Here is a 57,671-nt window from a genome sequence, read left to right as displayed (position 1 = left end):
ATTTTTGAAGCTTTAATTTTTGAGCGTTGACCACCAAATAGAATAGGGATTTTAATACCCAATTGATAGCCTTTAATATTATCATTTAGAGTACTGTTTGTACCTTGAAAGTATTCCGCATTTAAATCTGGAAGTAACTTTTGTTTTTCTAATTTAGTTTGTGCTTTTTGATGATTTATAGTGGCGTCAAAAATGGATAACCCTACATTTTGATTAGCAGATAATTGTTCTATTTGTAGCTTTTGAAGCAAACCGTCAACAGTAGTAATAGAATCTACTTGCACCATTTTTTTAAGCTGTTCGTTATATAAGGTCACCTCTTGAAGGGATTGTTTATATAGTGTTTCCAACTGTTTCTGTTTGGACTGTGCAGTGATCATTTCTAGATAATTAGTTTCACCTAACTCAAAACGACGCTTTGCTTTTTGTGCAAAATCTTTATACAAGCTGTCTAAATATTTGTAGTTTTTAGCTTTGTTTTTAGCATAACTTAACTGGTAATAATTGGCGTAAACTTGTTTTGTCAATTGCTGTAATTGTAAACTAAAATTAGCTTCTTGTAAACTTACTTTAGATTCGTTTACTTTCTTTTCAGCAAAATAAACCGTTGGAAATTTAAAGTCCTGTGAGATTCCAAAAACCTTAAGAGGTACATTGTTTATAGCTAAATTACTTTCGTCATAATTATAATAAACGCTCGTTTTATCAAACGTAAAAGCTGAGCCAACTAAAGCGTTGGATTGCTCAATTTTTAAGTTTTCACCTTTTAAATTCGCATTATTTTCAATTGCTAATGCGATTGTTTGTTCAATATTTAATGGTTTGTTTTGTGCTTGAATACTAATAGTTAATAGCAAGACAACCACAGAAATAATAGTTTTCTTATTCATTTTAAGTGCTTTTTTTTCTTCGTACCAAGCATATAAAACAGGTAATACCACTAAGGTTAATAAGGTTGCAGTTACTAAACCACCAATAACAACCGTTGCTAAAGGGCGTTGTACTTCTGCACCTGCATTTGTAGAAATAGCCATAGGTAAAAAACCTAAAGCTGCAGCTGCTGCAGTAAGTAAAACTGGTCGTAAACGCTCTGTGGTTCCTTTTTTTATACGTTGGTTTATGTTACTAAAACCTTCTGCTTTAAGCGCTTTAAAATGCTCGATTAATACAATTCCGTTTAGTACTGCAATTCCAAATAATGCAATAAAACCTACACCTGCAGATATGCTAAAAGGTAAATCTCTAGCCCATAATAATAGTATACCACCAACTGCGGATAACGGAATTGCAGAATAGACGATTAGTGCTTCTTTTACGGAGTTAAATGCAAAATAGAGTAGAATAAAAATTAAAACTAAAGCCAACGGAACGGCTAATAATAAACGGTCTTTTGCACTTTGAAGATTCTCAAATTGTCCGCCATAGGTAATACTGTAACCAACAGGTAACTTTAATTTACTGTCTATAATGTTTTGCACGTCATTTACTACAGATTGTAAATCTCTGTTTCTAACATTTATACCAACGACAATGCGACGTTTGGTGTCGTCTCGAGATATTTGAGCAGGACCAGTTGTATAGCTGATGTCTGCTAATTCGCTAAGCGGAATTTTGTTTCCGTTAGGTGTGTCGATGTAAAGGTTTTCAAGACTTCCTATATCTTTTCTGTTGTTTTCTTTTAAACGTAGGACTAAGTCGAAACGTTTTTCGCCTTCAAAAACACTTCCAGCTGTTTTTCCCGCAAATCCCATAGAGATAACATCATTTAAATCTGATATATTAAGTCCATATCGTGCAATTTTACTTCTGTTGAATTTTACACTCATTTGAGGTAAGCCTTCTACTTTTTCAACCGAAAGATCTACAGCGCCTTCAACGTTTTCAATAAGTTCTTTGATTTCATTTGCTTTGCTTGCTAATATCGATAGGTCATCACCAAAAATTTTAATGGCTACATCTGCTCGAACTCCAGTAACAAGCTCGTTAAATCGCATTTCTATAGGTTGTGTAAATTCCACTTCCATACCTGGAATTACGGTTAAAGCTTCTTTAAATTTATCTGCTAACGCGTCTTTGTTTTTAGCAGAAGTCCATTCGTTTTTAGGCTTAAGCTTTATAATTACGTCACTTTGCTCCATGGACATGGGGTCTGTTGGTACTTCTGCAGCTCCAATCCTACTGACTACTTGGTCTACTTCAGGAAAGTTGTCTAGTAGGATTTGTTCTATTCTAGTAGTGATTTCTATGGTTTTTCCTAGCGACGTTCCTGTTTTTAAAACCGGTTGAATAACAAAATCACCTTCATCTAAAGTGGGTATAAATTCGCCACCCATTCTACTAAAAACATAAATACTAGAGGTTAGTAATAATGCTGATAACACAACAACTATTCTTTTATTAGACAATGCCCAATTAATAATAGGTTGGTAGGCTTTATTTAAAAAGGTCATTAATCTAACCGACATGTTTTTTGCAGACTGTTTGCTAGGTTTCAAAAACAAAGATGAGACTACAGGAACATAGGTTAAGCATAAAATCATGGCGCCTATTAAAGCAAAGCTGAAAGTCATTGCCATAGGCTTAAACATTTTTCCTTCAATACCACTTAAAGACAGAATTGGAATAAACACGATTAAGATTATTAATTGCCCAAAAATCGCTGAATTCATCATTTTTGATGCGCTTTTTAGTGTTATTTGGTCAATTTCTGCTTGTTTTTCGGTTTTATTAATTTCAGAAAGATGCGATGCTTTGGACATGATTTGAAACGCAATAAATTCCACGATAATAACTGCGCCATCAATGATAATTCCAAAATCTATAGCGCCTAAACTCATTAAGTTAGCATCGACACCAAATTGACGCATCAATATAATGGCAAACATTAAGCTTAACGGGATAACAGAAGCTACGACTAAACCAGAGCGCCAATTACCAAGTAGTAAGACGACCACGAAAATAACGATTAGCGATCCTAGTATTAGGTTTTCGGCAACGGTGAATGTTGTTTTTGCAATCAGTTCGCTTCGTTCTAAAAAGCCATTAATATACACGCCTTCTGGTAATGTGTTTTGTATAGATGCGACACGTTTTTTAACCGTATCAATAACTTCTTTAGAGTTGCCATCTTTAAGCATCATGATTTGTCCTAATACTTTTTCGCCTTCACCATTTCCTGTAATGGCTCCAAAACGTGTGGCACTTCCAAAGCCGACAGTAGCCACGTCTTTTATGTATATTGGTGAGCCATCATTTTTAACAACACTATTTTCTATATCTTCTAAAGAGCCAACTAGACCTTCGCCACGAATAAAAAAAGCTTTGTCATTTTTTTCAATATAACCACCACCAGAAACACTGTTGTTTTTTTCTAAAGCCTCGTAAACTTCTGCAATAGAAATGTTCATGGCAGTAAGCTTGTTAGGATTTATAGCAACCTCATATTGCTTTAAAAATCCGCCCCAAGTATTCACTTCAACCACGCCAGGAATTCCGGACAATTGACGCTTTACAATCCAATCTTGGATGGTACGTAGATCCATTGTGCTGTATTGGTCTTTGTAGCCCGGTTTGACATCTAATATGTATTGGTAAATCTCGCCCAGCCCAGTGGTTATAGGCCCCATTTCGGGTGTGCCAAAACCTTCTGGGATTTGTTCGGAAGCCGATTTGATTTTTTCTGCAATAAGCTGTCTAGGTAAAAAGGTTCCCATGTCGTCATTAAAAACGATGGTTACTACGGATAATCCAAACTTTGAAACAGAACGAATCTCTTCTACTCCCGGTAAATTAGCCATTTCTAGCTCTACAGGATAGGTTATAAATTGCTCTACATCTTGCGTAGATAAGTTTTGCGATGTTGTAATAACCTGTACTTGATTATTGGTAATATCTGGCACTGCGCCAATTGGTATTTTAGTTAATGAAAAAATACCAAAGCCTATAATAAAGGCTGTAAATAGAAATATGATCAGCTTATTTTTTAAGCTGAATCTTATGATGTTTTCTAACATAATTCATAATATTTAAGAAATAATAAATGCCTGTTTGAAGCAAACAGGATTAAGATCTAAAATGAATTATGCGTGCTTGGGCGGCTGAAAAACAGAAGTTTTTTCAGAGTCTGTTACCGTTTCGTTGTAATGAAAATTAAAAGGGATTTCAATAAATTCGTACTGGTTAAAGTCAAAATTATTTGCAATATTTATAAAAGAGGTATTGATGTGTGTACACATGTGGTGATTATCCTTAAACGGAAGGTCTTTGTGTTCTTTATGATCATTATCATGCGTGTCTCTAGCGTCTCCATAATGTTCTGCTAAAAACTGAAAAAACGTGTCACCATACATCTCTTCATGGAACTCGGCATGTTCTAACAACACACTAAACTTAGAAATATCTTCCAAGTTTATGTTGAAACTCTGCACGAGAATCAAAAGTGAATAGGTGATTGCTAAAATTTTGCTCATAATTATATACAAATTTACACAATTAGAAATGTCAATAGGTAACAAAGGTTACAAATGTCTTAAAAATAAGCTTTTAGTTGCACGTTTCCGGTATGGATGGTCTTGCTAGTTTCAGTCTTACGTCCAAAATAAGTTAGGTTTAAATCTAAAAATTTGGTTAGTTTTTTTTGTGCTAGTAAGGTCCAAGTAAAGTTTTTTCCGGGTTGTAAACCTTCTAGCATTTGGAAAGCAACAGGACTGTTGGCATTACCTTCAAAATTGTTATTAAAGACATTAAATTCGCCAGAAATGGCACCGACTTGCGCGTTGCCTTTAGGAGAAAATGCAAAAGATAGACCATATTTTTGCTGTTTTAAGGACTCTAGATTATTGATGGTATTGTCTTTGTTTGTAATTTGATAAAAGACATCAAACTGCACATTGTCGTTTAGTAAATAGGATAATTTAGGATTGAATTTATTAGTGTCAATGTCAAAGTTTTTACTACTAAAATTTTCGCTATTACTAAACTGTTGCTCTAAAGCAGAGGTCAAAGTCACTAGCCAGCTATTTTTAATTTTATGGATAAAATTTAACTGATGACTTTTAAGATTGTTTTCAATAAATCCAAAGCTTAGTGTGTTTTCGCTACTATTCCATAAATAGGTATAAGACGTGGTGTAGCGTTGTTTTCCGCGATTAAAAAACAACACATTTCTAAAATTAAGCGTTAGTCCTAGTTGGTTGTCTTCGCCTTGCTTGAATGGATTTAAGTCGAAGTCATTATCGTTACGTATAATTTTTCGGTCTATTAGATAGCTACTTTGATTATAAAACTTAGAGAATATTTTTTTGGTTTTACTCTCAGCGTTTACCCAATCTATAGGATTTAGGGTAACGGTTTGACTTAATCTATTTTGATGTGTTTTAATAAAAACTTGATTAGGTAATAAGACTCTAATATATTCACCTTGATCTTGGAATTGTGCTATTTCAAACTCTTCTAATTCTTGGATGCCATTTTCGTTATAGTCAATCCATGTGTAGGCACCTTGACCAGGCTCAACTTGCACATAAGTAAAGTCTTGCTGTGGTAAGGTTCCGGAATTAGTTTCAAAAGCGGTGTTCCAAATAATACCATTTTTTAAAAAACGTTGATTAAATAATAGGCGAGAGTTTAATGAGTTTTCATTTGCTTGCTCTTGGTCTTCATTTTTTAATGTTCTGTAATTAACATATAAAGACAGATTAGTTTTTTCGTTTTTAAGTAATCTAGAATCCAAGTAATACGTGTTAGAGCTATTGACACGATCTAGTTTACCGTTACGCAAGCTGTCATTTACACGATATTTGTAACCAACTTCCGCATAAATATTAGTGCTGTCTCCAATACCAGTAAAAGCTTCGTAAGCAGTAAAACGTTGTGTTAAGTCTGTAAATTGCTGTGTTTGGTTAATACGCTCTTTATTTTCTTCAGCAGAAAAACCAGTTCCAATCCATTGTTTTTTTAGAGTGTAGATGGCTTTGTTATACGTTCTAAAAAATTTAGAGGAGTTATCGCTACCATCAGCCTTTAATATATTGGTGTTAGTTGATAATCGTAAATTACCAATATTAATATTTGCTAAAACATTGTGTTTGCTTCCCGAAAAATTTTCGGAATAATCTAAATGCTGAAAGCTATAATTAATATAGCCTTTTTTATGATGAAAACTTTGTAGGCCAACCGATACTAATGTTTGGTCACCAAAGTTTGTGGTTAAAAGGTTAGAATTAGTTTGGCTTAAATTCCAATCACGGTTAAACTCTGGCGCATATAAACGTTGTATGGTTTTAAAGTTTTGCTGAATATAATCTGCATCCAAAACCGCATTTAAATTCCAAAGACTATCGTTTTTTATAATGTTTTGTTCGACGTTTAATTTACCTGCAAACCCGGTGTTGTTAGTGTCATCTGCACTAGAGAATAAGTTAAGATCATTTTTACTGGCTGCCAGTTCAAAACCAACGTTAGTTTTTTTAGTGGGTTTGTAAGCACCGTTTAGTGTCGCTATTTGTAATAATGTAGGCGCTACCAATTGTACAATCGGAGCGTAGTTACCTTGTTTTATGCCTGCGATAGGCGCGGTAAATTGATAGATGTTATTTATGGCATTACTAGACGTTAGCGTGTAATCCCCTTGATTGTCTCCAACTAATGTAAAAGTGACACCAAATAGGGTGTCGTCTGGATTGTTAGAAAACACATAGATATCTTCCCCATTAAAAACCTCTTTTTTGTATAAGATCCGATTTTCATTAAAGGGTTCAGGCACCTCAGAAGATGTTACCATTTGTTGCGTGTCATCTCCTGCAGTACTTAAAATTAAGACTTGGTCTTCGGATAGATTTTGCTGTAATGGGTTGTTTTTAGAGTCGTTTTCAGAATAAACAGAGACGCCTAGTTTTAGTTTTTCGCTTTCATGATTCCCACCGCCATAGGCTACAATTCTAGAGTAGTTTCTTTCTGAGTACTGAAAATCTATACTGATTCTCATTTCTGAAGTAACAGGGTAGGTCGGGTTGAAGATAATTTCACCTGCATTATAATCAATGATATAGTCTTCGTTCTCGCCACGTTTTAGTGCAACACCATTAACAAAAACAGTTTCACTTCCGGACACAATTAATACAAATAATTCTCCGTTGGGGCCTTGTAATTTATAAGGACCTTGATTACCTTCTTGCGCAGTAAATTGGAAATTTGCAAATTGACCACGGACAATAGCACCTGATGCAAATACATTAGTTTGCTGATCGTCGTCTCCAAACTTGGCTTTTACTTGCAGACCTTGCACACGCTTTGTAAAGGATGCAAAATAGGATTGATTGTTTACCAAATCTATATCTCCTGCTCGGATGGCCCAATCGTCTGAAAATAGTTCTAAAAACACTTGGTCAAACTCATCTAAACGCTGAGAATAACCGGTTTCTTGTAACGGGATATTAGCATCTTGGATACTTGCTCTAAGTGATACTTTGTCGCTTAGTTTTCCGGTAATTTGTAAATCAAGCTCGCTGTTTAACACTGAGTTTTGATTGTTTCCAATGGTGACCCCACGACTAATACTTCCTGAAGTTGTTAATCCATCAAAAGGTGTGTATGTTTTATTGGTATTGGGTTGTGTAAGTTTAACTAGTTTGTTAATATTATCTGTATTTTCTACAATCACATTTTTATCAAATTGTGTGTAGGTTCTAGTTAAAAACTCAGGATAATTTTGATAGTTAATAATTATAGAATCGGTTGTTATCGGTTTTATTAAGGTAAGTATGGATTTACCAAAATCAACAGTGTAATAGCTAGAGTCTATCGTTGCACCGGTCGTAGTTTCAATTTTAAAACCATTAGTGTTAATACTGACGCTGTCAATTTGGATGGTTTTGCTGGTAGCAACAGTCTTTCGGTTTAACCCGTTAGTTTGTTCTTGCGCAAATGCAAAAATTCCGAAGAAAAACAAAAAACAGCTAATGGTAAGTTTCATCTCTATCTATAACACTAATATTACTATATTATTTTGTTAATATTTTTTCAGTAAAAGTGAAGTGATTTATCTTGTAAAAGTAAAGCATTATTTAATTTAGCCGAAACAAATGTTTTAAGCATTAAACAAGCTTGGTAAAAAGGTTGTTTTTTTAACTATAATCAATAGCAAACATTTTGTGAGCTATTAAAACAATTATTAAACACGCATGAAAATTATCTCATATAACGTCAACGGAATTAGGGCAGCAATCAATAAAGGGTTTATAGAATGGCTACAAAGCGCAGATCCGGATGTGATTTGTTTGCAAGAGATAAAAGCAATGGAGGAGCAGTTGGATTTAGAGCTGTTTAAAGAGGCAGGTTACCGTTATAATTACTGGTTTAGTGCTCAGAAAAAAGGCTATAGTGGTGTGGCTGTATTGTGTAAAACAGAACCTAATCATATAGAATATGGTACAGGAATAGAATCTATGGATTTTGAAGGTAGAAATATTCGTGTAGATTATGACACGGTGTCTGTTATGAGCATGTATTTACCGTCAGGGACAAACGCAGCACGATTAGAGCATAAGTTTGATTACATGGACTTAATCCAAAAATATTTAAATAAGTTAACGGATACGTTACCCAATTTAGTGGTTTGTGGAGACTATAATATATGCCACGAAGCTATTGATATCCATAACCCAAAAATGAAAGGTGTTTCTGGGTTTTTACCAGAAGAGCGTGAGTGGTTAGGTAATTTTATAGATTCTGGATTTATAGACTCGTTTAGATTTTTGCACCCGGAGCGTCAAGAATATTCTTGGTGGAGTTACCGTGCCAATTCTAGAGCTAATAATAAAGGATGGCGTTTAGATTATGCAATGGTTAGTCAGCCATTACAACAAAAAATAAAAAGAGCAGTTATACTACCTGAAGCTAAACATAGTGACCATTGTCCTATCTTAGTAGAAATTGAATCATAATCCCAAATAGTAATTAGTAAAATGAAAAACAGAATAACAGTTATCCTATTAGTACTTATAGCTACCAGTTGTGTGTCGCCAAAAGTGTATAAAGAGTTAGAAAGCAAATACGCGACTTTAAAAAAGGAAAATAGAAATTTAAAAGACGAAAACGGTGATTTGTTAAAAGCTAAAAATAAAGCAGCAAATGACTTAGCGGAATTACAAGCAAAGTATGATAGTGCGGTAAAACGACGTGATCAATTAAATACCGATTACACAATAGCTAAAAGTAAATATGACGCATTAAAAGCATCTTATGATGCATTGGATGCAAATAGTAGTTCTGCCATTGCAGCTAATACACAAAAAAACAGAGAGTTATTAGCACAGCTAGAAACTAAAGAGCAAGCTTTGGCTGCAGAAAACGCAAGGTTATCACAACTTAAAAAAGAATTAGAGTCACGCTCACAACGTGTTGCAGATTTAGAAAGCATTATTGCGTCTAAAGAAGCTGAGATGACAGCACTTAAAAATGCAATCTCAAGCGCATTAACAGACTTTGAAGGTAAAGGGTTAACTGTAGAGCAGCGCAACGGTAAAGTATACGTGTCTATGGAAAACAAATTATTGTTTGAGTCAGGTAGTTGGGCAGTAGGATCGCAAGGTCGTAAGGCGGTTAAACAATTAGGGACCGTATTGGGTGATAATCCAGATATCTCAGTTTTAATAGAAGGACATACGGATGATGCGCCATATTCGCCAAGAGGTAATATTAATAATAACTGGGATTTATCAACAAAACGTGCCACAGCAATTGTTTCTATTTTACAAGAAAACAATAATATAAAAGCAGATAATTTAACAGCTGCTGGTCGTGGCGAGTTTGCACCAATTGCACCAAATACAACACCAGAGGGTAAGGCTAAAAACCGTCGTATAGAGGTTATATTAACACCAAAATTAGACAAGATTACCACTCTTTTAAATAATTAATTAGGGCGTTACCGCAAGGGTCGGGCTATTCGTTATATCTTTTTTTGCCATATATGGCAGCAAAAAAAGGATGCCACTACTATCCCTAACGCAAACCTTAACAAATATTTGACCTTTAGTTACTAACAATAATTAAAGGTCTTTTTTATATTTGTTAGAAAGCTAAACCACATAAAAATGAAATATACTACACTACCAAATACAGATATTAAAGTCAGTAAAATTTGTTTAGGTACCATGACCTTTGGTAATCAAAATACAGAAGCAGAAGGACATGCCCAATTAAATTACGCGGTAGAGCATGGTGTTAATTTTATTGATACAGCAGAGTTGTATCCCGTGCCGGCAACAGCAGAGACATCTGGTAGGACTAGTGAGATTATTGGGACTTGGCTTAAACATCAAAAAAGGGAAGCGCTTGTTATTGCTTCTAAAATTGCTGGAACAGGAGATTATACAGCACATATACGCACAACAGGGTTTACAGCAGCGTCTATTAGGGAAGCTGTAGATTTAGAATTAAAAAGACTACAAACAGATTATATAGATTTATACCAATTACATTGGCCAGAGCGTGAAACCAATACATTTGGAGTTAGAGATTATAATCATAATCCAAACGATCCGTGGACAGATAACTTTAAAGAAGTACTTGAGGCTTTAGATCAAGTAAAAAAAGAAGGTAAAATTAGACAAGTTGGATTATCAAACGAAAAAGCATGGGGTACGATGCGTTATTTAGAAGAATCTAAAAACAACAACCTGCCAAGACCGGTAACCATTCAAAACGCATACTCGCTTTTAAACCGTGTTTTTGAAGGCGATATGGCGGAGGTGTCAATTAGAGAAAATATTGGACTGTTAGTCTATTCTCCTATGGCGTTTGGTGTGCTTTCTGGAAAATATATTAAAGGTATAGAGGGGCAAAATGCTCGTTTACATCTGTTTCCAAGATTTGCTAGATACAGTAGCGAACAGGCTACAGAGGCTACAAAACAGTATCTGCAATTAGCCGAAAACAATGGCTTAACACTGGCTCAAATGTCTCTTGCTTTTGTCAATCAACGACGATTTGTGACCAGTAATATTATTGGAGCAACTTCTGTAAATCAACTAAAAGAGAATATAGATTCTATAAATTTAACATTAAATGCAGAGTTAATGCAACAAATAGATGCGATTCATGCAAAAATACCAAACCCTGCGCCATAGGTAATGTAGGTTTTATCTTCTATTTTTGTGCTTTTTGTCGACGTTTTTTGCTTTTAGTCTATAATAGTATTTTTAACAGTTTTTCAAGACGTTTTTTTTTTAGTTTAGGTCTCTAATTAACTAACTACTTCTCAAAAAATGAAAAAAACTACGTTCATTTTAGCCTTGTTACTATTCTCTATTGGGTGGCAAGCTAATTCACAAATTACAACTTATCCTTACACGGAAGATTTTGAAGCTGGCGACGGAGGTTGGGTAGCAGACAATGGAACTGACGGTACTTGGGCACTTGGTTTGCCTGCATTTACAGTCATTAACAGTGCTGCATCCGGAGCAAACTCATGGGCAACAAATTTAACAGGAGATTATAACAGTTCAGATAATTCATCTGTAACTAGTCCTGTATTTGATTTATCAACATTAACAGCGCCGACAGTATCCTTTAATATTTGGTGGGAAGCGGAAAACAGTTTTGATGGTGCGGTTTTTCAAAGTTCTATCGATGGCGGTACAACTTGGGTAAATGTAGGAGCATTAGGAGATCCAAATAACTGGTATAATGATGACTCAATTAGTGGTAACCCAGGTGGTCAACAAGAAGGTTGGACAGGACGTAATGGAGGAGGCTCTAACGGTTGGGTCAATGCTAATCATGCTTTAATAGGTTTAGCAGGAGAAGCTAGTGTAATGTTTAGATTTGCATTTGGTTCTGATGGATCTATTGGAAGTGAAGGTTTTGCTTTTGACGATGTTTCAGTTTTTAATACAGATTGCCCTAGTCCTTCAGGATTAATGGCAAACGCAATAACGTCTGACTCTGTTGATTTGTCATGGACTTTAGGTGATGCAGAAGCGGCTTGGGAAGTCGTAGTGCAAACTGCGGGAACAGGATTGCCAACGTCAGGTACAGCTGTAACGACTAATACAGGATATACGGTAGGATCATTATCACCTGCAACAGATTATGAAGTATATGTTAGAGCAGATTGCGGTGGAGACTTCAGTGTTTGGGCTGGTCCAGTAACTTTTACTACAGCTTGTGCTGTTTTTACACCTGATTATTTACAAGATTTTACAGCGATTCCAGCAGTTTGTTGGGAGGTAGCAGATAGTGGTGATTCAACTACGGGACCTGGTGATATAGGGACTTCTTCATGGACACAAGATGGTTATTTAAACAATGGTACAACAGGAGCATATAAGATTAACTTATGGGTTGCTACTAAAAGTGACTGGTTGTTAAGTCCGCTTTTTGATTTAACAGGTGTTCCTTTTCAAGTAGAGTTTGATTTTGGTGTAATGCCATTTGGAGGTTCAACAGTAGCGGGGACTTTAGGATCTGATGATACAGTTGAGTTAATGATAACTACGGATAGTGGAACAACTTGGACAGTATTACAAACCTTTGATGCTTCATCAGTAATTCCTGACTCAGGATTACATGTTGTACAAGATTTATCAGCGTATTCTGGAGCTACTGCTCAATTTGGAATTAGAGCTTCAGAAGGAACAATTGATGATGCACCAGATAATGATGTATTTGTAGATAATTTTCAAGTAAGAGCAATACCTTCTTGTCCAGATCCATTGGCTATAGCAGCAGTGGTTACTGGAGATACAACTGCAGATATTACTTGGGATGCAGGAAGTACAGAAACAGAATGGCAAATATGGATTCAGGCAGCAGGAACAGGAGTACCAACAACGGATGGTGTTGTTACTAGTTTAAATACGCCATATCCAGCAACAGGATTAACACCTAGCACAGCTTACGAGGTATATGTTAGAGGAAATTGTGGAACAGAAGGGTTTAGTACTTGGATTGGACCAGTAAACTTTACAACATTTAATACTCCTCCGCCAGTACCGGTAGGCGTTACTTGTGCAACAGGAGATTCAACATTTATATTTACAGAAGATTTTGGTAATGATACTAATTATGTGCCATCAGGCTGGACAGGAACTACTTTTTCAGACCTTGATGGAAATTGGGATATTACAACCGCTAACGGAAATTCAGGCGGAACAGGTCCAAATATTACTTGGGACGGAAACGCAGGAACACACCTTGAATATGAAGGTTCAGGAAATACAACTAATGTAGCCTCAGCAATTACTCCAGCAATAGATTTATCTGCAGCAGTAGATGGCGCGGAATTATCATTTTGGATGCATGCTTTTGGAGACAATATGGGAACCTTAAATATTGGTGTTAGTACATCTGCAACAGGACCATTTACTTCAGAATACACTTGGATAGGTGACTATCAATCAACAGCAGATGAAGCTTGGGTACCTATTGGTGTTAATTTAGATGCCTACTTAGGACAGGTGATTTATATTGAAATTAGTTATGTAGGTACAGGAGAGACCTTTGAAAGTGATATGTCAATCGACCAAATACGTGTAGAAGCTTGTGGTACATTTTGTGTTGCGCCAAGTGGTCTTACAGCAACAAGTATTACAGAGAGTACAGCAGATATTTCTTGGACACCTAGTGGTACAGAAACTGAATGGAACTATGTGGTGCAATTAGCAGGAACAGGAGTACCAACTTCTGGAACTACAACTACTACAACAACAATATCTGAAACAGGATTAAACGCAGCTACAGATTACGAAGTATATGTACAAGCGGTTTGCGGTACAGACTCAAGTACTTGGGCAGGACCATTTAATTTTTCAACAGTTTTACAATTCGATTTTGTGCTTGATTGTGCAACAGACGGACCACAAACTATAAGTTACTGTTATGAAAATAGTGATACTAATATCTTTACATTTTCTTCAACAGACGGAACACCTTTAAATATTACATTTACAGCAGGTCAAGTAGAGAGTGGTTGGGATGAGTTAGTGGTATTTGATACGGACGGAGTAACGGATCTTAACACAGCAACACCTTACGGAAATGGTGGAGATGTGTCAGGAATAACTTATCAGTCGTCTGGAGATACTATTTCTTTTGGAGTACAATCAGATGGAGTTTTTGATTGTAGTTCTCAAGGTTATACATCACTTTCTGTAACAGTAACTTGTGCAACTTGTATTAATCCAGCAGCAACATTTGTCGTTGTTGACGATTGTGCAAACGGCGATCAATTTTTAGTCGATGTAGATGTAACGTCATTAGGAGATGCTACTTCTTTAGAAATAGAAGATAATCAAGGTGGCGCACCGGTAACGATAACTGCAGCAAGTGTTAGTCAATTTGGACCATATGCTTTTAATACAGATGTTGTTTTTACAGTGTCTAATGTAGACGATGCTAATTGTGTTATTACTAGTAGCGCAATATCTTTAGCAGCATGTCCACCAGCAAATGATAATCCATGTAATGCAACAGTAGCTTTAGTTAATAATGGTGAGTCTTGTATCGATGTTAATTCTGGAACTTTAGTAGAGGCAACAGATTCTGGAGTGCCAGCAGGTTCTTGTGCTACAGGTACAGACGATGACGTTTGGTATCAGTTTACAGCATTAGGAGAGCAACAAATAATTCAAATCTTAAATGTTGCTGGAGGATTTAACGTAGATCATGCACTTTATGAAGAAGGTGCTGATTGTAACGATTTAACGCAGTTATATTGTACTCCGGATGATTCAAGTATAACACCAACATTAACTGTAGGGAATGTATATTATATAAGAGTGTTCTCTGCAGGTACAACTGCAACAACTATAACTTTTGATTTATGTATCCAAACTTTAGGTGTGCCAACGTATTGTACAGAAGCATTACCAATTTGTGCAGATCCAACAATTTTTTACCCGAGTATAGTTGGTGATCAAGTAGCACCTTCTTATATCGATTACGATTGTTTAGGAAGTCAGCCAGATCCACAATGGAACACGATTCAGTTTGATGATGCAGGAGATTATGTATTCCAATTAGCACAAACTAATGATGCTGGAACAGGATTAGATATTGACTTTATTGTTTGGGGTCCATTCCCAGGTCAGGATGCAGGATGTTTTGAGTTATTACCAGAAGCTATAGCAGATTGTAGTTATTCTGCTACAGCAACAGAGACTATAACATTAACTGGAGTGCCAGCTAACTCAATTTATATAATTTTAATTACTAATTTCTCACAACAATCAGGTACTTATGTGTTTACTCAAGAATCTGGTCCATTAGATGGAACAAATTGTGATGTTGTTTGTGAAGTAGCTTTAGATTACGACGGAATCCTAATAGAACAAGGTGTAACAACTGCAGAAGGATCAAGTGATCCTATTAATTTATGTGGAAATGATTCTATAACATTAACAGCGGATACTGCTTATGCAGTTGATTCTTATGATTGGTACGTGAATGGTATTTATCAAGACGGTATAAATGCTCCTACTTTTGTTGCGACAGAAACAGGAACTTACCAATGTGTTGTAGGTGGTGGTATTTGTGATGATTTTACATTCTCAATATTAGCGACTATTAATTTCTATGACGCAGCAACAGCAGATCAAGCTTTAGATATGGAAGTTTGTGATGATGGAGCAGGAAACGGAGTGTTTGATTTAGAAACTCAAACAGCAACAATCTTAGGAACACAGGATCCTAGTGGGTTCTCTGTAACGTATTACAGTGCTTTATCAGATGCGCAAGCTGGTACAAGTGCATTAACATCTCCTTACACAGCTATAGACGGAACTACTATTTATGTTAGAGTGGAGGATGTTGATGCTGTAGGTTCTAATTCTGGTTGTGCTTCTACTAATACGACTTTTAATTTAGTGGTAAGTACGTCTCCAGAAGCGACACAGCCAATGGATATGGAAGTGTGTGATGACGGAACAGGAAGTAATGTATTTGATTTAACAGCTGATGAAGCTACAACAATAGGTACTCAAACAGGTGTATTAGTAACATATCATACAACTGAAGCTGACGCTTTAAGTGGAGATAATGCTATTGCTACTCCAGCAACTTATACTTTAACAGCAAACTCAGAGACAATTTATGTTAGAGTAGAGAATGCTACTGCAAGTGATTGTTTTGCAACAACAAGTTTTGGTATCTCATATAATCCAGCACCAGAAACAACATTTAGTACGGATATGGCTTTTGAAGTTTGTCCAAATGCAACATCGCCTATAACCATTACAGCTGATGCAGTAAATTATAGTGTAAGTGAAGTAAGTATCAAGTGGTATTATGAAGGTGGTGAAATTACTGGTCAAACAGGAGTTGAATTACCAACAGTTTTATTAGCTGGTGATTATGAAATAGAAGTTACCTTTAATGATTCAGGATGTACCAGTTCTGCATTTGTTACTGTAGACGAGTTAGAAACATGTATAATTCCTCAGGGAATATCTCCAAACGGAGATGGTATTAATGATCGTTTTGATTTAAGTAGTTTTGATGTACAAAGCTTAGAGATCTTTAACCGTAATGGTACTTTAGTTTATTCTAAAAACAATTATACATCAGAATGGGGTGGTCAAGCAGACAATGGAGATATGCTTCCAGTAGGAACTTACTACTATGTTATGAAATATCAAGGAACAAAAACAAAAGCCGCTTGGGTATACATAAACAAATAAACTAACTAGAAAACCAATAAGATAACAGATGAAAAAATTAGTATATATCGTATTCCTAGTGTTTATAGGCGTACAAGCCCAACAAGATCCGCAGTACACACAGTACATGTATAACATGAATGTGGTAAATCCAGCCTATGCAGGTTCTACAGAAGGTGTTGCTATTGGAGCACTTTATAGAAGTCAGTGGGTCGGGTTAGAAGGTGCACCAACGACAGGTACTTTAGCTATACACTCTCCAGTAGGAAAGAATGTAGGTTTAGGGCTATCTTTAATAAGTGATGAGGTAGGACCAGTAAAAGAGACTAATGCTTATGTTGATTTTTCATACACTATTCCAGTAGGGACAACTACTAAATTAGCGTTTGGATTAAAGGCAGGAGCAACGTTTCATGATATTGGATTAACACAAATTGATTTAGTAGATCCTAATGATCCTTTCTTTGCACAGAATATTAATGAAACAACTCCAAATATTGGAGCAGGATTATATTTTTATAAGCCAAACAAATTCTATATCTCGGCGTCTATGCCAAATATTTTAAACTCGGTACATTTAGATGCTAACGGGTTTAAGATTGGGTCAGAAACGCAGCACTTTTTTGGTGCAGTTGGGTATGTGTTTGATTTATCAGAAGACTTTAAGCTAAAGCCACATGCTTTAGCTAAGGTGGCGTTTGACGCTCCAGTAAGTTTTGATGTTAATTTAAATTTATTTATGTATGATTTTGTTGAGGTAGGAGCGGGATATCGTTTAGACGATTCTTTTAGTGGGATGATCAACTTTTTAGTTGCGCCTAATTTAAGAATTGGTTATGCGTATGACACAATCCAATCTCAATTAGATGTGGTAACTAATTCTTCTCACGAGATTTTTATCAATTTTGATATCAATTTACCAAGAAAAGTTTCTCGTTCACCACGTTATTTCTAATCCAATAAGCTAACCAAACAATGAAAAAAATACAACTATTTATATTCGCCATTTTAATAAGCAGCACAAGTGTGTTTGCTCAAAGTGATGCGACCAAAAAAGCCGATAAATTATTTGCTAAATATAAATTTGTAGATGCTATTGAGGCCTACAATAAATTAGTAGAAAAAGGGGAGGGTGATGCCTACGTATATTCTAGATTAGCAGAAGCTAACTATAATATTTTTAGTACAATCGAATCTGAAAAATGGTATGCTAAAGCTTTAGAGGCTGGAGCATCTCAACCAGAAATGCTTTTTAAGTATTCTGAGATGTTAAAAGCTAACGGTAAATACGATGCGTCTAATAAGCAAATGGACAAGTTTGCGTCTATGAGACCGGGAGATGATCGTGCAGTAATGTACAAAGCTAACCCTGAGTATTTATCTAAAATATTAGATAAAGGAAAAAAGTTTAATGTGCAAAACTTAGATCTTAACAGTAAAATGTCTGATTTTGGAGGAACACTTCAAGATGGTAAATTATACATTACGTCTTCAAGAAATGCAAGTAGAAAAAACTATGGTTGGAATGAAGAGCCATTTTTAGATATCTACTCATACACAGCAGCGGAAGATGGGTCTTACCAAGGAGAAACGCTTTTAGACGGAAAGATTAATACTAAGTATCATGAAGGTATTACAAGTTTTACTCCAGATGGTAAAACAATGTATTTTTCAAGAGAAAGTTTCTTTGAAAACATTTACGAAAAAGATAGTTTATCTAATACAAAGTATAGTGTTTTACACTTATTTAAAGCAAGCAAAGGAGCAAATGGATTCTCTCAAGTAGAAGCTTTACCAATTAACAGTCAGAATTATTCTATTAAAAACCCTACTATTAGCGCTGACGGAAGTACAATTTACTTTGCTAGTGATATGCCAGGAGGTTTTGGAAATTTTGATATTTACAAAGCATCTTTAGATGGTAATGGAAAAGTTGGTACACCTGTAAATATGGGTCAGAAAGTAAATACGGAAGGGCAAGAGATGTTTCCATACATTAGTGATAACAATACGCTTTACTTTTCTTCAACAGGACATTTAGGTCTTGGAGGAATGGATGTATTTTATACTAAGGAAATTGATGGTAAAATGGCGCCAATACGTAATGTTGGAATCCCTATTAACAGTAATGGAGATGATTTTGCTTTTAGAATGAATGAAGAAACGGGAGAGGGATTTGTATCTTCAAACCGTGAAGGAGGAAAAGGAAGTGATGATATCTATGGTATCAAAAAGTTACAACCGTTATGTGATGTGTTAATTGTTGGAACTGTTTTAGACGAAAAAACAGGAACGCCATTAGCAGGAGCATTAACAACATTAGTAGACGCTCAAGGAAACGTGTTAGCTTCTAAGCCTGCAAATGCAAAAGGTGTAGTGGAATATATTGTAGAGTGCGAAACTGGAACTGAATTACAAGTGACTATGGATGGTTATGAAAGTAACAAAGTAACAATAGCTGCAAGTAACGAAGAAGAAGTTGCTGTAACAGTTAGTTTGAAGCCTATAGAGGCTATTGTAACGCCAGAACGTGTTATACTTAACCCAATTTACTTTGACTATGATAAGTCAAACATAACAGCTCGTGCTGCGTTTGAATTAGATAATTTAGTACAAGTGATGAATAAGTATCCAAATATGGTAATACAAGCAACATCACATACAGATTTTAGAGGGTCTAATCAATACAACCAACGCTTATCAGAAAGACGTGCACAAACAACGACACAGTACGTGATTTCTAAAGGAATTGCTGCTAGTAGAATTTCTGCTTCAGGTAGAGGAGAGACAGAGCCGGCTATTGATTGTAATCCTTGTACGGATCAAGATCATGATCTTAATAGAAGAAGTCAATTTTTTATTATTAGTGGAGGACCACAACAATAAATATATTACAAGTTATACAACCAGAATAAACCAAAAAAACCGATAAAAAGCCCCACTATAAAGTGGGGCTTTTTTGATATATTATATTTTGTTTTTGGGTGTTATTTATTCAAAACCACTACTTTTTTGACTAATTGCAGGCTTTTTAAGCTTTTGTAGCATGTTTTGGTTTGCGTTAAGGATAGTAGTGGCATCCTTTTTAGTGGTGTAAACTATGGGTTTATTGGATGTAGTGTAATTGGCTTTTAACTTGTAGTGTAATGGTGTTACTAGTGTTATAAAAAGATATAACGGATAGCCTGACCTTTGTCCTGATATTAAAAATCAGGACAAAGGTAACGCCATAAAAAGTGTTAGTTTTTGGGCATAAAAAAAACCTTACTAAATAAATAGTAAGGTTTTTTTGTTATTTAATTTGTTTACCATTTTGATCATTAAAATGATATTCAAGGTATGTGTAAGCATCTCTTGGTTGTATCTTTACCCATTTTTTGTGTTCAAAAAACCATTTTGAACGAATCGATGGAAAACCTTTTGTTAAAAAGGCTGCTATAAAAGGATGTGTGTTTAAGGTCACCTTTTTGTAGTCTTTTTTTAATAATTGTTCTAAGTCATGAGTTATTTTAGGCACAATGTTAATTGGCGCTTCGACTTCTTCTCCTTTAAAACCGTTAGGATTATCCTCTCTGGTTTTAATGTTCATTTCTGGTCTTACTCTTTGACGTGTTATCTGAATCAATCCAAACTTACTAGGAGGTAATATTTTGTGTTTGGCACGATCATCTTTCATCTCATCACGAAGATGATTAAAAAGTTTTTTCCTGTGTTCTGCAGTGTTTAAATCTATAAAATCTACTACAATAATCCCACCCATATCACGTAATCTTAATTGTCTTGCAACTTCTGTTGCTGAGATTAAGTTTACTTCCAATGCGGTGTCTTCTTGAGAGTTTGCTTTGTTAGATCTATTACCACTATTTACATCTACGACGTGAAGTGCTTCTGTATGTTCTATAACAAGGTATGCACCTTTAGACATAGAGACTGTTTTACCAAAAGCGGTCTTGATTTGTCTTTCTATTCCAAATTTTTCGAAAATAGGAACGGTAGACTGATGTAATTTAACTATTGATTCTTTTTTTGGTGCAATTTGCTGCACATATTCTTTTACTTGTACATATAAAGCATCATCGTCTACATGAATTCCAGTGAAGGTGTCATTAAATATATCTCTTAACATTGAAGAGGCTTTATTTAATTCGCCCAGCACTTTGGCAGGATGATTTGCTTTATGTAATTTTTTACACATTGCCGTCCAACGACTAAGCAAGTTTTGTAAATCTTTATCTAGTTCGGCTACTTTTTTGCCTTCTGCTACAGTACGCACAATAACTCCAAAACCTGGCGGAGTTATACTCCTAACCAAACGTTTTAAGCGCTCTTTTTCTTCTTTGCTTTCTATCTTTTGAGAGATGGAAATACGATCAGAAAATGGTACTAAAACAATATATCTACCAGCTATAGACAGCTCAGAGCTAATCCTTGGGCCTTTAGTAGATATTGGTTCTTTTACTATTTGTACTAAAATAGACTGATTTGATTTTAAGACGTCAGTTATCTTTCCGTCTTTATCAATATCTTTTTCAAATGGGTAATTTTTTAAAGAAAAATCTTTTAGTTTACCTGTGCTTACACTTTTTGTGAATTTTAAAAGGGAGGACATTTTTGGACCTAAATCATGATAATGCAAAAATGCATCTTTCTCATAACCTACATTAACAAATGCAGCATTTAGACCTGGAACAGCTTTTCTTACTTTGGCAATAAACACATCACCAACCGCAAAGTTGTTCCCATCTTCCTCTTTATGTAATTCAATTAACTTTCCATCTTTTAATAAGGCAAAATCAACAGCTTCTGGACTAGATCTAATAATTAATTCTTTATCCATTTAGGTTAATTTTTATCCATACAATAAAGTACAGATGGATTATACATATACCTTAACTTGTAATAAGTTAAGGTATTTTTTTTTCACAGGATTTTTTAAATCCGGTAGAGTTTAATAATCACGCAAGGTTTTACGTGTTATAGATAAACTCTATTTCAAAGAACTTTGTTTCTAATAAACCAAAAAAGTAGTTTATAAAAACTACTTTTTTGAATTATTTTTTCTTCTTGTGACGGTTAGCGCGTCTACGTTTTTTACGCTTATGCGTTGCAACCTTGTGTCTTTTACGTTTTTTACCACTTGGCATAGGGTTAATTTTTTTAAATTAATAATTCGATTATATTGTTTTTACTTTACGTCAACGTTAGTTTTTACACCCTCTACAAATACTTTTGCAGGTTTAAACGCTGGGATATTGTGAGCAGGAATCTTGATAGTCGTATTCTTCGAAATATTTCTTCCTGTTTTTTCTGCTCTTGTTTTAATAATGAAGCTACCAAAACCTCTAAGGTATACATTGTCGCCTCCTTCTAAAGATGTTTTAACCTCTTCCATGAAAGTCTCTACAGTTGCCTGTACATCTCCTTTTTCAATTCCTAGTTTTTCAGAAATCTTTGCTACTAAATCAGCTTTAGTCATTTTCTTTTCTTATTTGCGTTATTAATTTTTCTAAGGGTTGGCAAATATAGTCATTTATTATTCAATATTTCAAACCTAATTCATTAAAATTTAATGTGATAAACTTTACTTTTGCTTTTCTTACTTTTTTCTAATAAATGAATCTATCAAAACAACTAATTAATTGGTACACAGATAATAAGCGTGATTTGCCTTGGCGTAACACCACTAACCCTTATTTTATTTGGCTTTCCGAAATTATATTACAACAAACACAAGTCGTACAAGGTTTACCTTATTATACCGCTTTTACAACCAATTACCCAACTGTTTTTGACCTAGCAAACGCAGACGAGCAAGATGTGTTAAAGTTGTGGCAAGGACTTGGTTATTACTCTAGAGCCAGAAACTTACATGCTTCAGCCAAATATATAGTAAATGAATTAAATGGGCAATTTCCAGACACTTTTGATGATATTTTAAAATTAAAGGGTGTTGGAGATTATACGGCAAGTGCCATAGCATCCATTTGTTTTAACCAAATCACCGCGGTTGTAGATGGTAATGTATATCGCGCACTATCTAGAATATATGGTATTGAAACTGCCATAAATACAGGAAAAGGGTTTAAAGAGTTTAAAGCTTTAGCACAACAATTAATAGATGTTAAACAACCGGCGACTTTTAATCAAGCTATAATGGAGTTTGGTGCACGTTTATGTAAGCCCAAAAATCCTGATTGTAATATATGTCCTTTTAATACGGTGTGTGTTGCATTACAAAAAGGAACAATAACTGAGCTGCCAGTCAAGCTGAAGGCCAACAAGGTTACTAAAAAACATTTTAATTTTATAGTCATTCTATCCAAAGACAACAAAACTATTATTGAACAACGTCAAGGTAGTGGTATTTGGCAAAACTTATATCAGTTTCCGTTAATCGAAACTGAAAAGGAAGCCACGCATGAGTTTATAGTAAACGAGATTGAAAATTTAGACATTTTAAAAGACGCAACGTTTGATGTGTCTTTATATAATGATAAGGTTATTGTCCATAAATTATCACATCAACATTTAAATACTAAATTTTGGATAGTTACTTTAGATCAAGAGTTATCAAAAGGCGTGTCTATAAAACAAATTAAGGATTATCCTGTGCCTATTTTGATTGGAAATTTTATTGAAAAATTCAATTTTTAAACTATAAACCATAACACCTCAATATTTTTTATTAAATTTATTTACATTGAAGCTTAAAGCTGTAATTTTGTAGCGGTAAAAACCATAACTTATGTCAGGAACATTAAATAAAGTAATGCTTATAGGGCATTTAGGAGATGAAGTAAAGATGCACTACTTTGAAGGCGGTGGTTGTGTTGGACGTTTTCCTTTGGCAACTAACGAGACTTATGTTAGTAAGCAAACTAATGAGCGTGTTACTAATACAGATTGGCATAATATAGTGGTGCGTAATAAAGCAGCAGAAATTTGCGAAAAATACTTAACCAAAGGGGATAAAGTATATGTGGAAGGACGTATAAAAAACAAAAAATGGCAAGACGACGCTGGTAATGAGCGTTATAGTACGGAAATACAGGTGTCCGACTTTACATTTTTAAACACAAAACGTGATCCAGAAGCGGCTCCAGGAGCTGCTCCAGCAAAGCAACAAGCTAATCCAATGGCTGAAAAACCAGCAGCACCAAAACCCGTTTCTAGTGATGACGATCTTCCGTTTTAATAATTAATTATGGATCCCGAACCCTCGAGTTTTTTAGCGTTATTAGTTACCAACAATATTAATGTTGTACTTGGTTTTGTGCTATTAATAGTACTGTTAATATGCTCTGCAATGATATCAGGAGCAGAAGTGGCCTTGTTTTCACTATCCAAATCAGATTTAGAAGACGAAAATTTAAAAGGTAAAAAACAAATTCAGATTATCTCTAAACTATTAGTGCGTCCAAAAAAATTATTGGCAACAATATTGGTGGCTAATAATTTTATAAATATTGGTATTGTAATATTGTTTGCCTTTTTAGGTAATTATATTTTTGCAAGTATTGCCTCTCCCTTAGCAAAGTTTGTATTAGAAGTTGTTGTTATTACCTTTTTAATATTATTATTTGGAGAAATTTTACCAAAAATATATGCTAGTCGTAATAACTTAAAATTTGCGACGTTTATGGCATATCCACTGCGTGTTTTAGATGTGTTATTTTCACCTTTAAGTTTGCCTATGCGTAGCATAACTTTAGGGATACATAACAAACTAGGAAAGCAAAAATCAAATTTAAGTGTTGATCAATTATCTCAAGCATTAGAGTTAACCAGTGAGCATGATACCACTAAAGAAGAACAAAAAATACTACAAGGAATTGTTAGTTTTGGTAATACAGATACCAAACAAGTTATGCAACCACGTATAGATGTATTTGCTCTAAATGTTGAGCAACCCTATAGCGAGATTATACCGGAAATTATTGATAATGGGTATTCTAGAATTCCGGTTTATAAAGACAATATGGACACTATTATTGGTGTGTTATATGTAAAAGATTTATTGCCATATATAGATAAAAAAGGGTTTGATTGGACTACATTATTAAGAGAACCGTTTTTTGTGCCAGAAAACAAAAAATTGGATGATTTAATGGCAGAGTTTCAAGAAAAGAAAGTCCATTTAGCGATGGTAGTAGATGAGTATGGTGGGACTTCTGGCTTGGTATCTTTAGAAGATATAATAGAAGAAATAGTAGGTGATATTAGTGACGAGTTTGATGACGAAGATTTGATTTACTCAAAACTAGATGATAAAAATTATGCTTTTGAAGGTAAAACTGCCTTGAAAGATTTTTATAAGATTATTAAAATAGAAGACGATACTGTTTTTGAAAACCATAAAGGGGAAGCAGAAACATTAGCTGGTTTTATTTTAGAAAATTCTGGAGGATTTCCGAAACGTAATAGTAAAATAAATTTTGAAAAATACGTTTTTACTATAGAAGCATTAGATAAAAAACGAATAAAACGTGTCAAGGTTACATTACCTTAAACAATAACTAAATAGGCGCTAATATTGCGTTTAAGTGCTCTTTTTATGAAAAAAACAATAGTCATTCTTATCTCATTTATTGTATTAGTAAGCTGTGGAAGTGACCCAATTCCAAAACCAAATGGATATCTAAGGTTAGAGTATCCGCAGGCACAATACAAAACCTATGATCAAGATTTGCCATTTACTTTTGATAGAAATGCGCAAAGTGATACCATACGTTTTAAGCCATTAAAAGATGTTGTGGAAAGCTTTGGGTTAAATATAGAGTACAAGAAGCTTAAAGGGACGATTTACTTAACCTATAAGGCTATTGATGGTCAAGAGCGCTTAACTAAATATCTTAAAAACGCACAAAACTTTACACAAGAACATACTAAAAAAGCGGACGCTATTGAGGAAGTCGTTTGGGAGAACCCAGTTAATAAAGTGTATGGTATGTTTTATGAGGTTGGTGGTAACGCAGCATCACAATCGCAGTTTTATATAACAGATAGCATTAATCACTTTTTAACAGGATCGCTTTACTTTTATGCTAAACCAAATTACGATTCTATTTTACCTGCCGCACACTACTTGCAAAAAGATATTAAGCGTATTATGGAAAGTGTGGAATGGAAGTAAATGTAGTATTAACCATAGCTTAAATAGCAGAAACAAGATATTGGACTAAAAAAAAATCGCTTTACCAGCGATTTTTTTAATTAGGCGCATTTGTAAAAAAAAAATATTAAGCTTGCAGCTTTGTTATCAATTCAATAATTTTATTTTGAACCGTTTCAGCAACTTCCTCTTTTTTCACCTTTAAAAAGACAAAACAATTGGAGTAATTACCTTTCAAAGCGTCATTGTAGATGTGTTTTCCTTTTGTCTTAATTTCAATAGTTGATGTCAATGTTCTATTATGACGGTTGATAGATGTTAGTTTTATTTTTTTTAATACTATTTTTTCAATTGTGATCTCTCTTTTCTGAGTGTTTTTTAGTTTGTACTGACTACCAACATTTTCAAAAATCAATTTATCATCACTAACACTTAATTGGGTGTAGTATTTATTATTTATTCCGTTTTCTTTCATTAATATATTAATTTCTGTAATGTCTTTATCTAAGTCTGTAGATTGGGCAAAGGAAATGGTTGCGCTTATTAAAATAATAATTAAAGTAATAGTCTGTTTGATTTTCATAATTCTAATTTGTAATATTTTAAGCGACCTGTTTTAAGGTCTTTACAGTTTGTGTTCTATAGGTTTTTAAAGAAAATTAAGCTGTGTAAAATGTATTAGTATGTTTCTGATTTTTCTATTCAGTTTTTGTTTTCATAAGTGACTGTAATTAATTGCTTAATTTTTAGTCAACCTATTTCAGGAAAATTCACTCTTTATATGGTTTAAAATGCAGTTGGTTTTTGACAATTCACTGGCTTAATTAAAGAGTAGTATTAAAAGATAATCTCTGTTAATTACAGGTGGTTATTAAATTTTTAAGCCAAATTCTAAGTCAGTCCAAAATTCACTGTAAAAATTCTTTGACTCCATCAGTTTTTCATGACTTCCAAAGTCAGCTATAATTCCGTTCTCCAAAACATAAATACGGTCTGCTATTTTTGGTAAGGAATGTAGTCTATGAGAAATAAAAATTATTGTTAATTCCGATTTCAACTTATTTAATAAGTTTAAAACAAACTTTTCTGTTTTTCTGTCCATTGCAGAAGTAAACTCATCTAATAGTAATAATTGAGGTTTTTTATATAAAACACGCATTAAAGCAATAATTTGTTTTTGTCCACCGGATAAATTAATACCTTCTTCTCCTAAGATTGTTGCAAATCCTTGTGGTAAGCTAGTTACAAATTCTGTAAAGCCATATTGTTGACAAAAACTCTCAATATTCTCTGGTGTATCTTCTTTTCCTAATAAGATGTTGGTTATTACATTACCACTAAATATAGTTATGTCTTGTGGAATGACACCTATTATATCTCTCCAGTCTTCAGTACTAACTTGAGTTAATTTAAACTGATTGTTAATTAATATTTTTCCATTTTCAAAAGGATAGAATTTTTGTAATACTTGACCAAGCGTGCTTTTTCCGCTACCGCTTTCTCCTACTATTGCTATACACTCATTTTTATTTGCAGTTATATTAATGTTTTCGAAAAGTTGTTTTCTTCCAGCAAAACGGAACGAAAGATTTTTAATTTCTAATGAATTAAATATTGTTAATGGAATATTTCCTTTATTTTCAGCATCTATTGATGCAAACTCGTACATTCTATTAAAAGCAACTTTTGCTTCGTTAATTGGAATTGTAATTAATGCCAAACTTGCAACCGATGGTAATAAAGAACCTGCAATACCTAAAATAGCCATTAATTCTCCTAATTGCATGTTTTTATGATATACTTGCAAAGCCGTATATATTAAAATTCCGATTAAAAATAAGATGCTAAAAATACCAGAAAACACAGAAAGGCGAACATTTATTTTGCCAAGATTAAATACTTTATTTTGGTAATTACCATAAATAAGTTGATTGTTTTTTTGAAATAAAGATTGTTTGTTATTATTTTTAATTGTTTCAATGCCTTGCATAGATGTTATGTAATTACTTTCATTAAGTGCATAACCTTGCATCATTTCTTTTTGTGCAGTTATGATTTTTTTGTTGAAACTATAAATTAATAAAAAGTAAAAAGGTAAACTAATAGAAGCTATTAATCCAATTTGCCACGAATAATAAAATAAAAACCCTAAAGATGTAATGGTTACTAAAGCATTTATTGCCAGGTTTCCTATAATTTGACTTATTACCCTTTGCACACGTTGCGTGTCATTTAATCTTGCAACTAATTCTCCTATTTTTCGAGTATCAAAAAATGGCTTTGGTAAATGTAATAAAGAAGTGTAAAAACGGTCTATAATTCTGTTATTAAAGTCTTTAGATTGTGTGATTAGTAAAAAGTCTCTTAAAGCTGTAAATAATACCCTTATTAACAATAAAAAGGCAACTAAAATAATACCTGTAATTAGTTTGTTAAAATCTTTTGAAGGTAAAATATCATCTATAAGTTTTTGAGAAAATATAGACATTGCCATACCTAAAATAGCAATACCTAAACCTAATAGAATACTAAAATTGATTAGTTTTAAATCCTTTTTAACTATTTTTAAAAACCATTCTTTTTTGTTTTTATCTTGCGATTTCGACTTTACAAAACTGCCGTTAGGTTGTAATGTTAAACAAGATTTAGATTTCCAAATAACTTCTAATTCTTCTTTTGTTAAATAAATAATCCCTTTAGCGGGGTCTCCAATTATAAATTTATTGTTTTTGTAACCATAACAAATAACATAGTGTTGCAAACGTTCTTCGATTACAACGTGTAGTATTAGTGGTTCTTTATGGTCTATTATAGCTTGTATGTCTGCTTCGTTACCTTGTGCTGTAAAACCTAATTGATTTGATGCTTGGTATAAACCTAATAGGGTTGTACCTTGTTTAGTTGTGCCACTTATTTCACGTAATTTCTCTAAAGAATTACTACCTTCATAATATTGAATGATTGATAATAAACAGGCAACTCCACAATCTGACTGGTCTTGCTGTAGTACGAAAGTTTTTTCTAGGTCTTTTTGAGATAATTTTACTGTTTTAGTCATTTTGTTTTAATGCTCTTAAAATGCCATTAGCATTTAGTTGACCGTTTTGTTTTTTGATAAGTTGGTTATTTTTATTGTAAATTAAAATGTATGGAATAGATTGAGCATTAAATTGAGTAGCAAAATGGCTAGAGTTATCATATAAAAAGGTAATATTAGTTTTGTTAGTTAACTTGTATTTTTCTGAAAACTGTTTTATTGTAATGACATTTTCTGTTGAGACAAAAACAAATTGAGTAGTTTTAAATTTATTTAAGTTATCGCTTATGCTTTTGGCTTCGTGTTGACAAAAATCACACTCGCTGTTGAAGTAAATAAAAACTGTATTTAGGTTTGGTTTTAGGTTTGCATTTGTAAAAGGAATACTGTATAATGACTGCAATTCAAACTGTGGTATCATTTGTATTTGTTTAGCGATTTCATTTTTTTGCTTTGTCTTAATAATAATATTGTAGCTTAGACAGCCTATTAAGCAGGTTATAGTAATGATTACTAAAAGAAGTATTTTCTTTTTTCTCATAATTAACTCATGTTTAAGTTTAAGAACATAACGCCGACAACCCAAATTAATAACGCTACTCCATAACTGCTAGCTACAATGGCCATGCCTTTATGGGTATTCTCATTAAGTTCTTTGCCAATTAAATATGCTAAAATAAACCAATAGGCTAATTCAAATAAATTAAGCGTTTGAAACGGATAAATAAACCAAGGTTGCAAACCTTCATAACCTATAATATTTAAAGCTGACAATGGATAGAAGTATTGTAAATCTTCTAAATTATAGTCGGTTTGAAAGAAATAAAACCACGCAGTTTTTAATAGGATAACTAATAAAAAAATAAATTCTGCTTTTAAAACAATGTTAAAGAGTTTTTTGTACTTGGTTTCTCTGCCAAAAAAGAAATAGCCCACGTCTAGAATAGCGGCTATAATAGAAGTCTTGATAAGTAAAATTATAGGTATTAGAATAAAATTTAACCACTTAAAACCAGCGTTTAATTCCAAAACATTCTGAATTTGCTGATTAGTTAAAACTTCCCTAAGAGAATTTAAAACCAATTTATCAATAACTAATATTTCCTTAGATAAGTAACTAAATAATATTGTTAGAATTGTTAATAAACTAAGCAAGAGGTAATTATTTAGTTTAGTCATTTTTTTTTAGTTTTGTACAAAATAAAAACAGTTATCAGGTTTGTCAAAAGAATTAATAATGCTACATTGTTTTTGGTCACAAAGAATAGGCTCACAGTAAAAAGACTAAGGGCAATACTTATTATTAATAATATATTTTTCATTCATAAAGTTTTTATAAAAGGTATAATCCTATATGATTATACCTTTTATTTAATTATAAGTTCTTAATGACAAGCTTCTCCTTCTACGTACATCGATCCAATGAAATTTGCACCAGCTAATAGTGCAAGACCTAGACCTCCTGATGCGATTGTTATAAATGCAAAAACCCCAAAGGTTAAAACGACTGAGGCTTTCGAGGCAGCGCAGTGTAAATCACCACCTTGCACTGTTTCCATTTGATTTAATTCTAATGTTTTCATAAAAAAATAATTTTAAGTTATGCCATTCAATTTATAATTAAGTTTAAGAATTTGTGAATGGCGTTTTCAACTTCTTAAACGTTTTGCGTAATATTATTTTTAGTTTTTAATTAGTTTGGAGCAAATTAATGTTAATAATATTGAAGTTTATTTGGTGAAATATAGATAATATAAATGTTTGTTCAAGATGGCATAGATATGTTACCCATTTTATTGTTTTTTTTAATTAATGTTTTAAGGTAAGATTGTAATATTGATTAATATACATGTGCTTATGGTGTTTTTTATAGTCTGAGTGGTTGTTTAGAAGCGTATTATATCGTTTTATTGTTAGTTTGAATACTATATAATTATTAGGCTTTAATTTAAGATGTTGACTATTATATGATATCAAAAAATATTAAGATCTAGGATTAATCTAAATATTTGGTAGGGGATCAAACTAAACTAATAAGTCTCTTGCTGGCTTTTATCAAAATAAAACGACAAAAAAAAAGCATCGCCAGGGCGATGCTTTTTTAATTATTTGATTTGATGTTGTTTACGCTTTTTTAACGTCTGCACAACATGCTTTTTTACAATCTTTAGCACATGCCATTTTTTCGGCAGCTGTCTTGTTTGCACATTTTAATTTGCACGCTGCAGTTTTTGCAGCACAGTCAGCACAATCTTTTTTAGTACAGTCTTCTTTACACTTCATTGTGCATTCTTTTTTAGCAGGTGTAAATGCATCTACTGTATGCATGTCTTTTACTTTGTAAGAATCTGCTACGCTTGTTACTGTAGTTTCTAAAGCGGCTGGTGTTACAATAGCTTCGTCATATTCTACCATAGCTAATTCGCGATCAAAATCTACAGTTGCAGATTTTACACCTTCCATTTTAGCCATTTTTTTCTCGATAGTTTTTGCACAACCCATGGCGCAAGTCATTCCTTCAATTTTAAATTCGGCTTTAGCCAATTTAGCATTAGGGTTTATAGCTTTTTTTGCTGCTACTTTTGTTGTGCTTGCAGCTGCTGGTGCTGTCTTTACTTCTGGATTAGCATCGTTTTTACAACTAACTGCAAATACGCTTACTAACACTAGTACTAGTATGTGTTTAAATATTTTCATTTTGTATTGTATTTATTTATAATAATATAGATACAAAACTACTAATTTATATGCTTTATTGCCTTTAAAAATCGATTTTTGTACACTAAAACAATGCTATGCAGAGTAACAATTCTAAAAAATGGGTGTATTTACTGGTTTTGTCCTTGATTTGGGGTACCTCTTTTATTTTAATTAAAAAGGCGCTTTTAGGTTTAAGTGCTTATCAGTTAGGTGCTTTACGGACATTAATTACGGGTTTGTTTTTGTTTGCAGTAGGTTATAAAAAGATAAAAACCATTAAAAAAGAGCATTGGAAATGGGTCGCGATATCCGGTGTTTTTGGATCGTTTATTCCTGCTTTTTTCTTTGCTATTGCTGAAACCGAAATTGATAGTGCTGTAGTATCTGTTTTGAATAGTTTAGTGCCATTAAATACGGTTTTGCTTGGTGCTGCTGTGTTTAAAATAGCAAGTAGTACTAGACAGGTTATTGGCGTGATAATTGGTTTTATTGGAACGTCTATTTTGATTTTGGAAGGTGCGGATTTAAATCCGAATCAAAATTATTTGTATGCTGGTTTTGTAATTGCATCAACAGTAATGTATGCGGTTAATGTAAATATTATTAAGCGGTATTTACAAGAAGTGAAACCTTTGGCGATAGCGGTTGGTAATTACGTGGTTATTTTTATTCCTGCATTATTAGTACTGATTTTTACTGATTTTTTTAATCTTAATAATTTTGATATCCCAGTTTTTAATAAAGCAATTGGTTACGTGGTTATCCTTGCTTTTTTCGGGACGGCTTTGGCTAAGGTGTTATTTAATACATTGGTGCAAATGTCTACACCTGTTTTTGCATCTTCAGTAACGTATATTATGCCTATTGTAGCTTTAGCTTGGGGTTTGTTGGATGGCGAAACGTTTAGTTGGACGCAAGGTGTGGGCACGCTTATTATTTTAATTGGAGTGTATTTAGCTAACAGAAAGACAAAAAAAATCCGAAGCGTTTAAGCTTCGGATTGTTAATTTATATGTAATGTATATTAGTTAAAATCTGCATCTGTAACACCTTCGTTTACTTTTACATTTTTAATATTCATAGACATTGTTTGTGGTCCAGCCATGATAGTCTGTGCGTAAGGAAATTTAACTCCGTTTACTTCAGAATAGTTATCATACTTTACTGTTGTTGTCATTTCTTTACCTTGAGCCTCAGTTGTGCTTTCTTCTTGAACTAACAAGTTTGTTGCAACATCATAATAACGGTAAGACGCATCGTCTCCTTTGACTACTTTTACTTTATAGCTATCTGCACCATCAATATCTACAATACTTACTAATGTTACATTAGCCATATCGTATTTAGTTTCAGGGAACATTCCAGCTTCAGCTTTTTTGTCTGATACTTCAGTTTCTGATAAAGGCATTTTTTGACCTTGTTGCTCTCTGTAACCTTCAGTACCGTTCCATTTAGACTTCATCATTACCATACCTTGCATAGCAACTTCCATAGACTCTTTATTGTCTTTAGTTTTCTTTAACTCTACAGTTAATGGTGGAGCACCTTGGATAACAAAATCACCGTCCATTTTTACAGAATTTACCATGTTGATATTGTTAGTACCTCCAATTGCTGTAATGTAGTTGTCTAATACCGTTTTAGCAGTAACACCTGCAGGTATTGGCTTAGAAAATTCTGGCTTTGCAACTGGGTTAGCGTATTTGTCGTAATAGTTAATCGGGATTCCGGTTTTTTCTAATCCAGAGATTACTTCGCTTCCTTTTCCAACAATAATTATTCTAGCATTTTCTGGCTTGAAATATTTATTAGCTACACGTTGTACATCTTCTACAGTAACTGCGTTTATTTTAGATAAATACGTTTTGTAAAAATCGCTAGGTAATTTGTTTAATTTTATTCTTAAAGCATATCTAGCTATTGTTTGAGGGCTTTCTAAAGCTAAAACAAAATCTCCAACGTACTTAGCTTTTGCATTTGCTAAAGCTTCTGCAGTTACTGGTTCGTTTTTAATTCTTTTAATTTCTTTTAAAGTTTCAATTACAGTACTGTCTGTAACCATGTTTCTAACCGCTGTACTAGCAGAAAATCTAGAGGCACCATAACGTGATGTTCCAATACTAGAACGTGCACCGTATGTCCAACCGTTAGCTTCACGTAAGTTCATGTTTAGGTAACTGTTAAATCCACCACCTAAAATTTTGTTTGCAATTAATACCGCATGGTAATCAGGGTCATTCATTTCTAACACAACATTGTTAGTTAAAGCAACGTTTGATTGTACCGCATTTGGCATATCCACAAAGTCAATTTGTGTGTTTGCAACATTAGGACTTGGTGTTATTAAGTTTGTAGAAAAGTCAATTCCCTTATCCCATTTTTTGAAATATTTTTTAACTTGTTTTTCAACTGTTTTAAAATCTACATCACCAACAATTACTAAATATGCATTGTTTGGGTTGAAATATTTTTGGTAAAAAGCACGAACATTATTTAGGTCAATGTTGTTTACTGTTTCTTCAGAGATAAATTCCCCGTAAGGGTGTTTTACACCGTAAGATAAAGCACTACCAACACGTCCAGCGACAGCATCTACACTTTTTTCGCTGTTTTTTAAACCTTCTAAAACACGTTCTTTTTCTTTTTCAAATTCTTCACCATTAAATAAAGGATTTATAGCAGCATCTGCCATTAACTCTAAAATACGATCAGAGTATTTTGAAAGACCGCTTGCAAAAGCACCGTCAGAGCTAAAGTTAAGTCTAGCACCTAAAAAGTCTATTTCTTCGTTAAAAGCATCTTTAGCAATAGAGGTTGTTCCATTACCTAACATAGCGCCTAACATTGCAGATGTACCAGCTTTGTCACCTTCTGTAATAGGTTGGTTGTCTATTGTTAAAGAGTAAGATACTCTTGGTAATTTATGGTTTTCTACTATTAATACTTTAAGACCATTTTTTAATTCAAATTCTCCAGGTATTTCCAATGTAATTGCTGGAGCTGGACCTGGTTTTGGTTGTTTAGATCTGTCAATTTGGGCTGATGCCGAAATTGATATAAACAATACCGCTAATAAGGCTGTTATTTTTGTTTTCATATCTATTAAAATTTCTTTTTATTTTTCGTCTTTTTTAGGTAAGTACTCTAAAACAACACGTTGGTTTGGGTTTAAATACTTTTTAGCAACTGCTTGAATGTCTTCTCTTGTTGCATTTCTGTATATATTAATTTCAGAATTAATTAAATCTGTATTTTTATATAACATGTAGTTTGTTGCTAATGACGCCGCAATACCTTGTACACTTGAGTTTGAATTAACAAATTGGTTTTCAAATTTGTTTTGAAGTTTTTCAAAATCTTTTTCAGAAATTAATTCAGTTTGAAGCTTTACAACTTCTTCATCCATTTCTGCAAGTAATGCTTCTAAAGATGTTTCGCCTAATGGTAAACCATAAATAGCATAAATACTGTAATCTTGTTGTGGTATGTTAATAGCACCTGCTTGTAATGCCATTTTTTTATCGTCTACTAGTTTTTTGTAAAGTTTAGAAGATTTACCATCACTTAAATAGGTAGAGATCATGTTTAAGATATAAGAGTCACGCTCTGCAAAACCTGGAGTTCTGTATCCTGTAATAATAGCAGGTATTTGTATGTTTGGATCGTAAAAAGTAGCTTCTAAAGCTTCAGTAATAGGATCTTCTTTTTGAAAATTTCTTACTGGTACTTCTCCGCCAGGAATCTCTTCAAAATAAAGTTTAGCTAATCGTGTTGCTTCTGCAACATCAATATCTCCAGCAATAACTAAAGCAGCATTGCTTGGTGTGTACCATTTTTTGAAATAAGCTTTAAACTCTTCTAAAGTAGAATCGTCTAAATCAGACATTTCTCCAATATTTTTATTCTTGTAAGGGTGTTTTGAAAATAAATTATCGCTTACAGCAAATAAAAACTGACCGTAAGGAGAGTTGTCATAACGTAATCTTTTTTCTTCTTTTACAACCTCATTTTGTGTGTCTACACCAACTTGGTCAATAACAGGGTGAAGCATACGCTCTGACTCCATCCAAAGCCCAAGCTCTAAATTGTTTGATGGAAAAACTTCGTAGTAATACGTTCTGTCTAAAGAGGTGTTGGCATTGTTGCTTCCTCCGTTAGAAGATACAATTTTAAACCATTCGCCACGGTCTATGTTTTGAGTCCCTTCAAATAAAAGATGCTCGAAAAAATGGGCAAAACCTGTTCTTAGACCTGTTTCTGGTGTTCCTCCTAAATCTTTACCACCAACGTCATACATAACGCCTACAGTTACTACCGGAGCAGAGTTGTCTTGATGTAAAATAACGTGTAAACCGTTATCTAAATCAAGCTCTTCGTACTTAACTTCTTGTGCGGTAGCAGTAAAACCAGCTAAAAGCAAAGCAGCTAATGAGAATAAACTTTTTTTCATGTTTTGATTGTTTAATTTATCAGTTTAAGTATTAGTATACCATTGTAAGTTTTTGTTACAACAATTATTACAAAAATAGCAATAGAAAGTAGTTTTTGATAGCTAAAGTGCTAAAAATTAACATCAAATTATAAAAATTTTGTTTTGTTTTCACGAAATTTATAAGGATTATTAACCAATAAAATTTATATAATATGAAAAATGTCACACTTCCAATACGATTTGGAATAGTTATAAGTGCCTCTCTAATTGCTTACTTTTTATTTTTAGCATTGTTTAATTTACATACCAATCCTATTTTTAGTTTGGGTAATGGATTAATTACTGCTTTTGGTATTTATGAAGTTATTAAGTACTATAAAATAAAAGTAGGCAAGCAGTTTACATACGCTAATGGTTTTAAACAGGGGTTAATTGCAGGGTTTGTTGGTGCTTTAATTTTTTCAGCTTTTTTCTTGCTGTACGCAACAGAAGTAAACCCTTTATTTTTAGCTCAATTATTAGAGGTTTTTGAAGGACAATATAATGTAGGTGCTGGTATGGTAACTTTTGTAGTTGCAATAATGGGCTTTAGCACAACAGTAGTATTGACTTTGACGTTTATGCAATTGTTTAAAGATAGCCGAAATACGCCAAATGCAGAAGGTAAAAGAGATGGAGAAATTACTTTAAAGAAGGTATCCTAAACTATTAATTTTATGTATTTTAGTCTGTTGAAAGTAGTATAGATTAAAAATATTACTAGTAAGTACACAAAACGTTTGTATATTAATTAATTAGAAGTATATTTGCATCCGTTTTCTCAGGAAAATGAGATTATTTTATATAAATTAATTAATAAAAACGTTACGCTATGTACGCAATTGTAGAGATAGCAGGGCATCAATTTAAAGTTGAAAAAGACCAAAAAGTTTTTGTTAACCGTTTAGCAACAGAAGAAGGAGAAGCAGTGTCTTTTGACAATGTCCTTTTAATTGCAGATGGTTCTAACATAACTGTAGGCGCCCCAGCTATAGGCGGAGCACAAGTAAGTGCAAAAGTCTTAAAGCACCTTCAAGGTGATAAAGTTATTGTTTTCAAGAAGAAAAGAAGAAAAGGTTACCGTAAGAAAAACGGACACAGACAAGCCTTAACTGAAATTGTTATTGAAAGTATAGTAGCTTCAGGAGCTAAGCCAACAGCGAAAGCTGAAAAAGCTGCTCCGAAAAAAGAAACTAAAGAAGTAGAAGCTAAAGCTGCACCTAAGAAGGCTGCTAAAGCAACTGGAAAAGCTGACGACTTGAAAAAAGTTGAAGGTATTGGACCAAAAATCGCTGAGACGTTAGTAGCAGCAGGAATCGCTTCTTTTGCTGAATTAGCTAAAACTGATGCAGCTAAAATTTCTGAAATCATTTCAGGTGTACGTGGTAATCACGTAACTGATACTTGGCCAGCACAAGCACAATTAGCTGCTGATGGTAAGTGGGATGAGTTAAAGAAATGGCAAGACGAATTAGATGGTGGTAAAGCGTAATTGCTAAATCACTTTAAGTATAACAATTTAAAAACTTAAGATCATGGCTCACAAAAAAGGGGTTGGTAGTTCGAAGAATGGTAGAGAATCAGAATCAAAACGTTTAGGCGTTAAGATATTTGGTGGACAAGCTGCTATTGCTGGAAACATTATCATAAGACAACGTGGTAATACACATCACGCAGGTGAAAATGTATACCAAGGAAAAGATCATACTTTACATGCTAGAGTAGATGGTTTAGTAAAATTTACAAAGAAAAGAGACAACAGGTCTTACGTTTCTATTGAGCCTTTTTTAGCTTAATAATTTTACATCCTAAAATAATAAAAACCCTTTCCAATTGGAAAGGGTTTTTTTTGTGCCCATTATTTAAGAATATCATTTATAATTTTTAAATGATGTGTTGTGTGCATAATTAAAAAACGTGGAACTCTCTTAGTGTTAACATTTCCAAATATCGGGTGTTTAAAGTGTGCGTTTTTGTCTAAGCTACCAATTGACTCAATATTAGCTTGGGCTTCGTTTATTTGAGCTATAAGGTCCTTTTTAAGGATAATTTCTGGTGGTTTTACATGTTTTGGAGCTTTTGCTTTTCCTCTTGGAAAAAACCCTAATGTAAAAAACACCTTGCCTAACAGACTAAAATTATTAGAGTAAGTATTGGGGTCCGATGTTTTTAATGCGGTACTCACATTATTTATAACTTTAAGACTATGGTCTATATGCCAAGCTACGTTCTCTTTTGAGATTTTTGTATTAGTAGTATCTTGATTTTGAATGTGAGATTCTAATGTGTCAAGCACTGTGGTTAGCTTTTCTAAGGTCATAATTTTTATGTTTATGCTAGGTAAGTTACAATTTATAGGTTAGAAATTAAATTCCAAATTTAGAAATAAACAGCGTTGTTTGGTTGGTGATAAGATTCTATTGGTTTTATACTAATAAAAAGTTCCAGAAATAAAAAAAATCCCAAACCGTGAGGTTTGGGATTTTTATATTATAATTAAAAATGCTTTGCTTTCGCGAAGATTTGTAATTAGTATCTGTAATGCTCAGGCTTGTATGGTCCTTCAACAGTAACACCAATATATTCTGCTTGGTATGGTGCTAATTCTGTTAATTCTACACCAATCTTTTCTAGGTGTAATTTAGCTACTTTTTCATCTAATTGCTTTGGTAACATATATACATCATTTTTGTATGCTGCACTATTTTTCCAAAGTTCGATTTGAGCTAATGTTTGGTTAGTAAATGAATTACTCATTACAAAACTAGGGTGTCCAGTTGCACAACCTAAGTTTACTAAACGTCCTTCAGCTAAAAGAATAATGTCTTTTCCGTTGATAGTATATTTGTCAACTTGTGGCTTGATTGTATCTTTAGTATCACCATGCTTTTCGTTTAACCATCCTACTTGGATTTCGTTATCAAAGTGACCAATGTTTGCTACAATAACTTTGTCCTTCATTGCCTCAAAATGCTCAGCACGTACTATATCTTTGTTTCCTGTAGTAGTAATTACTATATCACTGTTACCAACAACTGTTTCTAATTTTTTAACTTCAAAACCGTCCATTGCAGCTTGTAGTGCACAAATTGGATCAATTTCAGTTACTGTTACAATACTACCAGCACCTTTAAAAGAGGCAGCAGTACCTTTACCAACATCACCATAACCACAAACAGTTACACGTTTACCAGCTAACATAATATCTGTTGCACGACGTATAGCATCTACAGCAGATTCTTTACATCCGTATTTGTTGTCAAATTTAGATTTAGTTACAGAGTCGTTTACGTTAATAGCTGGCATTGTTAATGTACCATTTTTAACACGCTCATATAATCTATGTACTCCTGTTGTAGTTTCTTCAGATAAACCTTTAATTCCTGCAGATAACTCAGGGTATCTATCTAATACCATATTAGTTAAATCTCCTCCATCATCCAAAATCATGTTTAATGGCTTACGGTCTTCACCAAAGAACAAAGTTTGTTCTATACACCAGTCAAACTCTTCTTCTGTCATATCTTTCCAAGCATACACAGCCGTACCTGCATCTGCAATTGCAGCAGCAGCTTGATCTTGTGTAGAGAAAATGTTACAAGAACTCCAAGTAACTTCAGCTCCTAAAGCTTGTAAAGTTTCAATTAAAACTGCCGTTTGAATAGTCATGTGTAAACATCCAGCAATACGTGCTCCTTTTAAAGGCTGCTCGTTTTTGTATTCTTCACGTAAACTCATTAAACCTGGCATCTCTGCTTCAGCTAAAATAATTTCTTTTCTTCCCCAAGCCGCAAGCGACATGTCCTTTACCTTGTTTGGTACGTAAGCAACGTTTTTTGTACTCATATTATTTATCTCTTTTTTTTATAAATGAAACACCTTTGGGTAATACTGCTTAAAATTGTTAAATTCGCTTAACAAAAAAGCGTAACTCGCCTTAGGCGATGCAAAGATAACTAATAGATTTTAGAATATTAAATGCCTCTATATAAAACCATTACTCCTAACTCACAAACTACTGTTAAAATCTGGAAGATTGAGGAGTCTTATGACCAATTAATCAGTGGTTTAGACTTGAAACCTGAAAGTATGACGCGTGTTTTAAGTATGAAAAGTCAACTGCATCAGCGTGGCTTTTTAAGTGTCCGTCATCTATTGAAAGCATTTGGTTATACAGATCAAGATCTGTTTTATGATACTAATGGAAAACCGCATTTAAAAGACGGAAAACAAATCTCAATAACACATAGTTTTACGTTTTCTGGGGTGATTATAAGTGATAGTAAGGTAGGGATTGATATTGAGCGCCAACGTGATAAAATTAAAGTTATCGCTAAAAAGTTTATTACTTATGAGTTTGATTATCTAAATAAAGAGGCTTCAGATTATATTAATAAACTAACTGTAATTTGGGGTATCAAAGAATCGCTTTATAAATTGTTTGCCACGCCGGGCATGTTATTTAGAGAGCACTTTTTAGTAATACCTTTTACTATGGCAGATTCTGAGACTATTTGTTGGATAGATTACAAAGGGTTGAAAAAACGCTATACTGCCAATTACTTGGAATTTGAGGGATTCACTTGTGCATTTGTAATAGAATAATGAGTGTTTACAACGACATACTTTCCGCAGCAGCGAAACAAGAAAAATTATTAGCAATTTTAATAGATCCGGATAAATTTGAAATTAATCTAATTTCTGAATTTGCTTACAAAATTAATCAATCCATTATCACTCATGTTTTTGTGGGTGGAAGCACAGTAGAAGTGGAGGTAACGCAAAAATTGGTGTCAGCTTTAAAACCACTAACTAAATTACCCATTGTGCTATTTCCTGGAGATGTCACGCAAATTTCTAAAGATGCTGATGCAATTTTGTTTTTGTCATTAATATCGGGACGAAATCCTAAGTACTTAATCGAAAAACAAATTGAAGCAGTATCCATTTTAAAAAACACCAATCTAGAAGTGATACCAACAGGTTATATTTTAATTGAAAATGGAAAAGAAACTGCGGTACAAAAAGTAACTCAAACCCAACCAATACCATCTGCTTTGCACAGTTTAGTTGCAGACACAGCTAAAGCGGGCGAGTTATTGGGTAAAAAGCTTATTTATTTAGAAGCTGGTAGTGGTGCTTTACATCCCGTGCCTTTACAAATGATTAAATTTGTGAAGCAAGATTTAACGATACCTCTAATTGTTGGTGGCGGAATAAGAAGTAAACAACAACTAGAAGAAGCTTATAAGGCAGGTGCGGATCTAGTGGTCATAGGGACCGCTTTTGAAGAAAACATAGATTTTTTTAACCATATTAGATTGTAAAAATGAATATCTCAGTAGACTTAACCTTGTCACCATTAAGTGATGATTTTGAACAACATGTTATCGATTTTATAAAAGCATTGCGAGCGTCAAAATTTACCGTATTAGAAAATCCTTTAAGTACTCAGATTTTTGGTGAATTTGACCAGTTGATGCCTTTTTTAAATGAAAAAATTAAAGCTTCTTTTGAAAATCAAGACATTTGTGTGCTAACAATAAAAGTGGTAAAAACAGATAGAAGCGAGTATGAACCACATTTTTAATTTTCTTTTTGGACAGTATTTAGAATACGAAACAGCAGATGTTGTTTTAGAGATTATTGCAGTCATTTTTGGCTTTTTGTCTGTTTGGTGTTCTAAACAAAATAAAATTTGGGTATTTCCAACGGGTATGATAAGTACCGTAATTTTTGTCTATTTATTATTTAAATGGCAATTGTTGGGGGATATGATGATAAACGCCTATTATTTTTTAATGAGTGTTTATGGATGGTATATTTGGACAAGGAAGGTAGATGATAGTCACGTGACACCAATTTCTAGAACAACACCTAAAGAGAAAAAAACGAGTCTTTTTATATTTATAGGAACCTTGTTTTTTGTTTACTTTGTATACCAATGGTTTGATAAATGGACTAGTTGGGTAGCTTACGTGGATACAATAACAACTGCAATCTTTTTTGTAGGTATGTGGTTAATGGCTAAACGTAAAATTGAAAATTGGATGTTTTGGATAATAGGAGATGTTATCTCAGTGCCTTTATATTTTTATAAAGGATTTACCTTTACTTCCTTTCAGTATTTAGGATTTACAATCATTGCCTTTTATGGCTATATAGCATGGAAAAAGTACTTACACAGCAACCCGCAAACTGTATAAAAATTGTGCTGTTTGGTCCAGAATCAACGGGTAAAACAACATTGTCGCAACAATTAGCACGCCATTACCACTCGGTTTGGGTGCCAGAGTATGCAAGAGGTTATTTGCAAAACAAATGGAATAACGAGCGTAAAACTTGCGAGCCTAAAGATTTATTGCCAATCGCAATCGGGCAAATGGCATTAGAGAATAATTTGGCTCAAAAAACAGACTCTGTTTTAATCTGCGATACAGATTTATTGGAAACTAAAGTGTATTCTGAAGCGTATTACTCTGGGATCTGTGATCCTACACTTGAGAAATATGCTTTAAAAAATATATATGATTTATACTTTTTAACGTATATTGATACCCCTTGGGAGGCAGATGACTTACGTGATAAGCCCGAAGAGCGAGAAGCTATGTTTAAAGCGTTTGAATCGGCATTAATAAAACATAAAAAACCTTATGTGTTATTAAAAGGAGATAAAAAAACGAGATTAGAGTTAGCTATAAAACATATAGATTTATTATTAGCAAAACATAACAATGCAGTTTAATAAAACAGACTTACAGTTTATTCACCAAAAAGGGCTAACACAAAAAAAAGTAGAGCAACAATTAAATCTACTTAAAGCGGGGTTGCCTTTTATTAATTTAGAAAGAGCAGCAACTATAGATGATGGCATACTCCAGTTTTCTTACGACAAGGCATCTCAATTAATTAGTCATTACGATTCAAGAAAAGACGATTTAAAAGTTGTAAAATTTGTGCCTGCTTCTGGTGCAGCAACTAGAATGTTTAAGTTTTTGTTTGAGTTTTTAAAAGACTATAAGCCCAAAAAGCAAAGTATAAATGCATACATCAATAAAAATAAGGCGTCAGAATTATCCTTGTTTTTTATTGGTTTAGAGAAATTACCGTTTTACAAATTGGTAATTCAATATTTAGAAGACAATAATAAAATAGATAAAAAATCTAGTAATGATCAGAAATTATACGCTTTTATAAAAGCAGTAATGGAAGCCGATCAATTGTGTTTTAGTGATTTCCCTAAAGGGTTACTGCCGTTTCATAACTATAAAAAACACCTTGCAAGTGCTTTTGAAGAACATTTATTTGAAGCAGCGTTGTACGCTTCTGTAAAAGGTAAAGCAGCACTTCATTTTACAATTTCTGAGAAACATAAGGATAAATTTCATGAAGAATTTGAGAGAATACAGGAAATTGTAGAGGAAAAAACAAAGACTAAATTTGATGTGTCATTTTCATATCAAAAAGAGTCTACAGATACTATTGCTGTTACTTTAAAAAATGAAATTGTACGTGAAGAAAACGATGAGTTGTATTTTAGACCTTCAGGACATGGTGCATTACTTGAAAATTTAAACGAATTTGATGCAGATATAATATTTGTAAAAAATATTGATAATGTTGTTGTTCATGAATATGAACTTGAAGTTGCTAAGTCTAAAAAGATGCTAGCAGGTTTGCTGATTGAAGTAAGAGAACAAGCATTTAAATACGCTAAAGCTTTAGACGAGAAAGAATTGTCTGATAATGATATTGTTGAGATTGCAGAGTTTTTAATCTCAAAAATGAATGTTGTTATTTCTTCTGAGTTTGAGAAATATTCTAAGCAATATCAAATAGAATACTTAAAAAGTAAGCTAGACAGACCGATTCGTATTTGTGGAATGGTTCAAAATGAAGGAGAACCAGGAGGAGGTCCGTTTTGGGTAAAGGATGAGGGTGCTAACTTGTCATTACAAATTGTGGAGTCCGCTCAAATTAATAAAAAAGAAAAATCTCAAAAAAACATTCTTAAAAAAGCGACACATTTTAACCCTGTTGATTTAGTTTGTAGTATTAAAAATTATAAAGGAGAAGTTTATGATTTACAAAAATTTGTTGATCAGCAAACAGCTTTTATTACCATGAAAACTAAGGTAGGTAAGGATATTAAGGCTCTTGAATTACCTGGGCTTTGGAATGGAAGTATGTCTAATTGGAATACTATTTTTGTGGAAGTGCCATTAGTGACTTTTAACCCAGTAAAAACGGTAAACGATTTATTAAAACCGACACACCAAGTCACTTAAGATGTTAGATAAAGTTTCTTTAGAAAAAGAGTTTAAATTAAAAGCTATCCGTAGCTCAGGAAGTGGTGGTCAACACGTAAATAAAGTTGCGACAAAAATAGAACTTAGTTTTTTTGTAAGTCTATCAATTGTATTAACTGAGGAACAAAAAGAATTGATTTTAGTTAACCTATCTAAGAGGTTAACTAAAGAGCAAGTCTTGATATTGCAGTGTGGAGAAAGTCGTAGCCAGTTAAAAAATAAAGGTATTGCAATAAAACGTGCTTTTTCCATTCTGGAAGGCGCATTACATGTCGATGCCAAGCGTAAACCAACTAAAATTCCGAGAGCGGTTATCCGAAAACGTCTGAAAAATAAGAAATATAATTCTGATCTGAAAAATAGTCGTAGAAAGCCAAGCTTAGATTAAAGATTATTGATATTCGCTTAATTGTGTAATTGCAATATTAATATTTGCAATTTTTTGTAGATTTTAAAAAAAAGTTAGATTGCTATTTCATAAATCAAAATTCTAATCTACCTTTGCAGCGTTCTCATAAAAGGGGTGCCTATATCGGCTGAGATCATACCCATTGAACCTAGAACAGGTAATGCTGTTTAGGAATTTGAAACACATTTTATTGTGTTACTAAGTGATACTTAGATAGTCTAAGTGTTGCAAAAACTAATTAATAACAATTAAGAATAATCACCTCTTTTTATTCGATTATCATTTTAATCGTAATGAAAAATTTATTTCTTTTTTTAACACTTTTAGTGTTATCGGCCAGTGCTTACGGGCAAGACCAAAAAACAGTTACCTTAGACTCAACAAAAATTACCAAACTAGACGAAGTCTTAATTCAATCTATTCGGGTAGAGGCAGATTCGCCAATTACACACTCTAATGTTACAAAAGCAGATTTAGAAAAACGTAATTTAGGTCAGGATATACCTATTCTTTTAAATTATTTACCATCTGTTGTAACTACAAGTGATGCCGGAGCAGGAGTTGGATATACTGGAATCCGTGTTCGTGGTGTAAGTGCGCAATCAACAAATATTACTATTAATGGTATTCCGTATAATGATTCAGAAAGTCTAGGAACATTTTGGGTTAATTTAGGAGACTTTTCTTCTTCAGTAGAAAGTTTACAGCTACAACGTGGTGTTGGTACATCTACAAATGGATCAGGTGCTTTTGGAGCGAGTATTAATGTGCTTACAGATGCAGTTGCAAAGGAAGCTAAGGGAGAAGTTTCTAATAGCTTTGGAAGCTATAATACCAGAAAGCATACCGTAAAATATAGTACAGGGTTATTAAATGACCATGTAGAGATTTCAGGTAGATTATCTCAAATTAATTCTGATGGTTATATTGATAGAGCGACGTCAGATTTAAAATCGTACTTCCTTCAGGGTACTTATGTGGATGATAATACACTTATTAAAGCGGTTACTTTTGGTGGTAAAGAAGTTACCTATCAAGCTTGGAATGGTATAGATATAGACAAACTTAAAGAGGATAGAACATTTAATCCTTCAGGAGAATATCAAGATCAAGATGGTATTACACGTTATTATGATAACGAAGTAGACAATTACACACAAGATCATTACCAATTGCATTGGAATCAAAAATTTAATAATAATTGGTCTACTAATTTAGGTTTAAATTACACTTACGGACGTGGGTATTTTGAACAATATAAAGAAGACGAAGATTTTGATACTTACGGTTTTGAGCCAATCACTTTAGGGAACCAAACCATCAACGAGACTGATGTAATTAGAAGACGTTGGTTAGATAATAATTTTTATGTTTTAAATGCTAGTGTTAATTACAAAGATGACAACTTAAATTTAAGTTCGGGTGTGTTTTACAGTTCTTACCATGGTGAGCATTTTGGAGAAGTAATCTGGTCTCAATACGCAAGTAATAGCCAGATTAGAGATCGTTATTATGAGGGTGATGGTGATAAATATGATTTTAGTGCGTTTGCAAAAGCCACGTACCAATTAAATAATAAGTTAAGCCTGTTTGGAGATTTGCAATTTAGAAGTGTAAATTATGATACTAGCGGTATTAGTTCTGACTTAGTATTATTTGAAATAGATAAAACCTATAATTTCTTCAACCCTAAAGCAGGATTATCTTATAATTTAAACCCTAGTAATAACTTTTATTTCTCTTATGCACGAGCAAATAGAGAAGCGAGTAGAAGTGATTTTGAAAGTAATCCAGATATTAAACCAGAGCAATTAAATGATTTTGAACTAGGATGGAGATACAAAAGTAAAAACTTAATTTTTAATGCGAATGCTTACTACATGTTGTATAATGAGCAATTGGTGCTAACAGGAGCAATTGATGATGTAGGATCGTTTATCAGAGATAATTCTGGAAAAAGCTCACGTTTAGGAATCGAGTTGGAAGCAGTAGTAAAATTAAGTAATCAATTTTCTATTCAGCCTAACGTAACGTTTAGCTCAAATAAAAACGACGAAACGATTATAAATAGAGATGGTGGACTTGTAAATTTAGGAAAGACTAATATTTCTTTTTCACCGGATGTAGTGGCTTCAAATGCATTTGTATTTCAACCAATGGATAATCTGCAGTTTTCACTTTTAAGTAAGTTTGTGGGAGAACAATTTATGGGTAACACAGATTCTGATACCTCAAAATTAGACAGCTATTTTGTTAACGATTTTAATGTAACCTACGAGATTAAGACAAATAAAATTTTTAAATCTATCCTGTTCTCAGGACTAGTAAATAATATTTTTGGAGAAAAGTATGTGTCTAATGGATATTACTATACCTACGACGATACATGGTCTAATCCAAATACAACAACAACTATAGAGGGTGCTGGATATTATCCACAAGCAACGACTAATTTCTTAGTTGGTGCAACGTTAAAATTTTAATCACTAATTTTTAAGTAAACCAGTAAAAAGCATCTCAAATTTGAGGTGCTTTTTTAATTGTTATAAACTCTAATAACACTTCCGTTAACTTCAACAAAATAAGGTTTTAATGCAAATTGCCCAGAGGTTCCATCAAATGGTGCTCCGTCTACAATGTTATAAGAATTTCCATCTTCGCAGTTACAGGTAGCAGTAATACCAGATACCGTTAATTTAGAGCAAGTGGAAGGGACGTGGTTAGGATCGGTAATTTCAAAAGCAGTGTACATATTGTTACCAATATTATAAATTACAATACCTTTATAGCCAAAACCGTTAAGTACTAAGTGGTTGCTAGGAAACTGTAAGGAGTTGTATTGTGGTAGTGTTGTATTTATTGAATTTAGAGTGTCAAATGCAATATTGGGGATAAAGTTATTAGTATCATTATCGTCATTTTTTTGACAAGAGGTAACTAATACAAAGCAGAATATTATTGTAGCTATAGACCTTAACATATAAATTTAATAATTTTTTAGGATTGCAATTTACAACAATTACAATGTTGAGTTAAATATTTTGTATATTTGTAATGCAAAATCTCGTGTCGACGAGATTTTTGTGTTTAGCGCTAAATTGTTTTAGCGCCTTTTTATTTAAACGAAAAAAATATGAGTAAAGTATCTTATTATACAGCAGAAGGATTAAAAAAGTTGCGTGAAGAGTTAAAGCAACTTAAGGATGTAGAGCGTGTTAAAGCATCAAGAGCTATTGCGGAAGCAAGAGATAAAGGTGATTTAAGTGAAAATGCCGAATATGATGCAGCTAAAGAAGCGCAAGGTATGCTAGAAATGCGTATTGCTAAATTAGAAGATCAAATGGCAGGAGCACGTGTTATTGACGAGTCTCAAATGGATACGTCAAAAATATTGGTCTTATCAAAAGTAAAAATCAAAAACCAAACTAATGGAATGGAGATGAATTATACTTTGGTGGCCGATGGTGAAGCAGACTTAGCAGCAGGAAAAATATCTGTAAACAGTCCTATTGGTAAAGGTTTACTTGGTAAAACTGTTGGGGACGTTGCAGAAATACAAGTGCCAAACGGTATTATTAAATTTGATATTGTCGAAATAAGTAGATAAATAAATGGTATTTTATTTCGCTTAAGCTGAAAACCATTTCAAATAAAAAAGATTCCTGTTTTTGTACAAAGCAGGAATCTTTTTTTATCTTTAAATCATATACAAATAATTATGGCATCCATTTTTACAAAAATAGTTAACGGAGAAATCCCTTATTATAAAGTAGCAGAAACTGAAGATTTTTTAGCCTTTTTGGATGTTAATCCAAATGCTAAAGGACATACGTTATGTATTCCTAAAAAGGAAGTGAATAAAATTTTTGATTTAGACGAAGCAGCATATATTGGTTTAATGCAATTTTCAAGAAAGGTCGCTATAGCTTTAGAAAAAACAGTGCCTTGTAAGCGTGTTGGTGTAAGTGTTATTGGTTTAGAAGTGCCTCATGTACATGTGCATTTAATACCATTAAACACAATGGAGGATGCTAGATTTATTAATAAAGTAACATTAGAAAAGGAGACTTTTGAAGCTTTGGCTAAAGCAATAAGTGCCAACCTATAGTTTATAGACCACAAGTCCTATTACTGCTGTAATTACAGCTATACCTGCAATAATTAAGATCCAAAACAAACTTTTATATTTTTTAGATGCTTTTTTAGGCTGAAAAGCCTTCATTTGGTATTCAAAAACGCGTTCGATATCGTCCGTCCATCTTGCTGGATAAATAGGCGTATTGCAAACGGTACAATTCATTTCAGTACTGACCTCTTGGGTAATGCTTTTGTAAAAAGAAGTTTCAATAAAACGTTGCTTAAATGTTAATTGCAACCCTTTAGTGCTAAAGCACTCAGGACAATTGTTATTTAAATTAACTGTTTTTATTGTTATTAATCTTTCTGCCATCTATATCGTTTTTAAGCTAATTTGCATCGTTGTTCCTTTTCCTTTTTCAGAATTTAGAACTTTAATGCGACCATCATGGAAATCTTCTACGATTCGTTTTGCCAATGATAAGCCAAGTCCCCAACCGCGTCTTTTAGTTGTGTAACCGGGGTCAAAGATAGTGTTAAATTCGTTTTTACTTATCCCTTTTCCGGTATCTGTTACAGTAATTTTTACTTGTTGTTCAAGTTGTGATATAGTAACCTGTAAATCACCTTTTCCCTTCATGGCATCAATAGCATTTTTAACTAAATTTTCAATAGTCCAGCTATATAATTGCTTATTTAAATTGACGTAAATAGGGTGTTCCGGGATTTTGAGGCTAAAATTGACTAGTTTTGAGGACCTTGTTTTTAGATAATCATAGGCTTCTTGAGTTTCGGCTATAATATCCGATTTTTCTAACGTTGGAAGTGATCCTATTTTGCTAAAACGCTCGGTAATAGTTTGCAAGCGATGGATGTCTTTTTCAATTTCTTTAATATATTCAGGATTGGTGTCTTCACTTTTTAAAATTTCTGTCCAACCCATTAAAGAAGATAAAGGAGTTCCAATTTGATGTGCAGTTTCTTTAGCCATTCCTGACCATAATTTATTTTGTGTTGCAATTTTTGAACTACGATAAAAAAAGTAAACTACAGCTCCAAATAAAACGATGATTAATAATAATGCTAATGGGTAGTATTTTAATTTATTTAATAGTGGCGAGTTACCGTAATACAAGGTCCCAATAGATTCTTCGCTATTAGAGTCGTTATTAAAGTAAGATAATGGTATTGGGTTATTTTCTTCTTGATATTGTTGTTGTCTTTTTTTTAAAAAAGAAGTCACGTTTCTAATACCTGTAGTATCTAAGTTTTTTAAACTTTGAAAGTCGCCTTCAGGAGACACTAGTATCATTGGTGTTGTTGAGGTGGAATCCGTAATTATAAAAGAAGTTACATTATTGACTTCACTATTAATATCATTAAAACTGTTTAGAAAATCACTTTGTGCGTATGACCATGTTTCCATTTTACGGCGTTCTTCTGCTTTAAATTTTTGAAAAAACACATAGGTATTCCACAAAATTAAAGAGATAATGGCAAACGAAGCAATGATAATAATCCAGCGGATTAGTTGGCGATGTTTTGTAAAAAACATGATGGTTAATTTTTGTTGTTAATATAATGCAATTCTGTTAATAATATTGTGATGGTTGGTCAGTAATTACCTTTTAGTTGGTAAACAGATTATGTATTTTTGCTAAAATCAAACAGACAACTATGTTATCTTTTACTCCACAAGAATTTTCAACAGCTAAATTACATGGGTATTTACTAAGTGCTGTAGCACCTAGACCAATTGCATTTGCTAGTACTATTGATGCAGATGGTAATCCTAATTTATCGCCTTTTAGTTTTTTTAATGTCTTTAGTGCAAACCCTCCAATTTTAATCTTTTCGCCAGCAAGACGTGTAAGAGATAATACAACTAAGCACACTTTGGAAAATGCCGAGTTAACTAAAGAAGTTGTTATTAATGTTGTAAATTATGATATTGTACAGCAGATGTCTTTGAGTAGCACAGAGTATGCTGAAGGTGTTAATGAGTTTGATAAAGCTGGTTTAACGATGTTAAAGTCGGATTTGGTAAAACCGTTTAGAGTGGCTGAAAGCCCAGTGCAAATGGAGTGTAAAGTTAACGAGATTGTTAAATTAGGTACAGAAGGTGGTGCTGGAAATTTAATTATTTGCGAAGTTGTCAAAATGCACGTTTCAGAAGATGTTTTAGATGAAAATGGTGCAATTGACCAAGTCAAGCTTGATTTAGTATCTAGAGCTGGTGGTAGTTTTTATAGTAGAGCAAAATCTGGGTTTTTCGAAATTCCAAAACCGCTATCAACATTAGGTATTGGTGTTGATGCATTACCAAAAGAGATTAGAGAAAGTGCGGTTTTAACAGGGAATAATTTGGGTCTTTTAGGGAATGTTGAAAACTTACCTGAGGAAAAAAGCATTCAGGCTTTTAAAAACCAACATAATTTAAGTTCTTTGTCCAGAGAACAGAAACATGAAAAAGCAAAGTCTTTTTTAAGCTTTAGTGATGTAGATAGTGCTTGGAAAGTGTTATTATCGTAAGTTTGCGATACCAAAATAGACGAATATTTAATAATTATATAGAAAATGGAAGTACAAGGAAAAGTTAAGCTAGTAGGAGAAACTCAAAGTTTTGGTAGCAACGGATTTAGAAAAAGAGAGTTAGTAGTAACTACAGAAGAACAATATCCTCAACATATTTTAGTAGAGTTTGTTCAAGATAAATGTGATTTATTAAACAATTACCAAGTTGGACAAGATGTAAAAGTAAACATCAACTTACGTGGTAGAGAGTGGGTTAATCCTCAAGGAGAAACTAAATATTTTAACTCGATCCAAGGATGGAGAATTGAAGGTGTACAAGCTGGAGCAGCACCTCAGGGTATGCCAGAAGTGCCACCTGCACAAGCTTTTGAGCCTGCAAAAGATGTTAAGTCTGAAGATCATGACGATTTACCTTTCTAGTAAAAACAATGCTGTTTTGGCAGCGTAATTATATAAAACCTCAATACAATAGTGTTGAGGTTTTTTTATTTTAGACCTTTTCCTTATTTTTCGATAAACAAAACCTGTAATGGATTTTTTAAATAGTAATCTTTCTTTTCCTGATGTGTCCCATGCTACCGAAGATGGTTTGCTAGCTGTTGGAGGTGATTTAAGTGCCCAACGTTTATTGCTAGCCTATCAAAAAGGAATTTTTCCTTGGTTTGAAGACGATAATACTATTATGTGGTGGTCTCCAGATCCTAGATTTGTTTTATTTCCGGAAGCATTGAAAGTCTCTAAAAGCATGAGGCAAGTATTACGTAACTCAGATTTTGAAGTTACAGTTAATACAAGTTTTGATTCGGTAATTAAGGCATGCGCAGCAGCTAAAAGAATAGGTCAAGAGGACACATGGATTACCAAAGGGATGATTGATGCATACACCAAATTACACCATTTAGGATATGCTAAATCTATAGAGGTTTGGTTAAATAAAGAATTGGTAGGCGGTTTATATGGTGTGGATCTTGGTAATGGTGTGTTTTGCGGAGAAAGTATGTTTGCTACAGTTAGCAATGCTAGTAAAGTGGGCTTTATAAGTTTTGTACAGAATACCAATTACAAGCTTATTGATTGCCAAGTATATACTAATCACCTTGAAAGTTTAGGTGCGGAGGATATACCTAGAGCTCAGTTTTTGGAGTATTTAGTTTAAACTTCGTTATATCTAAAGCAACCCACTTCGTGATCGTTTACCATACCAACAGCTTGCATAAAAGCATAAATTACTGTGGATCCCACAAACTTAAAACCACGCTTTTTTAAATCCTTACTTAAGGCATCACTTAAAGCTGTATTTGCTGGCGCATTTTTATAATAATCTATAGTGTTTTTAATAGGCTTATTATCTACAAAAGCCCATAAGTACTTGCTAAAACTTCCAAATTCTTTTTGGATGTCCATAAATAATTGAGCATTTGTTATTGTTGCATTTACTTTTAACTTGTTTCTTATAATGCCTGCGTTTTGTAATAACTGAGCTTTTTTGTCTTCATTATAATTTGCTATTTTTTTGCAATCAAACTGGTCAAATGCATCAAAAAAATTATTTCGTTTGCGTAAAATAGTAATCCAACTAAGTCCTGCTTGAAAAGTTTCTAGAATTAAAAATTCAAATAGTGTGGCGTCATCATGGACAGGATTACCCCATTCGTTATCGTGGTAAGCCTCATAAAGTTCATCTCCAACACACCAACCGCATTTATGTTTTGTCATTTTTATTGATTTTAAAATTAAGTATTATCGCTATAATTAAACCGATAATAAGTGCCCGTTTTAAACTACCATAAAAGTTACACTCCGTTGTTAATTACCCTTCAAACTATTGTGGTAATATTTAAAACAAGCCAACCAGTAAAATAGGTCATTTAAATAGTTACTTTTAGTTGCTTATTTATTTTCAATGTAAGGTTTTTAATTAATTACTACTAATGTAACAACAGTAACTTAAAAATCATAATAGTTACTGTATTTTTGTACTATGGAAACACTTAAAGACACAATTATCAAACAAATTATACAAGACGGTTTAGATAATAGCATGAGCTATACTGAGTATAGAGAATTAGTTTCGACTTTAGTCGAAAAAAACGCTAATACAGGTCATGAAGTGACGGAGGCATTAGCTAACTATACCATGCTTAATAATAAGCGTATGAAGCGTTGGGATAAAACAATTAAGGTTGGTGAGGCTGTTTCAGATGCTATAAAACACAAGAGTATTAATCAAACTTGGATTATTATTACAGAAAGTTGGTGTGGAGACGCTGCACATGTAATGCCTGTAATTAATAAAATAGCAGCGCTTAATGACGGTATTGATTTTAGAGTGGTTTTAAGAGATCAAAACGAAACTTTAATGGATCAGTTTTTAACTAATGGTTCTAGGTCTATTGCTAAGCTAATAATGTTAGATGCGGACTCTAAAGAGGTTCTTGGGACTTACGGTCCTAGACCAAGTACGGCAACTGCTTTAGTAAATGACTATAAAGTGCAGCATGGTGGCTTAACACCAGAGTTTAAAGAAGAATTACAGCATTGGTACAATAAGGATAAAGGTCAAACTGTTATTGCAGATTTATTGCCTTTAATGGGGTAATTATACACTGTATTATTTATATAATAAAAGCCTCTCTTAATTTAAGAGAGGCTTTTTTATTAATACGTTTACTTACTAGCTATTTATACTATTTTCCTTTAAATTCAAAAGTTATAGATCCAATTTGTTTTGCTTTATTGGAGGTGTTAAATTTGGCTTCTTTTGCATATTGCAATGCATGTTCTTGCAAACATAAGTTGCTTGAAGTCGAAGCGTTATTGACGTAAGTATCGATAACATTACCGCTTTTATTAACTATGATATTAATTACTATTTTACCTTCTGCATTACATAAATAGACAGGGATAGGTAATGAAACATCAGTACGTCCTTTTAAAGAAAAATACACACTACTATTTGTGTTTGCAACATTACTTTGTTTGGCACTTTTATTTTGAGATTGCTTATTTAGCAGCTCATTTACGCTATTAAAACTAGTTAAGGTTTGTTCTGATATAGCAGCGTTTCCATTACTTTTTTCTGAAGAAGCATCACTTTTAGGACTGTTTTTGTATGTCTCTAGTTTAGGGTTTGTATAATCTTCAGGTGGTGCAATAGGTTTATAGGCTTGCGAATAATGTTTGTAGTTTTCTGACGTGTTATAGGCCTTATTAGTTGCTTTGGGATTGTTTTTTAATATAATGTCTTCAGGTTCATCAGGAATACTAACGTCTTCAATAACCTCTAGTTGATATAGTGTTTCAGCTACAGCTGTACTTCTCTTATAAGCACCTATATTTAATACAGAAAGTACCAGAGTACCTGTAATTAATAAAGTTATAGCTAATGCTTTTTGAGAATTATTTAAAGTCATTAATGGCAAACTATTAAAATAACGGTTATGCTATTTAGTGATATATATACGTTTATAAAACGCGAAAAGACTAGTGTTAGTCCTTTTTTGGGAGATTTTTAATAAAATCCTCAATGGATAATCCTTCTTTTACATCAAAGGCACCAATTTTTGTGCGTCGTAAAGACGATAAGTGTCCTCCAGAATTTAACGCTTTTCCAAAATCGTTAGCTAAGGATCGTATATAGGTTCCTTTGCTACAAACAACTCTAAAATCTATATTTAAGCCATCAATGTTTGTGATTTCAAATGTTTCAATTGTAATTTTTCTGGACGGTATCTCTACGGTTTCGCCAGCTCGAGCATATTCGTATAAACGTTTCCCTTCTTTTTTTAATGCAGAAAAGATAGGTGGGAATTGGTCAATTTCTCCCGTAAACTGTTTCGTTGTTTGGTGGATTAATTCCTCAGTAATATGTTCTGTTTCAAACGTATTATCAACCTCGGTCTCTAAATCGTAAGATGGTGTTGTGCTTCCTAAAACAATAGTTCCGGTATATTCTTTAATTTGACCTTGAAAAGTATCTATTTGTTTGGTCATTTTACCCGTGCAAATGACTAGTAATCCTGTTGCTAACGGATCTAAAGTTCCGGCATGTCCAACTTTTATTTTTTTAATATTAAAAGCTTGTCGGATTTCCCAACGTAATTTATTTACGGCTTGAAAAGAAGTCCAATTTAAAGGTTTGTCTATTAATAATACTTGTCCAGCTTGGTAGTCGTCTCCAGTCATAACTTAATTTAAAATCGAAAATGATATAGCAATAACACCAACAATAGCACAGTAAATAGCAAAATAAGATAACTTGCTTTTTTTAACTAGACTAATCATCCAAGTACAAGCAAATAAACCGGCTACAAATGCAGCAATAAAACCAGCAGATAATGCAGTTATATTTTGATTTTCAAAATTTAGATCACCACCTAAGATGTCTTTTGCTATTTTTCCAAAAATTAACGGAACAACCATTAAAAAGGAAAAACGAGCAGCTTTAGTTTTATCGTTTCCTAGTAGTACAGATGTAGATATAGTAGCGCCACTTCTAGAAATACCCGGTAACATAGCAATTGCTTGAGATACACCTATTATAAAGGCATTTTTAAAAGAGACGTTTTTATTAGTGTTTTTGGCTTTGTCTGCAAAAAATAATAAGACAGCAGTAACTATAAGCATACAACCTACTAAAAGGATGTTTCCACCAAAAAGTTGCTCTAATTGTTCTTCAAAAAACAGACCGACTAATGCAGCCGGAATCATTGAGATTACAATTTTTGTTACAAATTTAGTATCGTCATTCCATTTAAAAGATAAAAACCCTTTTATGATTTCTAAAATGTCTTTTCTGAAAATAACAATGGTACTTAATGCAGTTGCAAAATGAAGTATCACAGTAAATAGTAAGCTTTCTTCGGGGATACTAGTATCTCCTAAAATTGCTTTACCAATTTCTAAATGACCACTTGAAGATACAGGGAGAAACTCTGTTAGTCCTTGTATAATACCTAATATAATTGAATCTAAAATATCCATGTGGCAAAAGTATTAAAATACTATGACCAATTGATAATTTGAAGTTATAATTTATTGTTGAAAATAAAGTTTAAAATAGCAAGACTTACTTAACCCTTTTTAGGTTTAGACAATATAGCATAGACCTGTATACCAAAGCCAATAATAACTAAAGCAGGTGCTAGACGTATACGTCTCCAGCTAAAAATAGCATCACTAAATACATTAGGATCATCACTACCACCGCCAGACATTAAAATAAAGCCTAAAGCAATTGTGCCTAAGCCAATAAACATGAATTTATAGTTGTGTTTACCAAAGATTGGTTGTGAACTCACAATAATTTTATCGTTTTCAGTGTCTTGTCTCAAGGTCGTAATGTTATTAATTTACTACAAATTTAAACTTTTTAATTTAATCGTAAATAAATTTAGCTTGCTGTTTTTTTAAAGTCACCTGATCTGTTTGTGCGACTTTATTTTCAAATTTTGGTTTTACTGATGCTAAATAAGCAACAATTGCAACCATACCTATTAATACAAATGTGATTCGTTTCATAATCATTAGTTTTAGATTAAATAATCAATTAAAGTATTAGTTGGTCAATAGCGATGTGTTTTTCGGTTAAGTAAATATAACGTGCTTAAGTGTGAAGTATTGTTAATGCTTTAGTTAAACTGTGTTAAATTAATACAGTTGGTCTGTCTTTAGATTTAAAAAACGTTGTGTCGCAAAATGTGTGCTTATCCAAGTTATAATAATACCTAAGAAGAAAATTATTAAAAATAATCCGCCTATTAAAACTGGACTTTGGCGAAGGTTTAACTCAGGAAACGCTTGATCTACATAAAAAACAATAAACCCTAAACCTAATAATGCAATCACTGCACCTAGGACACCAAGTTTTATGCTTTTCCATACAAAAGGACGACGTATAAAGCGCTTAGTTGCACCTACCATTTGCATGGTTTTAATTGTAAATCGTTTGGCGTAAACAGATAATCTAATAGAACTATTAATAAGTAGTACCGCAATTAAAGTAAAAATAGCACTTAGTAATAATACCCAGAAGCTTATTTTTTTAACGCGACTATTCATTAAGGTTACTAAGTCTTTGTCATATCTAACTTCTTCTACAAAACCTTTTTCTAAAGCAGTTTCAGCCAATTCTTCCAATTTATCAGCAGTAACAAAATCGGCTTTAAGATTAACATCAATATTATTCTGTAAAGGATTAAAGCCTAAAAACGCCATAAAATCTTCACCATTTTCAGCTTTCATAGATTCTGCTGCTTGCTCTTTAGAGATATATACAGTGGATTTTACGTAATCAGCTAGTGCTAAACTTTTTTCAAGTTGCTTGACTTCGATCTCTTTGGCATTGTCTTTTAAATAAATAGT

53 protein-coding genes (2 of these 53 cut by a window edge) are annotated in these 57,671 nt (G+C 33.2%); 28 read left to right on the top strand and 25 right to left on the bottom strand.

The window, feature by feature from the left end:
• From ACZ2G2_RS04615 to ACZ2G2_RS04605, 3 genes are all read right to left on the bottom strand, one after another.
• Window positions 1-4,013, bottom strand: partial view of a CusA/CzcA family heavy metal efflux RND transporter gene (locus tag ACZ2G2_RS04615; RefSeq protein ID WP_470394229.1) — the 5' portion only. The gene continues 301 nt to the left of window position 1, outside the view; the window shows 4,013 of its 4,314 coding nt (coding positions 1-4,013); its start codon is at window positions 4,011-4,013; its stop codon lies off the left edge, out of view.
• Between the two features lie 66 nt (window positions 4,014-4,079).
• Window positions 4,080-4,406, bottom strand: coding sequence for a hypothetical protein (locus ACZ2G2_RS04610; protein ID WP_470394227.1), 327 nt, complete (start codon window positions 4,404-4,406; stop codon window positions 4,080-4,082).
• Window positions 4,407-4,528: 122 nt separating this feature from the next.
• Window positions 4,529-7,972 carry a hypothetical protein gene (locus ACZ2G2_RS04605; protein ID WP_470394225.1) on the bottom strand — a complete coding sequence of 1,148 codons (3,444 nt, stop codon included), beginning with the start codon at window positions 7,970-7,972 and terminating at the stop codon, window positions 4,529-4,531.
• 208 nt (window positions 7,973-8,180) lie between these two features.
• On the opposite strand from ACZ2G2_RS04605, the gene ACZ2G2_RS04600 reads away from it, so the two are divergent.
• The 6 genes from ACZ2G2_RS04600 (at window position 8,181) to ACZ2G2_RS04575 (ending at window position 19,544) form a co-directional block, all read left to right on the top strand.
• Window positions 8,181-8,942, top strand: a complete 762-nt coding sequence (locus ACZ2G2_RS04600) for an exodeoxyribonuclease III (RefSeq protein ID WP_470394224.1) — start codon at window positions 8,181-8,183, stop codon at window positions 8,940-8,942.
• 21 nt (window positions 8,943-8,963) lie between these two features.
• Window positions 8,964-9,917 (top strand): OmpA family protein, encoded by a 954-nt coding sequence (locus tag ACZ2G2_RS04595; protein ID WP_470394222.1) that lies wholly within the window; start codon window positions 8,964-8,966, stop codon window positions 9,915-9,917.
• 177 nt (window positions 9,918-10,094) lie between these two features.
• Window positions 10,095-11,129, top strand: a complete 1,035-nt coding sequence (locus ACZ2G2_RS04590; RefSeq protein WP_470394220.1) for an aldo/keto reductase — start codon at window positions 10,095-10,097, stop codon at window positions 11,127-11,129.
• 138 nt (window positions 11,130-11,267) lie between these two features.
• A complete protein-coding gene (locus ACZ2G2_RS04585; RefSeq protein ID WP_470394219.1) occupies window positions 11,268-16,679 on the top strand; it encodes a T9SS type B sorting domain-containing protein in 5,412 nt (1,803 codons plus the stop codon).
• Between the two features lie 28 nt (window positions 16,680-16,707).
• The gene (locus ACZ2G2_RS04580; protein WP_090841632.1) at window positions 16,708-17,613 is read left to right on the top strand and encodes a PorP/SprF family type IX secretion system membrane protein; all 906 of its coding nucleotides are present in this window, start codon (window positions 16,708-16,710) and stop codon (window positions 17,611-17,613) included.
• Between the two features lie 20 nt (window positions 17,614-17,633).
• The gene (locus tag ACZ2G2_RS04575; protein WP_282069249.1) at window positions 17,634-19,544 is read left to right on the top strand and encodes an OmpA family protein; all 1,911 of its coding nucleotides are present in this window, start codon (window positions 17,634-17,636) and stop codon (window positions 19,542-19,544) included.
• A 406-nt stretch (window positions 19,545-19,950) separates the two neighbouring features.
• Here the strand turns inward: ACZ2G2_RS04575 and ACZ2G2_RS04570 are convergent, their stop codons facing one another.
• Both ACZ2G2_RS04570 and ACZ2G2_RS04565 read right to left on the bottom strand, forming a co-directional pair.
• Window positions 19,951-21,495 carry an Rne/Rng family ribonuclease gene (locus ACZ2G2_RS04570; RefSeq protein WP_090841628.1) on the bottom strand — a complete coding sequence of 515 codons (1,545 nt, stop codon included), beginning with the start codon at window positions 21,493-21,495 and terminating at the stop codon, window positions 19,951-19,953.
• 348 nt (window positions 21,496-21,843) lie between these two features.
• Window positions 21,844-22,134 (bottom strand): HU family DNA-binding protein, encoded by a 291-nt coding sequence (locus tag ACZ2G2_RS04565; RefSeq protein WP_055442767.1) that lies wholly within the window; start codon window positions 22,132-22,134, stop codon window positions 21,844-21,846.
• 137 nt (window positions 22,135-22,271) lie between these two features.
• On the opposite strand from ACZ2G2_RS04565, the gene mutY reads away from it, so the two are divergent.
• The 4 genes from mutY to gldD all read left to right on the top strand — a co-directional run bounded on the left by mutY (window position 22,272) and on the right by gldD (window position 25,791).
• The gene (gene mutY, locus ACZ2G2_RS04560; protein ID WP_470394216.1) at window positions 22,272-23,312 is read left to right on the top strand and encodes an A/G-specific adenine glycosylase; all 1,041 of its coding nucleotides are present in this window, start codon (window positions 22,272-22,274) and stop codon (window positions 23,310-23,312) included.
• Window positions 23,313-23,403: 91 nt separating this feature from the next.
• A complete protein-coding gene (locus ACZ2G2_RS04555; RefSeq protein WP_470394215.1) occupies window positions 23,404-23,853 on the top strand; it encodes a single-stranded DNA-binding protein in 450 nt (149 codons plus the stop codon).
• A 9-nt stretch (window positions 23,854-23,862) separates the two neighbouring features.
• The gene (locus ACZ2G2_RS04550) at window positions 23,863-25,167 is read left to right on the top strand and encodes a gliding motility-associated protein GldE (protein ID WP_090841622.1); all 1,305 of its coding nucleotides are present in this window, start codon (window positions 23,863-23,865) and stop codon (window positions 25,165-25,167) included.
• A 45-nt stretch (window positions 25,168-25,212) separates the two neighbouring features.
• A complete protein-coding gene (gene gldD, locus ACZ2G2_RS04545) occupies window positions 25,213-25,791 on the top strand; it encodes a gliding motility lipoprotein GldD (protein ID WP_470394214.1) in 579 nt (192 codons plus the stop codon).
• A gap of 106 nt (window positions 25,792-25,897) precedes the next feature.
• Here the strand turns inward: gldD and ACZ2G2_RS04540 are convergent, their stop codons facing one another.
• The 6 genes from ACZ2G2_RS04540 to ACZ2G2_RS04515 form a co-directional block, all read right to left on the bottom strand.
• Window positions 25,898-26,353, bottom strand: a complete 456-nt coding sequence (locus ACZ2G2_RS04540; RefSeq protein WP_470394212.1) for a hypothetical protein — start codon at window positions 26,351-26,353, stop codon at window positions 25,898-25,900.
• Between the two features lie 288 nt (window positions 26,354-26,641).
• Window positions 26,642-28,828 carry a peptidase domain-containing ABC transporter gene (locus tag ACZ2G2_RS04535; protein WP_470394211.1) on the bottom strand — a complete coding sequence of 729 codons (2,187 nt, stop codon included), beginning with the start codon at window positions 28,826-28,828 and terminating at the stop codon, window positions 26,642-26,644.
• A complete protein-coding gene (locus tag ACZ2G2_RS04530) occupies window positions 28,821-29,348 on the bottom strand; it encodes a peroxiredoxin family protein (protein WP_470394209.1) in 528 nt (175 codons plus the stop codon). The genes ACZ2G2_RS04535 and ACZ2G2_RS04530 overlap by 8 nt, the downstream gene beginning before the upstream one ends.
• 2 nt (window positions 29,349-29,350) lie before the next feature.
• The gene (locus tag ACZ2G2_RS04525; RefSeq protein WP_470394208.1) at window positions 29,351-29,986 is read right to left on the bottom strand and encodes a hypothetical protein; all 636 of its coding nucleotides are present in this window, start codon (window positions 29,984-29,986) and stop codon (window positions 29,351-29,353) included.
• Window positions 29,987-30,192: 206 nt separating this feature from the next.
• Window positions 30,193-30,390 (bottom strand): hypothetical protein, encoded by a 198-nt coding sequence (locus ACZ2G2_RS04520; protein ID WP_470394206.1) that lies wholly within the window; start codon window positions 30,388-30,390, stop codon window positions 30,193-30,195.
• A 541-nt stretch (window positions 30,391-30,931) separates the two neighbouring features.
• Window positions 30,932-31,504, bottom strand: coding sequence for a cation transporter (locus ACZ2G2_RS04515; RefSeq protein ID WP_470394204.1), 573 nt, complete (start codon window positions 31,502-31,504; stop codon window positions 30,932-30,934).
• A gap of 98 nt (window positions 31,505-31,602) precedes the next feature.
• Here ACZ2G2_RS04515 and ACZ2G2_RS04510 point away from each other — a divergent pair, with 98 nt between their 5' ends.
• The gene (locus tag ACZ2G2_RS04510) at window positions 31,603-32,499 is read left to right on the top strand and encodes a DMT family transporter (protein ID WP_470394202.1); all 897 of its coding nucleotides are present in this window, start codon (window positions 31,603-31,605) and stop codon (window positions 32,497-32,499) included.
• A gap of 32 nt (window positions 32,500-32,531) precedes the next feature.
• Here ACZ2G2_RS04510 and ACZ2G2_RS04505 read toward each other — a convergent pair whose 3' ends face one another.
• Both ACZ2G2_RS04505 and ACZ2G2_RS04500 read right to left on the bottom strand, forming a co-directional pair.
• Complete coding sequence (locus ACZ2G2_RS04505) at window positions 32,532-34,604, bottom strand: M16 family metallopeptidase (protein ID WP_470394200.1); 2,073 nt, start codon at window positions 34,602-34,604, stop codon at window positions 32,532-32,534.
• Window positions 34,605-34,622: 18 nt separating this feature from the next.
• A complete protein-coding gene (locus tag ACZ2G2_RS04500; RefSeq protein ID WP_101204205.1) occupies window positions 34,623-35,957 on the bottom strand; it encodes a M16 family metallopeptidase in 1,335 nt (444 codons plus the stop codon).
• A gap of 194 nt (window positions 35,958-36,151) precedes the next feature.
• Between ACZ2G2_RS04500 and ACZ2G2_RS04495 the strand changes: the two genes are divergently transcribed.
• The 3 genes from ACZ2G2_RS04495 (at window position 36,152) to rpmA (ending at window position 37,774) form a co-directional block, all read left to right on the top strand.
• The gene (locus ACZ2G2_RS04495) at window positions 36,152-36,643 is read left to right on the top strand and encodes a DUF4199 domain-containing protein (protein WP_470394199.1); all 492 of its coding nucleotides are present in this window, start codon (window positions 36,152-36,154) and stop codon (window positions 36,641-36,643) included.
• 167 nt (window positions 36,644-36,810) lie between these two features.
• On the top strand, window positions 36,811-37,470 hold the full coding sequence (gene rplU / locus ACZ2G2_RS04490; protein ID WP_470394197.1) for a 50S ribosomal protein L21: 660 nt from the start codon (window positions 36,811-36,813) through the stop codon (window positions 37,468-37,470).
• Window positions 37,471-37,513: 43 nt separating this feature from the next.
• Window positions 37,514-37,774 (top strand): 50S ribosomal protein L27, encoded by a 261-nt coding sequence (gene rpmA / locus ACZ2G2_RS04485; protein WP_470394195.1) that lies wholly within the window; start codon window positions 37,514-37,516, stop codon window positions 37,772-37,774.
• Between the two features lie 62 nt (window positions 37,775-37,836).
• On the opposite strand, the gene ACZ2G2_RS04480 is transcribed toward rpmA, so the two are convergent.
• Both ACZ2G2_RS04480 and ahcY read right to left on the bottom strand, forming a co-directional pair.
• The gene (locus ACZ2G2_RS04480; RefSeq protein WP_470394193.1) at window positions 37,837-38,298 is read right to left on the bottom strand and encodes a DUF1569 domain-containing protein; all 462 of its coding nucleotides are present in this window, start codon (window positions 38,296-38,298) and stop codon (window positions 37,837-37,839) included.
• A gap of 209 nt (window positions 38,299-38,507) precedes the next feature.
• Window positions 38,508-39,824 carry an adenosylhomocysteinase gene (gene ahcY / locus ACZ2G2_RS04475; RefSeq protein ID WP_470394191.1) on the bottom strand — a complete coding sequence of 439 codons (1,317 nt, stop codon included), beginning with the start codon at window positions 39,822-39,824 and terminating at the stop codon, window positions 38,508-38,510.
• 132 nt (window positions 39,825-39,956) lie between these two features.
• On the opposite strand from ahcY, the gene ACZ2G2_RS04470 reads away from it, so the two are divergent.
• The 8 genes from ACZ2G2_RS04470 to ACZ2G2_RS04435 all read left to right on the top strand — a co-directional run bounded on the left by ACZ2G2_RS04470 (window position 39,957) and on the right by ACZ2G2_RS04435 (window position 47,179).
• Window positions 39,957-40,583: a 4'-phosphopantetheinyl transferase family protein gene (locus ACZ2G2_RS04470; protein ID WP_470394189.1), complete on the top strand. Its 627-nt coding sequence runs from the start codon at window positions 39,957-39,959 to the stop codon at window positions 40,581-40,583.
• Window positions 40,580-41,305: a phosphoglycerol geranylgeranyltransferase gene (locus tag ACZ2G2_RS04465; protein WP_470394897.1), complete on the top strand. Its 726-nt coding sequence runs from the start codon at window positions 40,580-40,582 to the stop codon at window positions 41,303-41,305. The genes ACZ2G2_RS04470 and ACZ2G2_RS04465 overlap by 4 nt, the downstream gene beginning before the upstream one ends.
• A gap of 2 nt (window positions 41,306-41,307) precedes the next feature.
• Window positions 41,308-41,568 (top strand): thiamine-binding protein, encoded by a 261-nt coding sequence (locus ACZ2G2_RS04460; RefSeq protein WP_101204202.1) that lies wholly within the window; start codon window positions 41,308-41,310, stop codon window positions 41,566-41,568.
• Window positions 41,552-42,184 carry a nicotinamide riboside transporter PnuC gene (gene pnuC, locus ACZ2G2_RS04455; RefSeq protein ID WP_282069233.1) on the top strand — a complete coding sequence of 211 codons (633 nt, stop codon included), beginning with the start codon at window positions 41,552-41,554 and terminating at the stop codon, window positions 42,182-42,184. The genes ACZ2G2_RS04460 and pnuC overlap by 17 nt, the downstream gene beginning before the upstream one ends.
• Window positions 42,145-42,723 carry an AAA family ATPase gene (locus ACZ2G2_RS04450; RefSeq protein ID WP_470394186.1) on the top strand — a complete coding sequence of 193 codons (579 nt, stop codon included), beginning with the start codon at window positions 42,145-42,147 and terminating at the stop codon, window positions 42,721-42,723. Before pnuC ends, ACZ2G2_RS04450 begins: the two co-directional genes overlap by 40 nt.
• Window positions 42,713-44,266 carry a DUF4301 family protein gene (locus ACZ2G2_RS04445; protein WP_470394185.1) on the top strand — a complete coding sequence of 518 codons (1,554 nt, stop codon included), beginning with the start codon at window positions 42,713-42,715 and terminating at the stop codon, window positions 44,264-44,266. Before ACZ2G2_RS04450 ends, ACZ2G2_RS04445 begins: the two co-directional genes overlap by 11 nt.
• Before the next feature lies 1 nt (window position 44,267).
• Window positions 44,268-44,675: an alternative ribosome rescue aminoacyl-tRNA hydrolase ArfB gene (arfB, locus tag ACZ2G2_RS04440; RefSeq protein WP_470394183.1), complete on the top strand. Its 408-nt coding sequence runs from the start codon at window positions 44,268-44,270 to the stop codon at window positions 44,673-44,675.
• A gap of 314 nt (window positions 44,676-44,989) precedes the next feature.
• Window positions 44,990-47,179 (top strand): TonB-dependent receptor, encoded by a 2,190-nt coding sequence (locus tag ACZ2G2_RS04435; RefSeq protein WP_470394182.1) that lies wholly within the window; start codon window positions 44,990-44,992, stop codon window positions 47,177-47,179.
• A 53-nt stretch (window positions 47,180-47,232) separates the two neighbouring features.
• Here the strand turns inward: ACZ2G2_RS04435 and ACZ2G2_RS04430 are convergent, their stop codons facing one another.
• Window positions 47,233-47,676, bottom strand: coding sequence for a hypothetical protein (locus ACZ2G2_RS04430; RefSeq protein ID WP_090838282.1), 444 nt, complete (start codon window positions 47,674-47,676; stop codon window positions 47,233-47,235).
• Window positions 47,677-47,829: 153 nt separating this feature from the next.
• Here ACZ2G2_RS04430 and greA point away from each other — a divergent pair, with 153 nt between their 5' ends.
• Both greA and ACZ2G2_RS04420 read left to right on the top strand, forming a co-directional pair.
• On the top strand, window positions 47,830-48,303 hold the full coding sequence (gene greA / locus ACZ2G2_RS04425; protein ID WP_090838280.1) for a transcription elongation factor GreA: 474 nt from the start codon (window positions 47,830-47,832) through the stop codon (window positions 48,301-48,303).
• A 111-nt stretch (window positions 48,304-48,414) separates the two neighbouring features.
• Window positions 48,415-48,804: an HIT family protein gene (locus ACZ2G2_RS04420; RefSeq protein ID WP_470394180.1), complete on the top strand. Its 390-nt coding sequence runs from the start codon at window positions 48,415-48,417 to the stop codon at window positions 48,802-48,804.
• Here ACZ2G2_RS04420 and ACZ2G2_RS04415 read toward each other — a convergent pair.
• Window positions 48,799-49,146, bottom strand: coding sequence for a hypothetical protein (locus ACZ2G2_RS04415; protein ID WP_470394179.1), 348 nt, complete (start codon window positions 49,144-49,146; stop codon window positions 48,799-48,801). The two genes, ACZ2G2_RS04420 and ACZ2G2_RS04415, sit on opposite strands and share 6 nt — an antisense overlap.
• A complete protein-coding gene (locus ACZ2G2_RS04410; RefSeq protein ID WP_090838274.1) occupies window positions 49,147-50,328 on the bottom strand; it encodes a sensor histidine kinase in 1,182 nt (393 codons plus the stop codon). It abuts the gene before it with no gap.
• A 122-nt stretch (window positions 50,329-50,450) separates the two neighbouring features.
• Between ACZ2G2_RS04410 and ACZ2G2_RS04405 the strand changes: the two genes are divergently transcribed.
• The 3 genes from ACZ2G2_RS04405 (at window position 50,451) to aat (ending at window position 52,464) form a co-directional block, all read left to right on the top strand.
• Window positions 50,451-51,305, top strand: a complete 855-nt coding sequence (locus ACZ2G2_RS04405; RefSeq protein WP_470394177.1) for a flavin reductase family protein — start codon at window positions 50,451-50,453, stop codon at window positions 51,303-51,305.
• 45 nt (window positions 51,306-51,350) lie between these two features.
• On the top strand, window positions 51,351-51,728 hold the full coding sequence (locus ACZ2G2_RS04400) for a DUF3127 domain-containing protein (RefSeq protein WP_090838270.1): 378 nt from the start codon (window positions 51,351-51,353) through the stop codon (window positions 51,726-51,728).
• A 109-nt stretch (window positions 51,729-51,837) separates the two neighbouring features.
• Complete coding sequence (gene aat, locus ACZ2G2_RS04395; RefSeq protein ID WP_282069227.1) at window positions 51,838-52,464, top strand: leucyl/phenylalanyl-tRNA--protein transferase; 627 nt, start codon at window positions 51,838-51,840, stop codon at window positions 52,462-52,464.
• Here aat and ACZ2G2_RS04390 read toward each other — a convergent pair.
• Window positions 52,461-53,024 carry a DNA-3-methyladenine glycosylase I gene (locus tag ACZ2G2_RS04390; RefSeq protein WP_470394175.1) on the bottom strand — a complete coding sequence of 188 codons (564 nt, stop codon included), beginning with the start codon at window positions 53,022-53,024 and terminating at the stop codon, window positions 52,461-52,463. The genes aat and ACZ2G2_RS04390 overlap by 4 nt on opposite strands.
• Window positions 53,025-53,289: 265 nt before the next feature.
• Between ACZ2G2_RS04390 and ACZ2G2_RS04385 the strand changes: the two genes are divergently transcribed.
• On the top strand, window positions 53,290-53,907 hold the full coding sequence (locus ACZ2G2_RS04385) for a thioredoxin family protein (protein ID WP_470394173.1): 618 nt from the start codon (window positions 53,290-53,292) through the stop codon (window positions 53,905-53,907).
• An 88-nt stretch (window positions 53,908-53,995) separates the two neighbouring features.
• On the opposite strand, the gene ACZ2G2_RS04380 is transcribed toward ACZ2G2_RS04385, so the two are convergent.
• The 6 genes from ACZ2G2_RS04380 to ACZ2G2_RS04355 form a co-directional block, all read right to left on the bottom strand.
• Window positions 53,996-54,721, bottom strand: coding sequence for a hypothetical protein (locus tag ACZ2G2_RS04380; RefSeq protein ID WP_470394172.1), 726 nt, complete (start codon window positions 54,719-54,721; stop codon window positions 53,996-53,998).
• A gap of 76 nt (window positions 54,722-54,797) precedes the next feature.
• The gene (gene truB, locus ACZ2G2_RS04375) at window positions 54,798-55,493 is read right to left on the bottom strand and encodes a tRNA pseudouridine(55) synthase TruB (RefSeq protein ID WP_282069224.1); all 696 of its coding nucleotides are present in this window, start codon (window positions 55,491-55,493) and stop codon (window positions 54,798-54,800) included.
• 3 nt (window positions 55,494-55,496) lie between these two features.
• The gene (locus ACZ2G2_RS04370; RefSeq protein WP_090838259.1) at window positions 55,497-56,291 is read right to left on the bottom strand and encodes an undecaprenyl-diphosphate phosphatase; all 795 of its coding nucleotides are present in this window, start codon (window positions 56,289-56,291) and stop codon (window positions 55,497-55,499) included.
• Between the two features lie 89 nt (window positions 56,292-56,380).
• On the bottom strand, window positions 56,381-56,608 hold the full coding sequence (locus tag ACZ2G2_RS04365; RefSeq protein WP_262497400.1) for a DUF3098 domain-containing protein: 228 nt from the start codon (window positions 56,606-56,608) through the stop codon (window positions 56,381-56,383).
• Between the two features lie 76 nt (window positions 56,609-56,684).
• The gene (locus ACZ2G2_RS04360; protein ID WP_157823479.1) at window positions 56,685-56,828 is read right to left on the bottom strand and encodes a hypothetical protein; all 144 of its coding nucleotides are present in this window, start codon (window positions 56,826-56,828) and stop codon (window positions 56,685-56,687) included.
• A 129-nt stretch (window positions 56,829-56,957) separates the two neighbouring features.
• A protein-coding gene (locus ACZ2G2_RS04355) for a cell division protein FtsX (protein ID WP_101204186.1) crosses the window boundary here: on the bottom strand, window positions 56,958-57,671 show its 3' portion. Its footprint extends 162 nt past the window's final position; 714 of the gene's 876 nt are visible here — the last part of the coding sequence; the start codon falls outside the window, past its right edge; it ends in the stop codon at window positions 56,958-56,960.

The sequence above is a fragment of the Olleya sp. KKT75 genome (assembly GCF_055635485.1).
The sequence above is the reverse complement of the archived record's forward strand: the minus strand, read 5'-3'. Positions and strand labels throughout refer to the sequence as shown.

Coding starts and splice junctions, on each gene's coding strand:
- ACZ2G2_RS04585 (WP_470394219.1), top strand. CDS start 11,268: ATGAAAAAAACTACGTTCATTTTAGCCTTGTTACTATTCTCTATTGGG.
- aat (WP_282069227.1), top strand. CDS start 51,838: ATGGATTTTTTAAATAGTAATCTTTCTTTTCCTGATGTGTCCCATGCT.
- ACZ2G2_RS04530 (WP_470394209.1), bottom strand. CDS start 29,348: ATGAGAAAAAAGAAAATACTTCTTTTAGTAATCATTACTATAACCTGC.
- ACZ2G2_RS04535 (WP_470394211.1), bottom strand. CDS start 28,828: ATGACTAAAACAGTAAAATTATCTCAAAAAGACCTAGAAAAAACTTTC.
- ACZ2G2_RS04565 (WP_055442767.1), bottom strand. CDS start 22,134: ATGACTAAAGCTGATTTAGTAGCAAAGATTTCTGAAAAACTAGGAATT.
- ACZ2G2_RS04510 (WP_470394202.1), top strand. CDS start 31,603: ATGCAGAGTAACAATTCTAAAAAATGGGTGTATTTACTGGTTTTGTCC.
- ACZ2G2_RS04420 (WP_470394180.1), top strand. CDS start 48,415: ATGGCATCCATTTTTACAAAAATAGTTAACGGAGAAATCCCTTATTAT.
- ACZ2G2_RS04590 (WP_470394220.1), top strand. CDS start 10,095: ATGAAATATACTACACTACCAAATACAGATATTAAAGTCAGTAAAATT.
- ACZ2G2_RS04515 (WP_470394204.1), bottom strand. CDS start 31,504: ATGAAAATATTTAAACACATACTAGTACTAGTGTTAGTAAGCGTATTT.
- ACZ2G2_RS04385 (WP_470394173.1), top strand. CDS start 53,290: ATGGAAACACTTAAAGACACAATTATCAAACAAATTATACAAGACGGT.
- rplU (WP_470394197.1), top strand. CDS start 36,811: ATGTACGCAATTGTAGAGATAGCAGGGCATCAATTTAAAGTTGAAAAA.
- ACZ2G2_RS04480 (WP_470394193.1), bottom strand. CDS start 38,298: ATGACCTTAGAAAAGCTAACCACAGTGCTTGACACATTAGAATCTCAC.
- ACZ2G2_RS04605 (WP_470394225.1), bottom strand. CDS start 7,972: ATGAAACTTACCATTAGCTGTTTTTTGTTTTTCTTCGGAATTTTTGCA.
- ACZ2G2_RS04540 (WP_470394212.1), bottom strand. CDS start 26,353: ATGAAAATCAAACAGACTATTACTTTAATTATTATTTTAATAAGCGCA.
- ACZ2G2_RS04495 (WP_470394199.1), top strand. CDS start 36,152: ATGAAAAATGTCACACTTCCAATACGATTTGGAATAGTTATAAGTGCC.
- ACZ2G2_RS04415 (WP_470394179.1), bottom strand. CDS start 49,146: ATGGCAGAAAGATTAATAACAATAAAAACAGTTAATTTAAATAACAAT.
- ahcY (WP_470394191.1), bottom strand. CDS start 39,824: ATGAGTACAAAAAACGTTGCTTACGTACCAAACAAGGTAAAGGACATG.
- ACZ2G2_RS04360 (WP_157823479.1), bottom strand. CDS start 56,828: ATGAAACGAATCACATTTGTATTAATAGGTATGGTTGCAATTGTTGCT.
- ACZ2G2_RS04445 (WP_470394185.1), top strand. CDS start 42,713: ATGCAGTTTAATAAAACAGACTTACAGTTTATTCACCAAAAAGGGCTA.
- greA (WP_090838280.1), top strand. CDS start 47,830: ATGAGTAAAGTATCTTATTATACAGCAGAAGGATTAAAAAAGTTGCGT.
- gldD (WP_470394214.1), top strand. CDS start 25,213: ATGAAAAAAACAATAGTCATTCTTATCTCATTTATTGTATTAGTAAGC.
- ACZ2G2_RS04500 (WP_101204205.1), bottom strand. CDS start 35,957: ATGAAAAAAAGTTTATTCTCATTAGCTGCTTTGCTTTTAGCTGGTTTT.
- ACZ2G2_RS04575 (WP_282069249.1), top strand. CDS start 17,634: ATGAAAAAAATACAACTATTTATATTCGCCATTTTAATAAGCAGCACA.
- ACZ2G2_RS04580 (WP_090841632.1), top strand. CDS start 16,708: ATGAAAAAATTAGTATATATCGTATTCCTAGTGTTTATAGGCGTACAA.
- ACZ2G2_RS04555 (WP_470394215.1), top strand. CDS start 23,404: ATGTCAGGAACATTAAATAAAGTAATGCTTATAGGGCATTTAGGAGAT.
- ACZ2G2_RS04430 (WP_090838282.1), bottom strand. CDS start 47,676: ATGTTAAGGTCTATAGCTACAATAATATTCTGCTTTGTATTAGTTACC.
- ACZ2G2_RS04400 (WP_090838270.1), top strand. CDS start 51,351: ATGGAAGTACAAGGAAAAGTTAAGCTAGTAGGAGAAACTCAAAGTTTT.
- ACZ2G2_RS04390 (WP_470394175.1), bottom strand. CDS start 53,024: ATGACAAAACATAAATGCGGTTGGTGTGTTGGAGATGAACTTTATGAG.
- rpmA (WP_470394195.1), top strand. CDS start 37,514: ATGGCTCACAAAAAAGGGGTTGGTAGTTCGAAGAATGGTAGAGAATCA.
- ACZ2G2_RS04505 (WP_470394200.1), bottom strand. CDS start 34,604: ATGAAAACAAAAATAACAGCCTTATTAGCGGTATTGTTTATATCAATT.
- ACZ2G2_RS04520 (WP_470394206.1), bottom strand. CDS start 30,390: ATGAAAACATTAGAATTAAATCAAATGGAAACAGTGCAAGGTGGTGAT.
- arfB (WP_470394183.1), top strand. CDS start 44,268: ATGTTAGATAAAGTTTCTTTAGAAAAAGAGTTTAAATTAAAAGCTATC.
- ACZ2G2_RS04410 (WP_090838274.1), bottom strand. CDS start 50,328: ATGTTTTTTACAAAACATCGCCAACTAATCCGCTGGATTATTATCATT.
- ACZ2G2_RS04370 (WP_090838259.1), bottom strand. CDS start 56,291: ATGGATATTTTAGATTCAATTATATTAGGTATTATACAAGGACTAACA.
- pnuC (WP_282069233.1), top strand. CDS start 41,552: ATGAACCACATTTTTAATTTTCTTTTTGGACAGTATTTAGAATACGAA.
- ACZ2G2_RS04435 (WP_470394182.1), top strand. CDS start 44,990: ATGAAAAATTTATTTCTTTTTTTAACACTTTTAGTGTTATCGGCCAGT.
- ACZ2G2_RS04600 (WP_470394224.1), top strand. CDS start 8,181: ATGAAAATTATCTCATATAACGTCAACGGAATTAGGGCAGCAATCAAT.
- ACZ2G2_RS04550 (WP_090841622.1), top strand. CDS start 23,863: ATGGATCCCGAACCCTCGAGTTTTTTAGCGTTATTAGTTACCAACAAT.
- ACZ2G2_RS04525 (WP_470394208.1), bottom strand. CDS start 29,986: ATGACTAAACTAAATAATTACCTCTTGCTTAGTTTATTAACAATTCTA.
- ACZ2G2_RS04405 (WP_470394177.1), top strand. CDS start 50,451: ATGTTATCTTTTACTCCACAAGAATTTTCAACAGCTAAATTACATGGG.
- ACZ2G2_RS04470 (WP_470394189.1), top strand. CDS start 39,957: ATGCCTCTATATAAAACCATTACTCCTAACTCACAAACTACTGTTAAA.
- ACZ2G2_RS04595 (WP_470394222.1), top strand. CDS start 8,964: ATGAAAAACAGAATAACAGTTATCCTATTAGTACTTATAGCTACCAGT.
- ACZ2G2_RS04570 (WP_090841628.1), bottom strand. CDS start 21,495: ATGGATAAAGAATTAATTATTAGATCTAGTCCAGAAGCTGTTGATTTT.
- truB (WP_282069224.1), bottom strand. CDS start 55,493: ATGACTGGAGACGACTACCAAGCTGGACAAGTATTATTAATAGACAAA.
- ACZ2G2_RS04460 (WP_101204202.1), top strand. CDS start 41,308: ATGAATATCTCAGTAGACTTAACCTTGTCACCATTAAGTGATGATTTT.
- mutY (WP_470394216.1), top strand. CDS start 22,272: ATGAATCTATCAAAACAACTAATTAATTGGTACACAGATAATAAGCGT.
- ACZ2G2_RS04380 (WP_470394172.1), bottom strand. CDS start 54,721: ATGACTTTAAATAATTCTCAAAAAGCATTAGCTATAACTTTATTAATT.
- ACZ2G2_RS04450 (WP_470394186.1), top strand. CDS start 42,145: ATGGAAAAAGTACTTACACAGCAACCCGCAAACTGTATAAAAATTGTG.